This is a genomic window from Pseudomonas alliivorans, assembly GCF_017826695.1.
Classification (GTDB): domain Bacteria; phylum Pseudomonadota; class Gammaproteobacteria; order Pseudomonadales; family Pseudomonadaceae; genus Aquipseudomonas; species Aquipseudomonas alliivorans.
The window spans coordinates 857418-915088 of record NZ_JAFFZW010000002.1 but is presented as its reverse complement, the minus strand read 5'-3'; the positions used below and the strand labels follow the sequence as shown (position 1 = coordinate 915088).

Here is a 57671-nt window from a genome sequence, read left to right as displayed (position 1 = left end):
ACCTGCTCCGGCGCAGTAGCCGACGTCGAAGCGCCGGGTGTCGAGCCTAAGGTGCGCGGGGGGGTATCGAGGTGCTGCGTCACCGGGACTTGTACCGGTTGCTTGCCCAACTGAACGACAGACACCGAGGCGCGCTGGGTCGGCGGCTCGGGGCGCTGCTCCAGCCCGTGTGGATTGTGACCCTGGGAGGTTGCGCCATGAACCTGTCCGGTCACGGGCGCGTTGTTGATTGGAAGCATTGAGGTTCTCCAATGTCATGGCTGGCCAGGACAACCTCGCGATGGATGTCCGGGCTGTAAAAGGAAGGATTCCTTTGCCCTGAGTGGAGTGCGCGCCGAACTGGTTCCGCGCCCTCAGTAATGCGGCATTTCTATCACATCGCCCTTGAGTTGCTCGTCCATTTCCCGCAGCAGGCGATACACCTGGGCCACTGCCTGCAGGGTGGCGCGCGGGATGAACTGGCCGACGTTCTCGCGGTACAGCGTTCGCGCCAGCCAGACAAAACGCACCACCGGCACACCTGCCTCGCGGGCGCGCTCGATCAGTTCCCGGGCTTCGGCATCACGGCCTTTGCAGATGATGCGCGGCAGTGGCGTCTGATCCGGACGATAGAACAGGGCCACGGCAAAATGCGTCGGGTTGACCAGCAACATGTCGGCGTCCTCCACCGGTGCCCTGGCCGGTGCCGCACTGCCGGGCTGATCGGTGATTTCCCGGGCCAGCGCCTTGCGATGGGACTTCATGTGCGGGTCGCCTTCGGACTCTTTGTATTCCTTGCGGATGTCCTCGTGGCTCATTCGCTGGCCTTTGACGAAGAAGTATTTCTGCAGCGCAAAGTCCAGCGCTGCCAGCACCAGCAGCAACCCCAGGCAGGTTCGTGACAGGTGAGTGAACAGCTCGACCAGCGCCATCCAGTAACTGTCCAGATCGGTGCGCGCCAGACCGATCAGGTCACCCAGCGCCGGAGGCAGCAGCACGTAGAGCACGCAGGTGATCATGACCGCCTTGCACAGGCTGTTGAACAGGTTGAACAACTGCCGTGAAGAAAACATCTGCTTGAACTGGTTGATCGGGTTCAGGCGCTCGAAATCCAGCTTCAGGGAGTCGGTCGCGAACAGCGGACCGAACTGCACCCAGCCACCCGCCAGCCGCATGGCGGCGGCAATCCCCAGCACGGGCAACATGAACAGCAACAGCTCCCAGCCCGCCTTGGTCAGCACTTCGCCAAGCGCCGCGTTGAACGGCCGGTCCAGTTCGGTCAAGGGCAGTGCGATCAAGGCCTTGAGGCGCGACATGCCGCCGTCCACCAGACCCAGAATCATCTCAATCAGCGCGGCAAAAATGAACAGCTTGGGTACATCCTGACTTTGCCCGACCTGACCCTTCTTGCGCGCGTCGTCGAGCTTTTTCTGGGTGGGTTCTTCGGTTTTTTCGCTCATGGCTCAAGGTCCGGCAGGCAGGCTTCAGGGGGTGTGCAGCATCAGCGGCAGCAGGTGCCGCAGGTCGCTCAGATCGGCGAGGCGACCTTCGCCGAGCAGCGTCAGCATGGGCATGTACAGCACCAGAAAAAACAGACCGGCCAGGCTCTTGGCAGGCATTGCCAGGGTCGACACCTGAAGCTGCGGGCTGTACAGGCTCAGAATCGCCATGCCGAATTCGATCATCAGCAGCAGACCCACCAGCGGCGCGGCGTAGAGCACCATGAAGCGGAAAGTACTGGCCACCAGCTTGAGGTACACCTCGAAACCGGCTGCTCCGGTCACTGGCACCCATTGGGTTGCGGGCCACACCAGGTAGCTGTCCCACATGATCTGCGTCAGGCTGGCATAGCCGCCGCCGAGGATCATCAACAGAATCAGTACCTGCTTGAGCATGTGGCCCAGCTCCGACGTGTTGTCGCCCAGCGCCGGGTTGATCTGCCCGCCGACCAGCGCGCCGCGCTGGTTGTCGAACAGGCAGCCGATCGATTCGAACAGCCAGAACGGCATGGCCAGCAACAGGCCGAGCAACAGGCCGATCACGCTTTCCTTGAGCAGCAGGGCGCAGAGGTCCAGCCAATCAAGTTCATGCCCGGCAAGCCCGATGCGGATTGCCGGCATCGGAATCAGCGCCAGCGCCAGCACGATGGCGTGGCGCAACATGCCTTTGAGTTCGGTGAACGCAAACGCCGGAATCAGAAACAGGCAGGGGTAGAGGCGCGCCATGCCGATGGTCAGTGCAATGATCGTTTCACTGAGCTCTTTGAACGCGGGCTCGAACATCTCAGGCCCTCGTCTGGCTGATCATGCTGAAGGACAGGTAGGCCAACTGCATCAACTCGATGCCGATCCAGCGCCCGGTCAGCGCCAGCGCCAGTCCGACGGCGACGAGTTTGATGGCGAACGGCAGGGTCTGATCCTGCAACTGCATCACCGCCTGAAGCAGCGAGGTGATGACGCCGACGACCACGGCCACGATCAGGGGCGGCGCAGACAGCACCACGACCAGCATCATCGCCTGCTTGAACAGCGTCAGGGTTTCCATAGTGCCTCGCACGATCACATGTAGCTGTAGAAGAGTCCGTCGAGCAGGCGCGTCCAGCCATCCACCAGCACGAACAGCAGGATTTTCAGCGGCAGCGAAATGGTCATCGGGGCAACCATCTGCATGCCCAGCGCCAGCAGAATGTTCGAGACAATCAGGTCGATGACGATGAACGGGATGTAGATCAGAAAGCCGATCTGGAAACCGGCCTGCAACTCGGACAGCACAAAGGCGGGTACCACCAGCAACAGGTCGTCGCGGCTGGCCTTGTCGGCCATTTCCTTCGGCCACATGCGCTGGGTGTTTTCCAGCAGGTGGGTCTGGATGTCGGGGTCCAGGTTACGCGTCATGAAGGTGCGCAACGGCTCCACCACATGCTTGCCGGCGCTTTCCATGGCCGCGAACGTGTCCAGGTGCTCGGGCAGCTTTTTGACCCGGTCACCCATTTCGCTGAACACCGGCGCCATGATGAACAGCGTGGCCGCCAGGGCGATGCCGTACAGGGCCATGTTGGGCGGCGCCTGCTGGACGCCAATGGCGTTGCGCGTGATCAGCAGCACCATGGCGATCTTCAGGAACGCGGTGCAGATGATCATCAGCAGGGGCGCCAGTGACAGCGCGCCGAGAAACAGGGCCAGCGTCAGTGGATTGGCATCCTGCAGGTTCACCGCAGCGCTTCCATGCGCGTGATCTGCAGACCCAGGCGACCTTCGACGTCGACCAGTTCGCCGTGTGCCAGCACCCGCTCGCCATGGTGCAGCATGGCGTGGCCGGGCGTGCAGCCGTTGAAGGTCAGCACCGAACCCACAGCCAGCGAGCGCAATTGCCCCAGGCTCAGCGAGAGGTTGCCGGCACGTACCGTCAGCGCCATGCTCAGATCGTTGAAGCGCTGCAGATCGTTGTCGTTAGCCTCAGCGCTGTCTGCTTCGTGGGCGCTGTCGTGCTCGTCGATATCGTCCAGATGCAGAGGATGATTGTCGGAGGCAGAGAAATGGTCGATCGTGGCGTTCATGGGGATTTGCTCCAGTTCGGTTAGGGTGAAGCACAGGGCATCGGCGTTTGTCTGGGCCAGACTCAGGCGGCACGCGCCCAGTTGCAGCGTGCCCTGGCCGTCCGGTGTAAACAGCGAGTGATCAGGCAACAGCACATCGCCCGGTCGTAGGCTGGCCAGTTGCGACGGGCTCAGGTGCAGATGACTGAGCAGCAGCGGCACGCTGATCGGCCATTGCCACGGCATGGACAAGGATTCGGCCTGCCACTGGCCCCGGTCGAGCAGGTCGAGCAGCGTCTCAGGGGCCGCTGACAGGCGTGCGCTGACCCGCAGGCCATTGATCCGTGCCTGCAGCAGGCAGTCCAGCCCCGGCGTCGGCGGTGTGTCCAGAGGTTGCAGGTCGCCGAACAAGTCTTGCAGCTCCGGGCTGAGGTAGTGGTTGTACAGCTGCCAGTACCAGTGATGTTCATCGTTGGCCGGGTCGGCTTGCGGCATCAGGGCCGGGCAACTGGACAGCAGGCCGAGCAGGGCTTCAGCTTCGGTCAGTCGCAAGGCACCGGCTGCGCTGTCCAGCTGGCTTTCATGGCGTGCCTTGTTCGGTGACGCGCTCAAGCGCAGGTCCAGCCAGCCTTGCTGCTGATCCAGTTCGAACGGCAGACTCAGGCCGCTGCCGATCCTTTGCCGGGCGCAGGCCTCGGCGTTGCTGACGGCACGTAGATCAAGTGCGTGTGCGTTCATGTCACTGGTCTGCCTGTCCGAGAGTGAGGCGGATGCGGCGGCCGAGTCGCTGGCTGAGCCATTCCCGACTGGCCTCGCGATATTCCTGGCAGCGCTGCAGGGCAATGTCCTTGGCAAAACGCAATGCGATGTCCAGCCCGTCGGCGCGCGGTACCACTTGCACGACCACCTTGCCCAGCTCGGGCAGTTCGAAGGTCGCCTCCATCGGCATCTGGTCGTCGGCGTTGAGGTGTTCTTCGATAGGTTCGATCAGCGGGTCCCACAAGGGCGTCACGGGCGAGGGCGGCGTACCGGCATGTCCGCCTTGTCGCTCACCGTCGCGCCACGGATCGGGCAGTGTCTGTTGCAGGTCGCCACCGCCCCAGAAGCCGATGTCGCTCGACGAACTCATCATGGCTTCGAACAGTTCACCTTCGTGACGGGTTTCGCTGGGCTCATGCTCGCGACGCTCGAACCGGGTCGTTGGTTGGGGGCTTTCACTGCCGGTATTGCCGGCCGAACGAGGCTTGGGTTCCGGCGGGCGCGGCGGTATCGGTTTGTGCAGGGCAGGCTTTGCGGTCATGAGGCCTCCCGCGCCAGATCGACGAGGAAGTCCAGCTTCTCCACATCGCGCTGACGTTTTCGCAGTTCGCGCTGGCTGTCTTCGGCCCAGAGCTTTTGCTGTTGGTGTTCATGCCGCAGGTCACTGAGCTGTTTTTCACTGCGTTCGATCTGCCGGATCGCCTGGCGCTCGGCGGCCAGCCAGTCGTTCATCTCACTGAGCGGCAGTGCGCGGTGGGCATGCCGTTCGCGCTGTTCGATGCGAGAGTTGCGGTGACTCTCACGCAGCGCCTCAAGCTCGGCGGTCATGCTCACCAGACGGGCGTGCAGGGCGTCGAGCACCTGACTCTGGCGTCGCCACGCCTGTTCGGCCAGGGTCAGCCTGTGGCGGCGAATGGGCGCCAGAACGTCCAGCGTTTCGCCAAGGCCATTGAGTTGCGCGTCGTTGGCTGAATCCTGCGAATCATGTTCATCGTGGGACATCGGCAGTTACCTGTATGAGGTGGTCCAGGGTTTCATCGAGCGACACCGGGTCACGCAGCGACTGCTGAAGAAAGCCCATGATCTGGTCACGGGACTGCACGGCAAAATCGGTCAGCGGATCGTTACCCGGCTGGTACTCGCCCAGCTTGATCAGCATTTCTACCTGCTGATAAGCCGCCATCAGTCTGCGTACCTGTGTGGCACCGTGGACCTGTTCGGTTCCCACCACATTGCTCATGGTCCGGCTGAGACTGGTGAGAATGTCCACGGCCGGGTAATGGCCGCGCTCGGCCAGCTTTCGCGAAAGCACGATGTGGCCGTCGAGCAACGAGCGCACCTCGTCGGCGATGGGATCGTTCATCGAGTCCTGCTCGATCAGGACCGAATACAGCGCCGTGATCGCCGCATCGTGGGTGCGGCCGGCGCGTTCCACGAGGCGTGGCAGCAGGCTGTAGACCGAGGGTGGCAGGCCGCCGCGTCCGGCCGGTTCGCCGCTGGCCAGACCGATCTCCCGTTGCGCCCGGGCGAAACGGGTCAGGGAGTCGATGATCAGCAGGGTCGATTTGCCCTGCTGGCGAAAGCCTTCGGCAATCGCTGTGGCGGTGAACGCCGCCCGGGCGCGCTCCATGCTGCTACGGTCCGAGGTGGAGCACACCAGCACGGTGCGCTGGCGCAGTTCTTCGTCCAGTTCATGGTCGAGGAATTCGCGCAGTTCACGACCGCGCTCGCCGATCAGGCCGAATACGATGGCCTCGCACGGCGTGTTACGCGCCATTTCCGCCAGCAGGGTGGTCTTGCCGCACCCGGCACCGGCGAAGATACCGACGCGCTGTCCTTCACCCAGCGTCAGCAGGCCGTCAATGGAGCGCAGCCCGGTGGACAGCGGTGCATCGATTCTGGGACGCTCGGTGGCGGGCGGGGCATCGCGGATCACCGGTTGCGCACCCACGGCGCCGGACAGGGCAAAGGCTGAGGGGCCGTCGCCACTGAGCGAGCGGCCGAAGCCATCGAGTACCGCGCCCAGAAGAAACTCGCCCACCACCAGACTGTGCGGTTGAAACAGCGGTCTGACCGATGCGCCTATCGCGATGCCGTCCAGCGGTCCCAGCGCAGCCAGTAACGTGTGTTGCCGGTCGAAGCCGACGATTTCCGCCATCACCTCGCTGCCATCGGCACGGCTGATTTCACACAGATCGCCGATTCTCGCCCGGGGCATGTAGCTGTTGAGCAGAATGCCGTTGACGCCAGCGATCCGGCCGCGGATCTGCACCGGGGCGCAGTGCGACAAACGCTCGCTCTGGGCCTGACGCCAGGACTCGAGACGTGCCAGCGCGGCGTCCATCACCAGCTCACCTCGACACGACGTTCGCCTTCGAACACCAGCTTGTGCTCGTTGATGTCCACAAAGCGCATACCATCGACTTCGTCGCCCAGAAACAGCCGCCGGCCATCACTGGTCAGGATGCTTGCCAAGCGGGTATTGCTGATCTGGATGATGGTGAACGGCAGCTCTGCGGTTGCGGTGGGCAGGGCGTTCAGGACCTGGATCGGGCTGTTGTACTGACGTTCGAAGCGTAACAGCATGCGCGAGGTGGACTGCAGCAGATCGTCCTTGTCAAAGTCGCCGTGCAGAAAGAGCTTGCCCTGTTCTTCCGCAATCGTGACCCGCTTCTGCAGTTCGCGCTCGGTGAGCATCTTGAGCAGTACGTTCTTGACCTCGGTGGTGTCCTTGAGTACGACCCGGGATGGTTTCTGCGGCGCGGGCGGCGCAGGCTCTTCGCGTTTGAGCAGCCACATCAACGCGCCCACGAATACCAGCAACGAGGCGATCAGCAGCATTGGCCCCAGCAGTGAGCGGGGGGGCTTGACCGGTTGTGCGTCGCGCTCGGCGCTGAGCATTGAGGACTGCGGCTCGGATTCTTCTGCCGCCTGAGGGGGTTCTTCTTCATCCTCGGCAGGCCATTCGGTGTTGGCGCTGATTACCGACAGCCACACGCCGTTGACGGCGAACGGCGTGCCGGGCTCCAGTTGGCTGATCGCTTCGACCTTGTGGCCTTCGCTGTCGGTCACCGGCCCCTCGCTACTGGCCAGCGACCAGGTCTCGTCGACCAGTCGCAGCATGCAGTGCCGGTCCTTGATGCCCGGATCATAGAGCGCAAGGTCTGCACCACTGGACGAGCCGATGCTCCACTGCTCGCCGTTGAGGGGCAATGCTGCGCCGCGATGCAGCCCGGTCAGGACCCGCAATTCGTAAAGTTTGTCGGTTTCCATGGGTGCTCCGTCAGGCCATCAGGTCGTAGGTTTCTTGCAGGTCAATCCGCCCCAGCACCTGGACCTGAACCGTGGGGATCAGCTCGGCGAAGGACAGCACGGGAACGTGGTGGAACTGGTCGGTCAGCAGGCTGCGCAAAGGGCTGCGCAGGTCTTGAGCCACCAGCAGCACGGGCCGGGGGCTGGCTTGCAGCGGGAAGGCTTCGCGCAGTTGCTCGACCAGCGCGTTGCCCAGTTCCGGCTCCAGAGCAAAGTAGGATTCGTTCTGGGTCTGGCGCAGCGAGTCACGCAGCAGCACTTCGGTTTCCGGCGTCACCAGCCAGGTATGCAGCGTGTTTTCTTCACAATGCTGGTGGCAGATCTGGGCCTTGAGGGCGATGCGCACGTGATCGGTCAGGGCATTGAGGTCGCGCTCGTGCTGGCCTTGCTCGATCAGGGTCTCGGCAATCGGCCTGACCGAGCGCAAGGACACCAGTTCGGCAGACAGACGTTGCAGAACGGCGGCGAAACGCGCCAGCGGCAGGGTGCGCTGCAGCTCCTGCGCCAGTTCAGGCTGCTCGCTTTCCAGCCAGCTGAGGATGGCCTTGCTCTCCTGAAGACCGATGAATTGCGGTCCGGTGGCCTGGAAGGCGCGGCTCATGCGTTCCAGGATCAGCTCCAGCGAAGACACCCCGGCGTGCTCTTCCTCCTTGAGCAGCGGATCATCGATGTCCACCCAGACCCAGCGTGTCTCATCACGTTCGACACGGCCCGGCTCACCGGCGTCTTCATCGATTTCCCGATGATCGACAGCCACGCGCGCGTTGGTGAAGGTGGCGCGAATGAATGGCACTTCGTAGACGCAGAAGCGGAATTCGTCGGGCTCGAAATGATCGGCGAACTCCATGTCGAACGAGGGCAGCGTCAGGCCAAAGTTGTGCACCAGCGTGTTGCGACGCTGACGAATGCCATGTATCAGCCTGTCGAGCTCTACCGTGCCCTGATGGCTGGAATGGCATTGCAGCAGGTAGGCCCGTGACGGATTGAAACGCCGGATGTCTTCACGTCCGTTCAGCTCCGGCGCGCCTTTGCTGGCTGCACCGATGCTGTCCTGATGCAGCTCTTTCTGGCGTATGCGCCAGAGCTGAATCAGGCCGCTGAACAGACACAGCAGAGCGATGCAGGCGAAAACCACGGTCGGCATGCCCGGAATCAGCCCGAAACCCATCATGCCGATGGACGAAAAGACCCATGCCTTGGGCTGGCTGGTGAGCTGCTCGGCAATTTCATGACCGATGTTGGCGTCGGCCGTCTGACTGTCGGGTGCGACGCGGGTAATGATCATGCCCGCTGTGAGCGAGATCAGCAGGGCCGGGATCTGTGCAATCAGACCGTCGCCGATGGTCAGTACCGAATACAGGTGCATGGCATCGCCGGCTTCCATGCCGTTCTGCAGCACGCCGATGGAGAAACCGCCGATCAGGTTGATGAACACGATGACCAGACCGGCAATGGCGTCGCCCTTGACGAACTTCATCGCGCCGTCCATGGCGCCGAACAGCTGGCTTTCCTTGGACAACTGTTCACGGCGGTGCCGGGCCTCGCGCACGTTGATCAGGTTGGCCCGCAGGTCGCTGTCGATGGACATCTGTTTGCCAGGCATCGCGTCCAGCGTGAAGCGCGCAGCCACTTCCGCAACCCGTTCCGAGCCTTTGGTGATGACCAGAAAGTTGACGATGGTCAGAATCAGGAAGATCACCAGACCGACCGCCAGGTTGCCGCCCACCACGAAGCTGCCGAAGGCTTCGACGATGTGCCCGGCGTCCTGTTGCAGCAGAATCAGACGGGTCGTTGCAATCGATAGCGAAAGGCGAAACATGGTGGTCAGCAGCAGCACTGCCGGAAAGGTCGAGAAGGCCAGCGGACGTGGCAGGTACATCGCCAGCACGATCAGCAGCGATGAGATACAGATGTTCAGTGCGATCAGCACGTCCACCAGCCAGGTCGGCAAGGGCAGAATCATCATGAAGACGATGGCCATGACCATGACTGCGCCGACGATTTCGGTGCGGCCCATGACCGCCAGTGCCAGGCGGTTGAGCAGGTGAATAATGCCGGTCATCCCGAGATTCTCCCGACATCGTCCATGCCCAGCGCCTTGCGCTCGTGACGCGCCATCTCATCCATCAGGCCCTGCAGCAGACGCAGACCGTTCTGTCGGGTCTTGAGGTCTTTCCAGAGTGTCAGCGGCAAGTTCTGCAGCAGCGGGTACAAGCCGTTGAAGAACAGCGGTTGCAGCGTGGGCGTGCGGCCGATGGTTTCCTCGGCCAGCAGCGTCAGGTCGCGGGCGAAGAAGCCGTTGCCGCAGAAGCGCAATACCCGCTTGCTCATGGCCAGCGGGGTCATGTTGCTGTCGGGCGCCTTGTGTGCCAGGCGTTGCAACAGCGCCAGACACGTCTTGATCAGGTTGTTCAGCTGTCCGCTGGCACCCAGGCCGCGCAGCATCGCTCGCAGGGCAGCGCCGGGTATCGACGGGGCGAGGGCGGCGATGTCATCGGCCAGTGCCCGTTGCAGGGTGCGCAGGCCGCGTGCGAACTGATCCTCGTTGAAGCGCTCCAGCAATGACTCCAGCAAACTGGCCAGCGGTTGCTGGCCGACGATGGCCTTGTAATACAGCAGGCGCATGGCGCTGCGTTCCTGAGGATCGCTGCTGAACAGGGCGATGGCGCTGGCGGTGTTGAGGCCCGCACGGATCTTGTCGCCGTGGCTCAGGCGCAATTCATCGATCAGCGCCATGGCCTGATCGTGAGTGTCCTCCTTGCCTTCGGTGGCGGACATGCGCGCCACCTGTTGCAACAGCAGGTCGGCCCTTGCCGGGTCGCCGCCGGCCTGGGCAAGCACATCCTTGAGCGAACCCTGCTGCTGCAACTGACTCTGCAGACGCCTGGCCTGTTGTTCCAGGCTGGGTTGGTCGGTGTTGTCCAGCAGGCGATAGAGCTCGGCGAGTTTTTCGACCCGCTCGACCCGTTGCGAACTCGTGCTTTCACGCACATGTCGCTCATCGAGCCCCTTGCTGTGGCGCTCCACACTTTCGCTGAATTTCATCGCCACTTCTTCCATCGAGTCCTGCAATGGATTTTTCGGAACCAGCGATTTGGTTTCAGGCACCGGCGGGCGCGGGATCAGGTCCGGCTCTGGACGGATGTCGATATAGGAATTGATCTTCATGGGGCTGCGCTATCGCCTCGGAACAGGTGTGTCCTGAGTGGCGATTGCGGGCAACTGGTTCCTGCACTGCAGACCCACCAAAAGGTGTGCAACAACTGGCACGGCGTTTATGTCGGAAATGCCACATCTGGCACAAAACGGGTTTTTTGAAGAGATAAACGCCTTGTTTATCAATGGGTTGAAAATGTTTAAAGGTTGGTACGTTCGCTGCTCTCCCTTAATGGCCATTGGTGGCATCACAACTGCGTATCAGGAGATAAACGTGGAAGGGAAAGACATTCAGCGAGACGGAACTGTTATTGGAGTAATTGCGCTGGATCTGGGAGGGCTTGCGAGGACAAGCGAGAAGAAACTTAGGGGGTTCATTGGCAAACGAGTGTTCAATCAGGCCGATGTGGATGACCTGATGCAGATGACGTACCTGGAAGCCTGGCGCAACCAGCACAAGTTCATGGGCACCTCACGACCTGAAACCTGGCTGTTCGGCATTGCAGCGAACCTGGTCAGGAACCACTTCAAAACGTTTTACAACCAGCCTCAGCGCATGGAACTGACCGATACCGAAATGGAGAGTTTCGAGCACGGTCATGACCCGAGCATGCTGAGCGATCATCAACGCACATTAGGAAGAACCCTGGCGGCCATTGAGGAACTGTCGGTGGATATGCGCGCGGTACTGGACCTGGTCGTCGATGCCGACGTCAGTTACCAGGACGCCGCACGACACCTGGCCGTCCCGATCGGCACCATCCGCTCGCGCCTGGCGCGGGCCCGGGGACAGCTCAAATCCAGTGTGTATTCCAAGGAGGTTCACTGATGAACAGTTTTGTCGACAGGCACTCACTGCAACGCCTGCCACGCGGTATTCGTGAATCGACCGACGACGATCTGCCGGCAATGATGAGTATTTTCAACGAGACCGCAGCCAGCGGTGCCAATTCTCCCGTGACTCGACCCATGACATACGAAGAGGTGAAGTTCTACGTCAATCTCTACAAGCGCGATGGCCTGCCGGTGTACGTCTACGAACGGCGGGGTGAGGTGCTGGGCTGGTTGTCGATCAACCGGTTCAGTTGGGGCACGCAGGCGTGTTTCCAGACCGGCGAGACCGCGATCTATGTGCGCGGCGACCACTACGGCAGCGGCATCGGTGTGGTGCTGGGTAAGGCGACCGTGTTGCTGGGGCGACAGGTTGGGCTGGAGAATCTGGTGGCCTGGATCATGGCGGCCAATCGGCCGAGTCAGAAGATTGTGACGGCCATCGGTGCGCGCCTGTGGGCCCGCCTGCCGAACATTGCCCGTTTCGGCGAGCAGCGTGCGGATGTGCTGCTGTTCGGGCTGCCCCTGACCGGCTCGCACACTGCGCCGGTGCAGGTTCACGTATCGGAGGCTGTCTGATCCGCTGAGCGACGCAAGGGTCTGCATCAGTGATTTTCAGGGTGCAGACCCCGCATGAAAAAGAACGGCGCCACCCTTTCGGGTCGCGCCGCTTTTTATTGCTGTGAGCTGTCAGCGATCAAGCGATCGGCTGATCACTCCACTCGCCGTTGACCAGGCGACGCAAGCCCAGCGGGTTGGCGTTCTGCAGGGCAGGCGGCAACAGGCTGTCAGCCAGGTTCTGGTAGCAGACCGGACGCAGGAAACGGTCGATGGCCAGTGTGCCCACCGACGTACCGCGTGCATCCGAAGTGGCCGGGTATGGGCCGCCATGGACCATCGCTTCGCACACTTCAACACCGGTCGGGTAGCCGTTGTACAGAATACGGCCGACTTTCTCTTCCAGCAGCGGTTGCAGCCAGCTGTACTGGCTCAGGTCGGCAGGTTCGCCGATCAGCGTGGCGGTCAGTTGACCGCGCAGCGCCAGCAGCGCCTCTTTCAATTGCGCGTCGTCAGCGACTTCGATGACCAGTGTGGTCGGACCGAAGACTTCTTCCTGCAACAGTTGATCGCCATTGAGCAGCAGGCTGACGTCAGCCTTGAACAGCTGTGCCTGAGCCTGTTTGCCTTCCTGCGGCTTGCCGGCCAGGTGAGTGACACCCGGATGCGACAACAGGTGCTCGACGCCCTTGCTGTAGCTGCGCAGACCGCCTGCGTTGAGCATGGTCTGTGGTGCCTGGCTGCCCATCTGCTCGGTCAGTTGCTCGAGGAACGACGAGAAGGCAGGGGAGCGCAGACCAATGACTACGCCTGGGTTGGTGCAGAACTGGCCGGCGCCCATCACCACGGACGCTGCGAGTTCCTTGGCCACGGTTTCGCCGCGCGCAGTCAGAGCGCCCGGCAGCAGGATGACCGGGTTGATGCTCGACATCTCGGCGAAGACCGGAATGGGTTGCGGCCGCTCGGCAGCCATTTTGCACAGGGCGTTGCCGCCATTGAGCGATCCGGTGAAGCCGACAGCCTGGATGGCCGGGTGCTTGACCAGACCTTCGCCCACGCCGTTGCCGAAGATCATGTTGAACACGCCTTTCGGCATGCCTGTGGCTTCAGCCGCACGGATGATGGCGCTGGCGACCAGGTCAGCCGTCGCCATGTGGCCGCTGTGGGCCTTGAACACGACCGGGCAACCGGCGGCCAGCGCGGCAGCCGTGTCGCCGCCAGCCGTGGAAAAGGCCAGCGGGAAGTTGCTGGCACCGAACACGGCAACCGGGCCGACGCCGATGCGGTACTGGCGCAGGTCAACGCGCGGCAGTGGCTTGCGGTCCGGCAGGGCCTGGTCGATGCGCGCACCGACGAAGTCGCCACGGCGCAGAACCTTGGCGAACAGACGCATCTGACCGCTGGTACGGCCGCGTTCACCCTGGATACGCATTTGCGGCAGGGCGGTTTCCTGGCAGACGATGGCGACGAAGTCATCACCCAACTGGTCCAGTTCGTCGGCGATGGCATCGAGGAATTCGGCGCGGCGAACCGGGCTCAGTTGACGGTATTCAGGGAAGGCGTTTTTCGCAGCCAGAGCTGCCGCGTCGATTTCGCCGTCGGTGGCCTGATGAAAACTGTAGGGCAGTTCTTCGCCCGTGGTGGCATCCAGACTTTTTTGCAGGCTTTGGCCCAGAGCGCTGCGGCCGCCAGCGATGAAGTTCTGGCCGAGAATGTTAGGCATCGGTATCTCCTGTTGTTTTGAAGGTGGAGGCGGGCGCCGATTACAGGGCCTTGCGCTCCTTATGGGTTGCCGAGTTGCTTTACGGTGTTCGGGGTTGGCTGGCGTTCGTCGAGCAGGCCAGCCCTCCAGTCTCTGGAAAGTCGGCAGTCATCGTACAACTTGAATCGCTGCCGATGCAACTGCCGGGCAGCGTTTGTCACGGTCCGACGACTGCGCGCAGGACGGCGGCTCTCTATCGAACAGGAACGCCTTGTTCCCGGAATCATGAGCCGTGTTTATGACCCTTTAAGGGTATGCAATGCTTCAAGCATCTGACGAAGTGCCTTGCTGACCGGTTTGTCCTGACGCAGCACGATGCCCAGGGTGCGGCCCAATCGCGGCGTCAGCGCATGCACCTGCAGGCCGCGGCGATGGTGAACCGCAGCCACCGACATGCGTGGCACGATGCTGTAGCCCAATCCGGCGGCGACCATTTCCTTGATCGCTTCGATGCTGCCCAGCTCCATCACCGGCTTGACGCGAATCCCGGCCTGTAGATACCACTCGTTGATCAACAGCCGCGTACTGCTTCCGGCTTCGAACACCACCAGCGGCAGTTCACTCAGATGTTCGGGCGTCATCGCATCGGGGAGGGGCCGATGGCTGCTGGCGAAAATGGCGACGAATTCGTCATCCAGCAGGGGGGTGACATCAAGGCTGCGGCCTGAGGCGGGCAGAGTGACCAGCGCCAGATCCAGCCGGTTTTCTTCCACAGCCTTGAGAATGCCGTCGGTGTTACCGGTGCTGACCCGCACATCCAGCCGTGCAAAGCGTCGACGCAATGCCTGTAATAACGGCGGCAGTAGGTGAATACAGGCCGTGGCGCCGGTGCCGATGGCGACCTGTCCGGCAATACCGTCGGCGTGGCTGGACAGGTCAAGCAACGCGTCCTCGACCACCGCATCGATACGTGAAATGTGCTGCAGCAGAGTCTCGCCCGCCGAGGTGGGTTTCAAGCGTTTGCCCACGCGCTCGATCAGACGCAGGTTGAGTTGATCTTCCAACTGCCGCACTTGCAGACTCACTGCAGGCTGCGTCAGGTGAAGCCGCTCGGCGGCAGCGGAAAAACTGCCATGGGCGATGACCAGTGAGAAGGTATGCAGATGATTCAGGTTCAGGCGGCGCATGACAAAGTATTTCTTATGCTGTGGATGATTAATCATAGCTTTTTTAATGAAGGCGACGAACGCATCATTGCAACCACTCCCTGACACCCTTCAAGAGCCTGCCATGAGCCTGATATTCAACCTGCGTGACGCCCGCGAAGACGACATGCCTGTCATTCAAGCGATTTATGCCGACCACGTCCTGCATGGCATCTCCAGTTTCGAACTGGAACCGCCCAGCGTTGGAGAACTGGCGCGTCGCCGCGCACTGGTCCTTGAGAGCGGCTTGCCGTATCGGGTGGCCGAGCATGCCGGGGAAGTCGTGGGTTATGGCTATGCCACGCCTTATCGGCCTCGTCCGGCGTATCGCTTCACCGTGGAAGACTCTGTTTATGTGCGCAATGGAATGGGCGGCATGGGCATTGGCAGGGCGCTGCTGGGTGATCTGATCTGGCACTGCGAACAGGGTGGCTGGCGGCAGATGGTGGCGGTGATCGGCAACAGCGAAAACGCCGCGTCCATCGGCCTGCACGAAAGCTTTGGATTCCGTCGGGTCGGGGTGTTCGAATCAGTGGGGTTCAAGCATGGCCGCTGGGTGGACACCGTGCTGATGCAGTGTGCGCTGGGTGATGGCGCCTCGACGTTCCCCGTTGATCGCACGGTCTGACTGGCATGCACAGTCCCGACCTGTCCCGGTTCGCCGTTGTCAGGCTGGGCTTGGCACAGTTGATCATCTGGGGCACCACGTTTTACCTGCCGGGTGCGTTCGGTAACGCTATCGCTGCAGATCTGGGCTGGAGCGGGCAGCGGGTGTTTTCCGGCCTATCGGTGGCGCTGCTGGTCATGGGGGTTGTATCGCCAGCCGTCTCGTGGCTGATCCTGCGCCTGGGGGCTCGTCAGGTGCTGCAACTGGGCAGCATGCTGGCAGCTTCAGGGTGTTGCGTGCTGGCGCTGTGCGAAACCGTGCCGGTCTGGTTTCTCGGCTGGGCCGTGCTGGGCGTTGGCATGCGTCTGTCTCTTTACGACGCTTTGTTTGCAGCGCTGGCCGGGCTGATCGGGGCGCGCTCCCGGCCAATGATGGTGCAAATCACCCTGCTGGGCGGTCTGTCGTCAGCCGTGTTCTGGCCCTTGGGTCATGCGTTGCTGGAGACGTTCGGCTGGCGCAGCGCGGTGGCGGTTTACGGATGTTTCGCGCTGCTGGGTGGTTTGCTGATGAGCGGACTGCCCGATGCGGCAGCTCCCGTTGCCAGGCCCGCCGATGACATGCCCGATGCGGAAGTAACGGCAGGCTGGCTGCGCCAGTTGGGTTATGCGCTGTGCATGATGTTGATCGGTTTCGTGTCGGCGGGGTTGTCCGCCCATTTGCCGGCCTTGCTGGCATCTTTTGGTGTACCTGTGGCGTGGGTGGCGCTGTGGGGCATTGGCCAGACCTGTGCACGGCTGATGAGCCGCGTGATGGGGCAGAACCTGTCGGCCTTGCGCCTGAACGTCTGGGTCGCGGCCGGGATGGCGCTGTGTTTCGTCCTGGCCTTGCACAGTCAGGGGCTTGTGGTGCCGGCGTGTCTGTTTGTTTTCGGTTACGGCGCGATGAACGGGCTGGGCACGCTGTTACGGGCCAGTCTGCCGTTCGAGCTTTTTGCGCATCATCACTATGCGCGCCTGCAGGGCCGCCTGCTGGCGCCCGGTTTCGTGCTTTCTGCAGCCGCGCCCTGGTTTTATGCCTGGGTTCAGGAGGCTGCGGGTAATCGGGGCCTGTTGTGGCTGTCGCTCGGTATCAGTTGTGTTGCGCTGCTGATGGCGCTGATTCTGCAACGGCACTGCCGTCCCACGCTGTCCGTCCCCGTGTGAAATACCATTCATGGTCAATACCGTTGCCAGCTTTTACCTGAATGGTTAGGGTACGCGGCTGTTCAAGAAGGAACCTGATATGACCCAGCATGATCCCAGGGAAACGGTTGCCACGGCACCTCGGCAACGACGTGCACCGAAGGGAGAAAAAAGACGCGAAGAACTGCTCGATGCCGCCTTGCAGGTATTCTCGCTGGAGGGCTACACCGGCGCGTCCGTGGCCAAGGTGGCGGCCATCGTGGGGATTTCCGTTGCCGGATTGCTGCATCACTTTCCGAGCAAGATTTCTCTGCTTATGGGTGTGCTGGAACGACGCGACGAAGTCAACGGGCGCATCGCGGCTGAAGTGCGCACGGACGACAGCCTGACTGGTCTGCTGGGCGGTCTGCGTGCGATCAATCAATCCAACTCGACTGCACCGGGCGTGGTGCGGGCGTTCTCGATTCTCAATGCCGAAAGTCTGCTGGACAACCAGCCTGCCTATGAATGGTTCCAGACCCGCTACGCGCGCATACACGCGCACCTGCTGGCGCAGTTCACGGCGTTGGTGGAGCGTGGGGAGGTGAGGGCGGATGTGGATCTGGACATGCTGATCCAGCAGATCCTGTCGATGATGGACGGGTTGCAGATTCAATGGCTGCGCTTTCCCGAGCGGGTGGACCTGGTCGAGACGTTCGATGCCTACATTGCGCAGGTCGATGCAGCAGTAAGGGCTCGTCCTTGAGCCTTGTTCTGTCCGTGATTCAGTCAGTCACTGCGTAAACGCTTACTCGACCGTCTGATCGAACACGCCGCCGGTTTTCACCGGTGGCTTCTCGACGTTCACCGAGTTCAGCGCCGAACGTGGCAGCGGGTTGCTGGTGGTGGTCGAGAGTTCCTGGCGGAACGAGTTGGTCAGCTTGGCGTTCAGGCGAATGTCCTGCGACGAAGCACCCAGAGACAGGTTGAAGGTGTCGGCGTCGACCACCCACTGATTGGTCTTGGTGTCGAAGTAGGCCAGCGAGCGATCATTCAGCTCGATGGTCACGCGCTTGCTTTCACCCGGCTTGAGGAACACCTTCTTGTAGCCTTTGAGTTCCTTGATCGGACGCTCGACTTTCGGGTTCTGCTGACCGACGTACAGCTGCGCCACTTCCGAACCGCCCACCTTGCCGGTGTTGGTCAGGTCGAACGACACCTTGATCGGCGTGTTGCCCACCGCAACGCCTGGCGTCACGCTGATGTTGCTGTAGCCGAAGGTGGTGTACGACAGGCCATAGCCGAACGGATACAGCGGCTTGATGCCTTTCTTCTCGTAGCCGCGATAACCCAGCATCAGGTCATCCTTGTAGCTCATTTCGGCCAGCGAGTTCTGGTTGTCGAATTTCGGGAAGGTCTCGAAAATCGGGTTGTCTTCGATGTTGCGTTCGATACTGATCGGCAGCTTGCCCGACGGGTTGACCTTGCCGAACAGGATCTCAGCCAGTGCCTGGCCGCCGTTCTGACCCGGGTAGAACGCGTGCAGGGCTACCGGAACCTGCTCGATCCAGTCGCTCATTTTCAGACCGGTACCGCCGAACATGGTCACGACGGTGTTCGGGTTGACCTTGGCGATGCTCTGGATCAACTGGCTCTGGTACTCAGGCAGATCGAAGCTGTGGTCGAAACCTTCACCTTCGTATTCGCTGCTGTTACCCACTGCCACCACGACAGCGTCGTAGGCCGACAGATCCTGAGGCGCGTTCAGTGACGCCCAGCTCATCTGTACGCCCACCAGGCCGCCCATGGTCGACAGGTAGCCGGCACGGCGCGAGTATTCAAGCTTCACGTCGTAGGACTGACCCGCCTGCAGGTTGATCTTGGCGAATTCCGGGATGGTTGGCGGAATGCTGTTGCCCGGCAGTGGCTTGCCGTCACCGTTGTCGATGATCAGCTTGCCATTGACCCACAGGCGCACGGCACCGTCAGCACGGACCTTGAAGACCTGATCACCGCTTTCGGTCGGTGTGATCTTGCCGGTGTAGCGGATCGAGGTCGACGAGGTGTCGCCGTTGAGCGAGCCTGCGGTCGAACCTTTGCTGGTGTACGGGTCGGAGCCGGACAGATTGCTTTCGAACGGCAGGTCCTTGTCGTTGGCCCAGTCCAGATCGACATGCTGCTCGGTACGGGTCACGGCAGCATCACCAGACCAGTTGGCATTGCTGAAGTACTCGGCCTTCATGCCCTGGATGTCTTTGCCCGCCTGGTCTGTGCTGCTCCAGGTTGTGGTAGTCGGGTCCAGCGACAGGCCGTCGATGAATTCGACCTTGGCGTTCGGCGCCATCTGCTGCAGACCGCTCAGCTCGCTGATGTAATGGCTGGCCATGACATTGGCGCTGCCGAAACCGGTCGGTGGGGCGTACTTGGCCAGGTTGCCGACCACGGCGATGCGCTTGGCTTTCTGCTTGTCCAGCGGCAGCAGATCGTTCTGGTTCTTCAGCAGCACGATGCCTTCACGAGCAGCGTTCAGCGCGACCTTGTTGCTGGTTGCGCTGTTCATGTTGTGCAGGGTCGACGGGGTCTTGCTGTCGAACTTGTACAGGTAGATCTGCTTGAGGATGCGGCGGACCTTGTCGTCGATGGTCGCAGCGCTCAGCTCACCGCTGTCCAGGTAAGGCTTGAGAACATTGCTGTTCATCTGAAAGCCCATCATGTCCAGGTCGGTGCCCGCCTGAGCGGCGTCCAGACCATGGACCACTGCGTTGTAGTCGCTCTGCACGAAGCCTTTGTAGCCCCATTCCTTCTTCAGGATCTGGCTGATCAGGTGATCGTTTTCGCAGGCGAATTCGCCGTTCACTTTCTGGAACGCGCACATCATCATCGCGACGTTGCCGTTCTTCGAGGCCGATTCGAACGCAGGCAATGACATTTCGCGCAGTACACGCTCGCTCATGATCTGGTCGAGGTTGAAGCGGTTGCTTTCCTGGTCATTGGCCGCGTAGTGCTTGGCGTTCGCCCACACACCACGAGACTGGATGCCGTTGATCACGCCCGGTGCCAGGCTGGCGCCGAGGAACGGGTCTTCACCGGAGAGGTATTCGAACGCACGGCCGCCGTATGGCATGCGGTACAGGTTGACGCCAGGGCCGGTGACGAACTGATAGCCGCCGACTGCCGTGTCATAGCCCAGCGCACGGCCCAGGTCGATGGCGCGACGCGGGTTCCAGGTGGCTGCAAGGTTAGGGCCGGACGGATAAACCACGCCCTGAGCGTTGCCTTCACTGGTGTAACGCACGCCAACGCCGCCGTCGGCGCCGTGAATTTGCGGAACGCCGTAATTGGAAAGGGGTTTCACATCCCAGCCGCCCGTACCGCCGATATAGGCCAGCTTTTCTTCCTGGGTCATCTTGTCCAGCGTCTTCTGTGCCGCTTTTTCAGCACGGGCTTCCCGTGCCTGCAGCGTCGAAGCGTCAGCAGCATGCACCTGCGATACTGCCAGCGCCAGCAAGGCCAGTGCGGAATGCGCACCCATCATCTTTCGCTTATTCATACAGCTCTCCAACGACATTTCAATTAAAAGTTTTCCCACAGGCAGTCGTATTATTCAGCGCCTGGCTGTGTTCTTTTCTTTAGGCAACAGTGACCCGTAACCGCGACTGACGCTGTTATTACAGCGTGCGATTCGTGGACTTTTTGAATCAAGTTTCACGTTTTAGTTGTTATGTTTTATATTGCGGGGAGTGACATCATTGAGCTATCATTGATGGCACTTTGAATTCGCAAAGCGTTACAATTAAGTCGAAATTCAGGCGTTAATGTCAAACAAAAGCGTATTTTTCTTGTTTTTGTGGTTTTTTTCTTACACTTCAGGAACTCTTCTTAAACCTACTGGTCGATGGGTTTAAGATTTTTCAGGTGCCCTCAGGTCTATGTTGCGTTTCCAGTAGTGGCACTGTGGTGTTCTTTCCGATCTTTATCGTTAATGGCCCTTCCTGTTGGAGGGTTTAATGTTTTATCCAGTGGAGTAATTGTTATGAAGTTGTCCAACATGGCAGCAGGTGTAATGGCGGGTCTGGCATTGAGCGGTGCGGTTCTTGCCGCCGAAGCGACGGATACCGATGCAACCTCGGGTGCCACCGATTCGACCGTCATGACCCAGACCACCGACGCAAAAGCGGAGCAAAAGGCGCAGCAGCAGAAGACTCAAACCACAAAAGGTGGTCGTCCACAGAACGCAACGCCTCAGAAACAGTCAAACTGACCGTTTGATGCTTCTGACCACGACCCTTGCAGTGCCTTTTCAAGGCGGGCGAGGGTCGTGAACCTGTCCCTCCGAGTAGTAGATGTTCTCGCCCATGCAGCCAATTCCCGTCGATGCCTCTCGAATACTGATCCCCGATTCAGGGCAGGTGTGTGCCTGGCTGACGGAAAATGCCGGCCTCAAGCCTCAGGATCTGGAGCGCGCACAGCGCTTGCAGCAGGAGTCCGAAGGCACGGAGCTGCTTGGATTGTTGACGCGGCTGGGACTGGTGTCCGAGTTCGAACTGGCACGCGCCTGGGCTGCGTTGCTGAACGCGCCTTTATTAATGGCCGAAGCGCTGCCGCCCATGCTGGATCCGTTGCCCCCGCTGACCGAACGCTTCATGCGGCAGTATCAGGTGGTGCCGGTCGGCTGGAGTGATGACGGCGTACAGGTGCTGAGCGCCAACCCCAGCGTGCTGTACCCATTTGAAGCCATTGCCTATGCTTGCGACGTGCCAGTGCAGGTGGCTGTCGGTCCACGTAACGAAGTGGAAACCCTGATCGAGCGTTATTACGGCCAGGGTCGTTCGGCGATGGGCACGTTGATCGAGAATCTCGACGACGAAGGTGGCTCGCTGGAGGACATCGAGCACCTCAAGGACCTGGCGTCCGAGGCGCCCGTCATTCGCCTGGTCAACCTGATTCTGCAGCGCGCCGTCGAACAGCGCGCGTCCGACATTCATATCGAACCGTTCGAAAGCCAGCTCAAGGTGCGTTACCGCATCGATGGTGTGCTTCACGAAGCCGAGGCGCCGCCGTCCAGTTCGTCTGCGGCAGTGATATCCCGCGTGAAGATCATGGCCCGGCTGGACATCGCCGAGCGTCGTCTGCCGCAGGACGGGCGGATCATGCTGCGTATTCAAGGCAAGGAACTGGACCTGCGGGTATCCACCGTGCCCACCAGCTTTGGCGAATCCGTGGTGATGCGTCTGCTGGATCGCCAGACCATCGATTTCGATTTTCCCAGCCTGGGTTTCGACGGCGAGCGCCTCGACCATTTTCTCGACGTGCTCGAACGGCCCCATGGCATTCTTCTGGTCACCGGCCCCACCGGGTCCGGCAAGACCACCACGCTCTACACCGCGCTGTCGCGGCTCAACACTGCCGAGCGCAAGATCATCACCGTCGAAGACCCGGTGGAATACCAGCTCGAAGGCATCAATCAGATTCAGGTCAAACCGGCCATCGGGCTGGATTTTGCCGGCGCGCTGCGCTCCATCGTGCGTCAGGACCCGGACGTGATCATGATCGGTGAGATGCGCGACCTTGAAACCTGTCGCATCGCCATTCAGTCCTCGCTGACCGGTCACCTGGTGCTGTCCACTCTGCACACCAACAGTGCGGCGGCGAGTATCACCCGTCTGCTGGATATGGGCGTTGAAAGCTACCTCATCGCTTCAACCGTCAATGGGATTCTGGCGCAGCGTCTGGTGCGTCGCCTTGACCCGGAAACCCGTGAAGCCTTCGAAGCACCGCCTGAGCTGATTGCTGAGCATGGCCTTGAGCGGTTCACCGACGAGCGCCCGATCCGCCTTTATCGGCCGCGATCCGATGCGCCGGGCGGCGGCTACCGTGGCCGTAGTGCGATCACCGAACTGCTGGTGATGAATGAAGAGCTGCGCAGCCTGCTGATGCGCCATGCCGATGCGTCCACGCTGGAAGAGGCGGCCCGTCGCGGTGGTTTGCGCACGTTGCATGAAGAAGGTCTGCGTCAGGCGGTGGCCGGCGTCACCTCGCTGGAAGAAGTGCTGCGCGTCACACGGGGTGAGGGCTCATGAGTCTGTTCAAGTACCGCGCGCTGGATGCGCAGGGCGCGCCGCAGAACGGCACCCTGGAGGCCAGGGATCAGGAGGCCGCAGTCGCCGCCCTGCAAAAGCGCGGTCTGATGGTCCTGCAGGTCGACAATGCAGGTCTCGGCGGTCTGCGCCGTGCGTTGGGCAGCGGCATGCTCAATGGCGCCGCGCTGGTCAGCTTCACCCAGCAACTGGCGACCTTGCTCGGCGCCGGGCAACCGCTGGAACGATCACTCGGCATTCTGCTCAAACAGCCCGGCCAACCCCAGACCCGAGCCTTGATCGAGCGGATTCGCGAACAGGTCAAGGCTGGCAAGCCATTGTCCGTTGCACTGGAAGAAGAGGGCAGTCAGTTCTCGCCGCTTTATATCAGTATGGTTCGCGCAGGTGAGGCCGGTGGCGCGCTGGAAAGCACCCTGCGCCAGTTGAGCGATTACCTGGAGCGCAGTCAGTTGCTGCGCGGCGAAGTCATCAACGCGTTGATCTACCCGGCGTTTCTGGTCGTCGGCGTGCTCGGTTCGCTGGCTCTGCTGCTGGCTTATGTGGTGCCGCAGTTCGTTCCTATTTTCAAGGACCTTGGGGTGCCCATCCCGTTGATCACCGAGGTGATCCTGAGCCTGGGACAATTTCTCGGCAATTACGGGCTGGCGGTTTTCGCCGGTCTGATCGTGCTGATCTGGGGGCTGATGATCAGCATGCGCGATCCCCAGCGCCGCGAGCGTCATGATCGTCGGGTACTGGGCATCCGGGTCATCGGCCCATTGTTGCAACGCATCGAGGCCGCGCGACTGACCCGCACGCTGGGCACGCTGTTGAGCAACGGTGTCGCTCTGCTGCAGGCGCTGGTGATTGCCCGGCAGGTCTGCACGAATCGCGCACTGCAGGCGCAGGTGGAGCAGGCTGCCGAGTCGGTGAAAGGAGGCGGCACGCTGGCAAGCGCTTTTGGCGCGCAGCCGCTGCTTCCCGATCTGGCCCTGCAAATGATCGAAGTCGGCGAACAGGCCGGCGAACTGGACAGCATGCTGCTCAAAGTGGCCGATGTCTTCGACGTCGAAGCCAAGCGTGGCATCGACCGTATGCTTGCCGCACTGGTCCCGGCGCTCACGGTTGTCATGGCAGGCATGGTAGCTGTGATCATGCTGGCGATCATGCTGCCGCTGATGAGCCTGACCAGCAATATCTGAATTCATGAACGAGGAAACCATCCCGATGAACCTTAGCCGTACACGCTTTACCGTTGCACGCCGACAAAGCGGCTTCACCTTGCTGGAAATGCTTGCGGTCATCGTGCTGCTGGGCATCGTGGCGACCATCGTCGTACGCCAGGTAGGCGGTAACGTCGACAAGGGCAAATATGGCGCAGGCAAGGCGCAACTGGCGAGCCTGGGCATGAAGATCGAGAGCTATGCGCTGGACGTCGGCTCGCCGCCCAAGACCTTGCAGCAGTTGACCGACAAGCCTGGCAACGCCGCTGGCTGGAATGGCCCGTATGCCAAGCCTTCGGACCTGAAAGACCCGTTTGGCCATGCCTTCGGCTATCGCTTCCCCGGTCAGCATGGCAGCTTCGACCTGATCTTCTACGGACAGGACGGCCAACCCGGCGGCGAAGGTTACAGCGCCGACCTGGGCAACTGGGAGTAAATGCCGGTATGAAATCGCCTGTTGCAAGCCGTGGTTTTACCCTGATGGAAATGCTGGTGGTGCTGGTGTTGATGAGCATCGCTGTCGGCCTCGTGGGTTTCGGTCTGCAACAGGGGTTGAGCACCGCCAGTGAACGTCGTGCGGTCGGTGACATGGTTGAGGCATTGCGGGCCACGCGGGTTAGGGCCATTGTGACCGGCCAGCCGGCACGTACTGAATTCGACCTGCGTCATCTGACCTTCAAGGCACCGGGAAAGCGTGAACAGCACTGGCCCGATCATTTGCAGGTGACGATGCAGACGGCTTCCGACCTGGGGTCGGCGGTGGAGTTTTATCCGGATGGTGGCTCCAGCGGCGGCAACCTGATGGTCGCCGATGGCGATCGTCGCTGGCGCATAGACATTGGCTGGCTGACCGGCAGCGTTCAGGTGCGTCCCCTTTAATGAAAGTGTCGCAGTCCGGGTTCACTTTGCTGGAGATGCTTGCTGCGCTGACCGTGATGGCTGTGTGCAGTGGCGTGCTGCTGGTGGCTTTCGGGCAGAGCGCACGCTCCTTGCAACAGGTGTCTCACAGCGATCGGCTGAGTCACGCGGCGCGCACGGTGTTCGATCAGGAAAGCGGCGGCCCGCTTGAAAACGGGACGCGCAAGGGGCGGGTGGCCGGTATCGACTGGAATCTGGAAATCCGTCAGGTCTCGGGCAGCAACGACCAGGCCAGATTGTTTCGCCTGGATCTGACGCTGCTTGAGCATCAGCGGCGTGTGCAGTTCAGCACGTTGCGGCTGCGCGGCGCCGTGACCGGTGCCGGGTCTTGAAGGCCGGTCAGCGCGGTTTCACGCTGCTGGAAGTTCTGCTGGTGATCAGCCTGTTGGGCGTGTTGCTGGTGTTGGTCGCGGGTGCCTTGCTGGGTGCCAATCGTGCGGTGCTCAAGGCCGAGCGCTACACCGTGGGGCTGGATGAGATGCGCGCGGCGCAGGCGTTTCTACGCTCATCCATCAGTCAGGCGCTGCCGCTGGACACCTCCGCTGAGGATGACGCCAAGAGTGGTTTTTTTGAGGGTACGGCTCAGGATCTCAGGTTCGTGGCCACGCTGCCGGGTGAATTGGGTGGTGGCATCCAGTTGCATACCCTCGGGTTGAAAGGACCTGAGGGGGATCGTGACCTGCAGGTGGCGTTCTCCCGGATCAGAACCACATCAAATGGCATCACGCTTGAACCCTGGGGTGAGCCACAGGTGTTATTGCACAACGTGCAATCGTTGAATTTCAGTTACCGTGGCCTGACGCCGAAAGGCAAGCCCACGGGATGGCTGAACGAATGGCCTTGGCCGACCCGCCTGCCCGGTGCGGTGCGCATTGATGCGCAGGTCAAGGGCTCGATTCCCTGGGTCAGCGAAGTGGTCGCCCTGCGTCTGGATCTTTCGGGCGGGGCGGGCGGGCAGTGAAGCATTTTCATAAGCGCCAGCAGGGCGTGGCGTTACTGGTGGTCTTGTGGGTGCTGGCGGTGCTGAGCCTGCTGCTGGGCGGACTGGCCGGCTGGGTACAACTGGAGAGCCGTCAGGCGCTGTGGTTGCGGCAGAACACCCATGCGCTGCTCGCGGCGGAAGGTGGCTTGAATATGGCGGTGCAGGGGTTGCTGGACCCTGCGCAGCGCAAACGCTGGGTGGCCGATGGACGGCCAGTGGCGTTGCGCATGGATGACACGCAGTTGCTCGTCAGTATTCGCAGCGAGCGTGGCAAGCTGGACCTCAACAGCGCTCCAGCGGCCGATATTGCTCGTCTGTTGCAGGCCTGCGGGGCGAACCGCAATCTGGCCAGCAGTATCGCCCAGACCGTGGAGGCACAACGGGATGACGGTCAGGCGCCGCTGCGTGTGGTTGAAGAAATACGACAGTTGCCGGGCATGACGCAGGCGCTGTACACCCGGCTGTTGCCGGAAGTGACGTTATGGAGCGGGCTGGACCGGCCCGATCCTGCTTTTGCCTCGGCGCTGTTGCGCCGGGCACTGAACTTGCCCAACCAGAGCGCGGTGGGAGCCGATGCCGGTGAGGTACTGGCCATCGACAGCCGCGCAGAACGACCGGGCGGCGTAGTCGCCCTGTTACAGACCATTGTGTTATTGAGCCCATCGGAGGGAGGCGCACAGCCCTATCGGGTATTGCGTTGGCAAGAATGAATGCATCCGTTTCAGCACGTCTGGCACCGTTGATCGCTTTGCGCGACCGGGTCGTCCAGCAATGGCGTGGCAGTCTGGGGCAACAGGCCTGGCAATGGTGGAGCGCAGAATTGCGCGCCTGCCTGCCGCCGCGTGTGCGCAGGTGGCTGGTTCGCGAAACCGTCGAGCAGGTGTATGTCTGGCCGCTGGTCGAACCGGTTGCCATCACCGGCGTCAATGCACAGAAGACCCTGCTGTTGCCCTCGTCTCTGGTGCTGGTGCAGACCCTGCAACTGCCCGTTGCAGCGGCGCGCAACCTGTCGACCGTGGTGGGCTACGAGCTGGACCGCTTTACGCCGTTCGATGCCAGTCAGTTGTATTTCGTCGCCCGTCAGGAAAGTCGCAATGCCGGCTTCATTCAGGTCCGGCTGGTGGCCGTGCTGCGCCAGCGCCTGGACGCCATTCTGCAAGCGTGCGCTGCGCTGGGTCTGCGGCCCGACACTGTGGACGTCGGCACACCCGAAGCGCGCCTGAGTATTGACCTGTTGCCGGCACCGCTGCGCCCGCAGCAATCGCATTCAGGTTACCGCTTGCAACGCTGGCTGATGTGGATCTGCGCCGGGTTGCTGCTGGGCACCATGCTGCTATGGCTCAACGACCGTCAGCAATTGCTTGAAGAGATGCAGGCCGAGGTCAAGGCACAGAAAGCCCAGGTCAGCGAAGTTCAGCAATTGCGTCAGCAACTGACCAATACCCGTGGCGCCGCCAATTACCTGCTTCGCCGCAAGGCTGCTCAACCGCCTCTGTCGGCATTGCTCAGCGAACTGACTGCCTGCCTGCCGTCAGACACCTGGATCGATCATCTGGAAATCAGCGACAGCGCCGAGGTGGCCTTTGCAGGTCAGAGCGCCAAGGCCAGTGCGCTGATCGCCCGCGTCAAGGACTGCCGCAGCCTGGACAACGCCCAGTTTCAGGGGGTGATCCAGCCGGACAGCAAAACCGGGAAGGACCAGTATTCACTGCGTGCGCATCTGCATCAGAGCCCGCAGCAGGAACAGTCCGATCAATCGGAATCGCAGGAGAGCGCCGATGCGTCGTCCACTCAATAGCCGTGAGCGGCGGGGCGCGGCGCTGATCATTCTGGCGCTGGTCCTTTATCTGGCCTACTGGCTGCTGATCGACAGCTGGTTCGCCGGCCCTCTGCGCGATATCAGCGAGCAGACCGAACAGTTGCGCGAGCAGCAGCAACGCTATGCCGGGTTGCTGAAGCAGGCTGACACCTTGCGTGCACAGCTGGAGCAGGCCCGCAGTGACCCGGCTAGCAGCACCAGTCTGCTGCCGGGCGATGATCCGAGCGCGGTCGCTGCTGACCTGATGCAGCGTGTCGCCGACCTGATCAGCAATCAGGCCGACACCGGCGGTGGCTGCGCGTTGACCCAGCGCATGCCGATCACCCCGGAGCAGGACAGCGCCGAGCCTTACCGGCAGGTCAAGGTCAGCCTGACACTGGAATGTGCCATCGAGCCGCTGACGGCGATCCTGCATGCGCTGGAGTACCAGCGCCCGTTCCTGTTCGTCGATGAAATGAGCCTGCGCCGCGACACCGATGCTCCCGCCACTGGCGGTGCCGGCAAGCTGGTGGCGCATCTGCTGGTACGCGGCTATCTGCAACCGGCTTCAGCCGGGGAGGGCGAGCAATGATGCGTTCATTGCGTCCATTGGAGTGGACCCTGCTCGGCACTACCGCCGTGCTGACCGCGCTGGCGACGCTGATTCTCAGTGGCGCTGCCCATTCGCCGGGCTGGCTGCCCGAGCAGGCACCACGCAATCCGGCTGACCGTGCGGCACAGACTCACAGCGCGCCCACTGCGACGCTGGACAGTCTGGCCAATACCTGGCAAACCCCGCTGTTCAGCACCGATCGCAGCCCTGACAAGGCGGTGGGCAAGAGCGATGTACAGGTCGCAAGCCTTTCCGGCCTTACGCTGACCGGTGTCGTTCTCGACGGTACGTTGCGTGTGGCACTGCTCAAGCAGGCCAGTGGTCCGGCACTGAAAGTGAAACAGGGTGACAGGCTGGGTAACGGCTGGACCCTGGAACAGCTCGATCCGATGCAGGCCACCTTCAGCCTCGACGGCCGCACGCAGACCTTGCGCCTGCCTGCGCCGCGTCTGCCGCCACCGTCGACGACACCCCCGATTTCCCTTACCAACGATTCCACCCCGTGATGGGTACCTTTTCTGGAGTTTCCGCCATCGCTACCTTGCGCACCCCCTTGCTTTGTCTCGCCACCGCTGTCGCCCTTGGCGGCTGTGCATCCCGGCAGGACACCCTCGACCCCGACAATGGCATGCTGCAGGAAGCGCTCCAGGGAACCGGTTCACAACGTCCGCCAGTGGATCCGCGCAGCGAGCAGCTGCCGGTACAGGCACAGCCTCAGTCGTCAACGGCCTCGCCGCAACGCCAGATCATTCAGGGCAACCAGCGTTTCATTCGCCAGCCTGCCGCTGCTCCGGCAGCGAAGGCAGGGGAGACGGGCGACATCGTCTTCAACTTCACCAACCAGCCGATTCAGGCGGTGATCAACAGCATCATGGGTGACCTGCTGCACGAGAACTACAGCATTGCTCAGGGTGTGAAGGGTGATGTGAGCTTCTCGACCTCCAAACCGGTCAACAAGCAGCAGGCGCTGTCGATTCTCGAAACCCTGCTGTCCTGGACCGACAACGCCATGATCAAGCAGGGCAATCGCTATGTGATCCTGCCGTCCAACCAGGCCGTTGCGGGCAAGCTGGTTCCGGAAATGCGCGTTGCCCAGCCATCGGCCGGCATGTCGGCGCGGCTGTTCCCGTTGCGCTACATCTCGGCCAACGAAATGCAGAAGCTGCTCAAACCCTTCGCTCGCGAAAACGCCTTCCTGTTGGTCGACCCCGCTCGCAATGTGTTGAGCATGGCCGGTACACCCGATGAGCTGGCCAACTATCAGGACACCATCGACACCTTCGACGTGGACTGGCTCAAAGGCATGTCGGTGGGGGTGTTCGGTCTGCAGCGGGCCTCGGTCGGCGAACTGATGCCCGAGTTGCAGAAAATGTTCGGCCCGGACAGCGGCATGCCGCTGGCAGGCATGGTGCGTTTTCTGCCCATCGAGCGGACCAACTCGGTCGTTGCGATTTCCTCGCAGCCGGAATACCTGCGCGAAGTCGGCGAGTGGATTCACACCATCGACGAGGGCGGCGGCAACGAGCCGCAGATGTACGTCTACGACGTGCGCAATATGAAGGCCACCGATCTGGCCAAATACCTGCGGCAGATCTACGGCACCGGCGCGATCAAGGAGGATTCGGCCGCCAAGGTCGCGCCCGGGCTGCGCACGACAAGTCTGTCGTCGCTCAATGGCACCGGCAGCAATGGCATGAGCAGTTCCAATGGCATGGGCAGCGGCGGCATGAGCGGCGGTGGCATGGGCAACGGCATGAATGGCATGAGCGGCAATGGAGGTGGCTTCGGCAACAGCCAGGGCATGAACAGCCAGAACGGTACCGACGGCGAAAACGCTGAAGAGCAGAGCGGCGCAGACTCCGACGCGGCCGACGAAGAGGGTGGCGGTTCGGGTGGCAACAACAAATCCCTGGATGCCAGCACCCGCATCACCGCACAGAAGAGCAGCAACCAGTTGCTGGTCCGCACGCGTCCTGCGCAATGGAAGGAAATCGAGTCGGCGATCAAGCGCCTCGACAACCCGCCACTGCAGGTACAGATCGAAACGCGCATTCTGGAAGTCAAGCTGACCGGCGACCTGGACATGGGCGTTCAGTGGTATCTGGGCCGTCTGGCGGGCAATGCCGGGACCTCCGGCAACGTGACCAACACCGCAGGCAGTCAGGGCGCGCTGGGCGCTGGCGGGGCGGTACTGGCAGGCACCGACTCGCTGTTCTACTCGTTTGTCAGCAATAACTTGCAGGTCGCCCTGCGTGCGCTGGAAACCAATGGCCGCACACAGGTGCTGTCGGCGCCGTCGCTGGTGGTGATGAACAACCAGCAGGCGCAGATCCAGGTCGGCGACAACATCCCGATCAGTCAGACCACGGTCAACACCAACGCTTCAGCCACGACACTGAGCAGCGTGGAATACGTGCAGACCGGTGTGATTCTCGATGTGGTGCCGCGTATCAATCCGGGTGGTCTGGTGTACATGGACATTCAGCAGCAGGTCAGCGACGCCGACACCGGCTCCACCGACCTCAACGGCAACCCGCGCATTTCGACGCGCTCGGTCGCCACTCAGGTTGCCGCGCAAAGTGGTCAGACTGTGTTGCTGGGCGGCCTCATCAAGCAGGACAACGCCGAGACGGTCAGCTCCGTGCCTTACCTGGGCCGAATTCCGGGTCTGAGATGGCTGTTCGGCAGAACCAGCAGGGCCAAGGACCGCACCGAGCTGATCGTGCTGATCACCCCGCGTGTGATCACCAGCAGCAGCCAGGCGCGTCAGGTTACCGATGACTACCGCCAGCAGATGCAATTGCTCAAGCCCGAAGCCTCGCGAGGCAGCCTCCAGAACTGAGGCTGTGTTAGTTTCTGCTTCATCGTCCACCGAAGACGCTGCTTTCGGGCAGCGTGCACCAGAGGTCATTGACTGATGCTGAAATTTTTCGCCGCTTTGCTGTTTGTCTGCTCTGGACTGGTTCAGGCACAAGACACGTTACACACGGATCTGCCGCTGGATTACCTGGCCCAGGCCACCACGGACGCGCCTGACAAACCACTGGTGATCTTCATCCACGGCTACGGCAGCAATGCGGCGGATCTGTTCAGCCTCAAGGATCACCTGCCTGCTGCGTACAACTACCTGTCGGTTCAGGCTCCCGTGCAGTTACGGCCAGACAGCTACAAGTGGTTCACCCAAAAGCCCGGCGTGACCGAGTACGACGGCGTGACCGAAGACCTGAAAAGCAGCGCTCAGCGTTTGACGGCATTCATCGGTCAGGCAACGGACAAGTACAAGACCCGGCCTGACAAGGTGTTTCTGGTGGGCTTCAGTCAGGGAGCGATGATGAGTTATGAGGTCGCACTGCGTCAGCCAATGCTGGTCGGCGGAATCGCTGCGCTGAGTGGGCGCCTGCTGCCGGTGGTGAAGTCCGAACTCAAGCCTGAAGAGGCACTCAAGACGTTGAAAGTGTTCATCGGGCATGGTGCCGAAGACCGCCAGGTCTCCTACGCCAGTGGTCCTGACGCTGAGAAGACCTTGAAGGCGCTGGGCCTGAAGCCGGAGTTTCATGGCTATGAGGGGCTGGGGCATAACCTGAACGAGACCGAAGTGGCAGATCTGGCCCAGTGGCTGGAAAAGTCGGCTCGCTGACGGCGGAAGGCGGTTTGCCGGCGACTCGATTGCCTGGGCCGACTTATCAGTGCCTGGGGATGACGCCATCGCTGGCAAGCCGTCTCCCGCTATTGCCGCCTCCATCCAGCCGCTTATGCGTTGATCAATGACCGAGCCTGTTGTGGCCGCTCGGTCATCGAATGACCTTCACGATCAGTTGACCTTCACATCCTTGAACTTGAGCACGTTTTCCTTGCTCTCGCGATCACGGAACGTGAGCTTGAGTGCGGGGGACAGTTTGAGTCGGCCCTTGGCGGCCTCGAAGGTCAACGTGACGCGGGTCGGAACGTTACGGATCAACTGAAATGAATCCCAGCGATCGAACTTCGTATCACCGACTCGCATCTGGATCATGTTCAACGCACCGCCTGTTTCGTCGAACAGACTGACCGGGTTCAGGAAGCGGAAATCACGGTCCGGACTCTTGTTCACCAGCTCCAGCGTGCAGGTGGGTGCCTGGCCGTTCTGATCACACTCCAGCAGCTCCAGCGTCAGGTTGTCGACGGTCTCGGCACGCTTGCCGAACACGTTGGCATTGTCGTTTTCAACGAACAGTTTCTGACTGCGGGCAAACTCCACCGAGGGTTTGGCATACTCGCCACCCAGCTTAAAGAACACCCCGCAAAGGATCAGCGCCAGCAACAGCCAGACGCCCGTTTTCAGGAAACCGGGCAGTTTTCTGGCCATGATCGCGATGCCCAGTCCGCCGCACAGCGTCATGCTGGCGACGATGGTGATGAGGGTCTGCCAATTGATCGAGTCGACATTCAGGCCCAGCACGCTCGGGTCTGGAAAAAGGTAGGTGAAGATGCTCCACAGGACACCGATCATGCTGCCGATACCCAAGGATATCCTGGCAAAAATCGCTGAAATCTTGCGAGCGGCGGGTGAGGGAGCGGGTGGTGCTGCGTCCATTGCTGTTTTGCCTTGTTCGAATGTCGAGAAGTGCGTGCCGATGGCAGATCAACTGCATGGCAGATAGGGGGCCTGGTCGTGAGGCGTTTGTACAATCCGTGTTCAATCGCGCTGCCGGAAGTGCGAGCTTTTTGATGCGGGAAAGAAACAGAAGGGCGAGCGGACCACGCCGTCGCGGCGCGATTATCCGGTAATTCGTGTGCAAAGTGCAGCGTTACATCGCGCAATCATCGAGAGAGAGGGCTTCAGGCAGAGGAAGGGTGATTTTGAAACAACGCGGACAGGCTGTTCTGTCCGCGAAAAAAGCGTCTGGCTGCGCTCAACCCTGGCTGACCCGCGCCGGTCGTGCGCCGGCTGAGTCTTTGAGGAATGCCAGCAGTGCAACCAGCGGCAGCGCTGTACCGACGATCAACACCCAGGTCCATCCGCCATGATCGAACAGTGGGCTTGCCACTGCCGAACCGACCGCGCCACCGAGGAAGATACTGGTCATGTACAGCGCGTTGAGTCGGCTGCGGCTGGCAGCATCCAGCGCGTAGACGGTGCGCTGGCCAAGCACCATGCTGGTCTGTACGCAGTAATCCAGTACCACGCCAGTGACGGCGAGGCCGATGACGCTGTAAAGGGGGTGAATCAGCCCCGGCAGGAAGCTCAGCGCGCCGAGCAGCAGTGCGCCCAACGACAGGATTCGGGTGTGGCCCGCGTCAGCCAGCCGGCCACTGATGGGGGCGGCGATGGCACCGATGGCACCGATCAGCGCAAAAATGGCGATCTGGGTTTGCGACAAGCCGTGATTGCGCGACAACTCCAATGGCACCGCCGTCCAGAACAGACTGAACGTCGCGAACATGCAGGCCTGATAGAACGCCCGTTGGCGCAGCACCGGCTGGGTGCGCAGCAGGGTCCACAGGGAAAACAGCAACTGGCCATACGTGGCACGATGATCGGGCACACGTTTGGGCATGGTGGTCGCGAGCACGACGCTGATGCCGATCATCACCACCGCCGCCGAGCCGAACACTGCCCGCCAGCCGAAGTGATCGGCCACCAGGCTTGAGATCGGCCGTGCCAGGAGAATACCCAGCAGCAGACCGCCCATGATCCCGCCGACCACCCGGCCTCGCGTTTCCTCGGGCGCCAGATGCGCCGCCAGTGGGACCAGCATCTGCACCGACACCGAGCTGAAACCCACCAGTAACGAGACCAGCAGAAACAGGTTCGGCTGCTCGGCAAATGCCGCGCCCAGCAGGCTCAATGTCGCGACTGCCGTGGTCAGCAGCATCAGCTTGCGGTTTTCCAGCAAGTCACCCAGCGGCACCAGAAAGAACAGACCCAGCGCATAACCAATCTGTGTCAGGGACACGATCAGACTCGCCGCCGTGCTGGACAGGCCGATGTCCGGCGCGATCAGTTCGATGATCGGCTGGGCGTAGTAGATATTGGCGACGATAGCGCCGCAGCAGAACGCAAACAACATCACCAGACCGCGGGTCATGGTGGGGTTGCCGTGGGAAGTTTGGGCGGAATGGGGCATCACGGGTCTCGCTCGTGCAATCGGGCTTCGCGCACGCTTTACCGTGCCCGGGCCGTTCAGGATGGAATGCTGAGCAGGCTAACGGTTTTGCAAGGCATTAAGTAGGTGTGCCGAGGTGATACAAGATATTTCTGTGAGTGATGATGGGCGGATTGCGCTTTATCAGATGTTATCTGCTTTCGGCCTGATCCCATAACAAACCAGATACAGCGCAGGCAAAAAGAACAGCGTCAGCAGGGTCGCGATAGCGATGCCGCCGATCATGGCGATGGCCATGGGTCCCCAGAACACTTCGCGGGCAATCGGTATCATGCCCAGGCTGGCGGCGGCTGCGGTGAGCAGGATCGGGCGACAGCGGTGCTCGGTGGCCTTAATGACCGACGCCCAAGGGCTTTCACCGGCGGCCATGAATTCGTCGATCTGGGTCACCAGAATCACCGAATTGCGGATGATGATGCCGATCAGCGCCAGCACGCCGAGAATCGCCACGAAGCCCAGCGGATAGCCGGAAATCAGCAGTGCGGCGACGACACCGATCAATCCTAAGGGCACCACGCTGACCACCAGCAGCAGCTTTTTAACGCTGTGCAACTGGATCATCAGAAAGCTTATGACCAGCAGCAGCATCAACGGCACGACCTTCAGGATCGGACCCTGTGAGCGGGCGCTGGCTTCGACGGCGCCACCGGTGGCCACCGAATAGCGCACGGGCAGGCCGGCGGTGAACGCATCGACGTCGGGTTTGAGCTGTTTGACCAAGGCCGCCGGTTGCAGCTTGCCGAGCACGCTGGCTTTCAGGGTAATGGTCGGCAGGCGGTCGCGACGCCAGACCAGCGGTTGCTCCTGCTCATAACTGAGGGTGGCGAATGACAGCAGCGGTACAGTCGAGCCATTCGGCGTCGGGATCTGCAGGCTGCCAAGGGTCTGGATCGAGCTGCGCTCATCACTTTCGGCGCGCCCCACAAGGTCGACCAGATAAGTGTTGTCGCGCACCTGAGTGATGGTCGTGCCGCTGACCAGACTGTTGAGAATCTGCGCGACGTCCTCGGATGACAGGCCGAACTGACGCACTTTGTCCTGCGCAATGTCGATTTTCAACACCTTGCCCGGTTCGTTCCAGTCGTAGATCACCTGGCCGATATTGGGGTGGGTGTCGAGCAGGGCGGCCAGCGTCATGGCCTGGCTGCGCACCTGTTCGATGTCCGGTCCGCTGATCCGGTATTGAATCGGCCAACCTACAGGCGGCCCCATGTTCAGTGGCTGCACGTAGCCGCCGACACCTACGTAGTCATCACGAAAGCGTTGGCGCAGCCGTTCGATCAATCGGTCGCGGGTTTCGCCACCTCGGCTGACGACGACCATCTGGCCGTAGAACGGGTTGCTCAGTTGCTGATCCAGCGGCAGGTAGAAACGCACTGCGCCCTTGCCGACGTAGGAACTCCAGTGCAGCACGTCCGGGTCGTCTTTCAGGGTGGACTCGAAGCGGTCCATGGTCTGGCGGGTGCCTTCGATCGAGCCGTTCTGCGGCAGGTAGAAGTCGACGAGGATTTCCGGCCGGTCCGAATCCGGGAAGAACTGGTTCTGCAGCAGTTTGCCGGCGAACAGCGAGCCCATGAACATCAGCGTGGTGATGCCGATTACCCACCAGCGATGTTCCAGCGCCTTGACCAGCGACCGGCTGAAACCCCGCATCCAGCGTCCCGGAGCCGCATGCACGGCGGTCACCTTGAGCAGGTGTACGCCGATCAGCGGCGCGAACAACACCGCCACCAGCCAGGACAGCAGCAGCGCCACCGCGATTACGGCGAACATGGTGAACACGTATTCGCCCGCCGAGCTGTGGTTTAGACCGATCGGTACAAAACCTGCGACAGTCACCAATGTGCCGGTCAGCATGGGAAAGGCGGTCGAGGTGTAGGCGAAGGTTGCGGCCTGTTCCCGGCTGTCGCCATGCTCCAGGCGGGTCACCATCATTTCCACGGTGATCATGGCGTCATCCACCAGCAGTCCCAGGGCGATGATCAGGGCACCGAGGGAAATGCGCTGCATGGTGATGCCGCTGTACTCCATGAACACGAAGACCAGTGCCAGCACCAGCGGGATCGAACAGGCCACGACCAGACCGGCGCGTATGCCCAGGCTGATGAAGCTGACGACCAGCACGATCAGGATCGCTTCGAACAAGGCGCGGGTGAAGCCGCCGATGGCTTTTTCGACCACGTCGGCCTGACTCGACACCAGGTGCACGTCGATGCCCAGCGGCAATTCAGTGGTCAGTTCTTCGATGCGCTGCTGCAACTGCGTGCCGAAGGCCTGAATGTTGCCGCCCTGTTTCATCGCCACCGCCAGGCCGATGGCAGGCTGACCGTTGAAACGGAACAGAGAAGAGGGCGGGTCGGCGTAACGGCGCTCGACCGTGGCCAGATCGCTGAGGCGAAAGAAACGGTCGCCCAAGCGCAGGTTGACCGCCAGAAGGTCTTCCTCGCTGGTGAACTGGCCGCTGGCCCTGACCGCGATGCGCTCGGGGCCCGCTTCCATGACGCCTGCCGGTGTGACCGAGTTCTGGGCCTGGAGGCTTTGCAGCACCTGACGCTGGTCGATTCCCAGTGCAGCCAGTTTGCGAATGGAAAAGTTCAGATAGATGACTTCTCGCTGAGCCCCGAGCAGCTCGATCTTGCCCAGATTGGGCACGCTGCGGATATCGGCCCGTACCTGCTCGACGTAGTCGCGTAACTGGCGAAACGACAGGCCATCGGTCGTGAAGGCGTAGATGCTGCCGAACACATCACCGAACTCGTCATTGAACGCCGGACCCTGAATGCCGGCGGGCAGTTCGCCGCGCACGTCGCTGATCTTCTTGCGCACCTGATACCAGGCCTCGGGAATGTCTGCGCTGCGGGTTTCGCTCTTGAGAAACACGAACAGGGTGGATTCGCCAGCCAGCGTGTAGCTTTTCACGTAGTCCAGCGCGTCGATTTCCTCGAGCTTTTTCTCCAGGCGATCCGTCACCTGTTGCAAGGTGTCATTCAGGGTCGCGCCAGGCCAGCGTGCCTGTATCACCATGGTCTTGATGGCGAAGGACGGATCTTCCTCACGGCCCAGATTCAGGAACGACCAACTGCCCATCAGCAGCGAAACGAACATCATGTACCAGACCAGCGTGCGATGCCTGAGGCCCCAGGCCGACAGATTGAAGCGCTCCCTCACAAACCGACCTCTCGTTGCATGCGAATCTTCTGGCCGGGCTGCATGGTGTTGACGCCCGCGGTGACGACCTTGTCGCCGACCTGCAATTCGCCCTCGACCTGAACTGTCGAGCCGTTGCGCGCCAGCACCTGAATCACACGCGGGCTCAAGGTCGACGTCCGCGTGTCGATTACCCATACCTGCGCGTTGCCCTCGCGTTGCACGACAGCACTGCCGGGCAGTCGATGGGACGTTGGCGCCGAACCGCTGATCTCGACGCTGACGGTCGAGCCGATCCGAAACAGATCCGGCGTATGGTTCAGAGTCAGCCGTACCCGTTGAGTACGTGTGGTGGCATCGATTTGCGGAGACAGCTGACGAATCTGTGCGGTGACCGAAACCTGAGGGTTCAAGGGCGACGACACCCGGATCTGCGCGTGGTCAGTCAGCGAAGCGACTAGACCGACCGGCAGATCGACCACCGCTTCGCGGCTCTCGGGACGCGCCAGGCTGACCACCGGTTCTCCGGCAGCCATCACCTGGCCCACCTCGGCACGCCAGTCGGTCACCAGTCCGTCGAACTCCGCCAGCAGGCGGGTATAAGACAGGTGGTCGCGGGCTTGCTGCAACGCGATGTCGGCGCGCTGCTGCAAGGCTTCCTGATTGCGCAGGTCGCTGCTCAATTGATCGAGCCGCGCCCGTGAGCCGACGCCGCGCTCGAACAATTGCTGGTAGCGCAACTGTTCGTCACGAACCTGTTGCCACGAAGCGTGTGCCTTGCTGAGTTCCGCCTGTCGGGCGTGCAGTTGATTCTGTTGCTCGCTGGGTTCCAGAGTGGCCAGCAGATCGCCCTTGCGCACGGCCTTGCCGACCTCGGCCTGACGGGTGGCGATACGCCCGGCGACTCTAAACCCCAGCGGGACTTCGTACTGCGGTTGAATGCTGCCCGCGAAACGGCCATGCAACGCCTGGTGCGGCTCGACAATTTCAGTGAACAGCACCGGCCGCTCGATCGCTTCACGAACCGGTTTGTCGCGGCAGCCGGACAGGGCGATCAACGCTGCGCAGGCCAGCCAACTGAAGGTCAGGATTCGAGGCTGGCGGGAGTGGACACTCATCGCTGTCGTTCCGAAACAGTGATCCGTGAGGCAGCGACTGCAAGGCCATCCTTACCGCCGGTCTGCCCGGCCACTTCGACCTTCTGCCCCGCGTAGAGAAATTGCAGGCCTTGAGAGACCACCTGCTCGCCTTCGGACAATCCCTCTGCGACAAGCACCTGACCCTGTTCGTATCGCAGCACCCTGATCTGTTGCAACGAGACCAGAGACTGGTCATCCACTCGCCAGACTGCGGGCTGCCCCTGCGAGCGTGTCAGCGCCGACCACGGCAGGACGAAAGCGCGTTGTGCATGATTTTCGAGTCGGGCGCTTACCACTGATCCGAGACCCGGAGCGGGAGAGGTGTCCGGCAGTACGACGCGCACGCGTAACGTGCCGCTGGTGGTGGAAACGATAGGGGTGATTTCGCGGACCCTGCCGATCAGCTCGATATCGGGCTGGCCCACCGGGCTGATCGCGACCCGGTCTCCGATTCGGTCGGTGCCGAGCAGCGATTCATAAGCTGCGAACACCGCTTCGCGTTCGCCATCGTGTGCCAGGCTGAAAACCGGTGCGGCAGCCTGCACCACCTGACCTTCTTCGGCCTGCCGTGCGGTGATCACACCGTCTGCGACGGCAAGCAGTTCGGTATAACCGACCTGCTCACGGGCAGTGGCCTGCTGTGCTTTGAAAGACGCCAGATCACCACGCGCGCTTTCCAGACTGGAGCGCGCCTGCTGGTACTCGCTGAGGTTGGTGTAACCCTTGGGCAACAAGCGTTGCTGACGCTGATAATTCTGCTCGGCAAGACGCAGCCGGGACTCCCTCACTGCAACCTCGGCGCTGGCGGACTCAAGGCCTGTGCGCTGCTCGCGCGGGTCCAGTTTGGCCAGCACTTGATTGACGTGCACCCGGTCACCAACGTCCACGAATCGTTTTACCAGCTTGCCCGATACTCGAAAGGACTGGTCGGTCACCTTGCGTGCCTGAATATCGCCGCTGAGCACCACCTGCGTGGCGATGTCCTGCGCCTGAACCGTCTGGACCGATACCCGCACAGGCAGTTTTTCCGGTGCTTTGCCGGCAGAGCAGGCTCCCAGTGAAAGTGTCAGTGCGAAGGTGCAGCCAACGGTCAGCCAGCGCTGGAAAGGGGGGATCCGGGTCGGTCGGCCTGTTTCACACGCATGGCCGAGCCGACGCACAACATCTGCACAGAAATACATCATCAATGAGTCGCCACTGCCCGGGAAAAGAAACGTTCATCCATGAACCACTGCGCCACGGGACGTGGCGCGGGCGTCTCAGGCCATTGCAGTCGCGCTGGGCCATTCCTCGTTGCAGGCTTCTGTTCCCAGAAAGGCAAGCACGTTGCGTTGCGAGTGGTGCCACGCGGCTTTACTTTCCAGATCCAGAAAGTGCCCGGTATCGGGAACTACATCGAAGGTGCTGCGAGGGATGTAGTTGGCGAAAGTGCGTGCATCGTCAACAGTGGTGTATTCATCTTTCTCGCCATTAACGAACAGGACCGGGATCTTGATCGCAGAAAAGCGCTCGACGTAGTTACTGGCGCTTAGTTGGCGAATCTGACTGATGTGAAAGTCGATCTGGCCATATTCGTGCTCGGCGAGGCTGATCAGATGCTTGTAGTTGTACAGCTTGAACAGGCGCGGCAAGTACTTGCCGACCGTGTCGTTGAGCAGGGAGCCTATCTTGCGTTTTTCGCGAGCGGCCAGATACACCTGAGCCTTGTCGATGTAATCAAGCATGGGCTCATTCAGCACAGGTGAGAATGAACTGATAATGGCTTTTTCGACCGAGGCCGGGCATTCCGACAGCGCCAGAAGGGCCGAAACACCGCCCCACGACACGGAAAGCAGGTAGTTGACCTGAAAGCGGTCAATGAGCTGAAGCAGGATGCCGACTTCGTCTTCCTTGGTCACGATCATGTCGTCGGCGTTGTGTGCCCGCGACTGGCCGGAGAACGGAAGATCGAATAAGACAATGTTGTAGTGGGGTTGAAGATACTTGACGGTTTGCCCGAAAGAGCCGGTGGTCGACAATGCGCCATTGACCAGCATGATGGTCTTTACATGGCTGCCTTTCCAGTAAGTTTCGGTGTAAACCTTGTAATCGCCCACGCTTAAAATAGTTGATTGTGCGCCCATAACAGCCTCCCAGCCGATGTCGATCCTACGAAAAGTATTCCAGCATTCTCTGCCTCGACGACCATGCCGAAGCCCCGCCCGGTTCAGGGCGAAATCCGATGAGTTCTTGTTTTGGGTGCATCTTGAGTCCGTCTTGCGGTGACCATAGATAACGCAGTGTTGGTATACCGACAAGATGCTGACGCCACAAAAATGCCGATTGGTTCACGTTCTTCTATCGGGCGAGCGCTGGAATACTTGATGGTGAAACAGGGTTATTCGGGGAAAAGACGCAGATCGAGGCGGAAAAGCGGAACTATTGAAGGGAACTTGTGAGCGCTGAAACGGTCAAGCGACGTTCATTTCTGAAACATAATGTTACAAATTAGTGCTTGGCAAGCCGCGCCAGATTATTATCGAAATGCCCGAAAGGCCTGCGCCAGAGGCTTTAACCTCGTCAAAAAGCAGGCACGAGAACGGGTTCGTGCCTTTTTTCAGACCAGTGGACGTGCCGTGCGACAGATCAGTTTCAGGTTCGCGCCGCCGTATGGACTGGTGCCGATCTGTAGCGTAAAGCCATGCAGATTGACGATGGCCGCCACTACGGAAAGCCCCAGACCGAAACCGCTGTGCTGATTGCCGGCTTCACTGCGGTAAAAGCGCTGAAACACTGCGGCTCGCTCGGTGACCGGAATCCCCGGGCCTGAATCCTGTATGTCGATGCAAGGGCTCTTGCCTTCCTTGTCCGCGTAGGCACTGACCACCACTGTTCCGCCGGCGGGCGTGAACTTGATGGCGTTGCTCAACAAGTTGGCCAGGGCCTCGAACAGCAAGGCGCGATCACCCACGAGCGTCGGCAGTGTGTCTTCCAGCTTGAGGAGCAGGGTTATCTGGTCCTCTTCGGCCAGCGGCAGGTAAAAGTCGTGGAGTTCCTGCAACAGCGGACGCAGTTCAAGCTCGACAAAGGCAGAGCGTCTTTGGCGGTCTTCCAGTTCCGAGATGCGCAGCAAACCGCGAAAACGCGCCATCAGCGTATCTGCTTCACCGATCACCTGCGCAATCTGCAAGGCGCAGGGTGAGTCGTACTTGGCCTGTTGCTGGATGCGATAAAGCTGGGCGCGAAGGCGAGTCAGCGGCGTGCGCAGGTCGTGGGCGATGTTGTCGCAGACGCCTTTGACCTCGTTCATGAGCTTTTCGATGCGGTCGAGCATGGCGTTGACGATGACCGCCAGCATGTCGAGTTCGTCGCGTCTGCTGGACACGGGCAGGCGTCCGGCCATGTCTCCGGCAATGATCGACTCCGCACTGAGCTGGATGGCACGAATGCGCCGAAGCGGACGTTGACGCAGCAAGTGCCAGCCTGCGACGCCGGGAATGATCGTCAGCGAGATGCCCCAGAGCAGGGCATGCAGAATCAGTGTGCTGACCGCGAACAATGAACCGTTCTCGCGCACCAGCACCAGCCAGCGGCCGTCGACGGTATGCGACACGATCGCGTCGCAACTGTCTTTGGGGAGGCCCGGGTCTTCGGAATCGATGCAACTGCTCAGTTCATGTATCTGACCGTCAATGGGCAGCACTTTGGGAATGTGTGTGATCGGCCCGGCGATGTGCCGGAACTGGTCATCGAACAGACCATAGGCATCTACGGCGCGGGTATCGAAGGTCATGCTGGTGGACAGCGCGTCGACCAGCGCCTGCCCCTCGAAGCGTGTGAACAATTGCTGGCGATGGGTCAGCGAACGACGTGCGAGGTTGTCCAGGTAACCGTTGACCTCCCAGTACAGAACCCCCAGCAGGATGGCGCTCCAGGCCACGAACAGTGAGCTGTAGAGCGCCAGCAGCCTGCTCGAAGAGGAGCGCCAACCGTTAGACGGGTTCGGCAATGACATAACCTGAACCTCGCACGGTTTGTATCAGCGGTGCGATGCCAGGCTGGTCGATCTTTTTGCGAAGGCGACCGATGTGTACATCGATCAGGTTGGTGCCGGGATCAAAGTGGTAACCCCAGACTTCCTGGAAAATCATCATGCGTGTGATGATCTGTCCGCTGTTGCGCATCAGAAACTCGAGCAGTTTGAATTCGGTCGGCAACAGCACAAGCGGCTCGCCACCCCGACAGGCTTCACGGGTAATCAGGTTGAGTTCGAGGTCGGCCACCTGCAGAACCGTCTTCGCGGCGCTGACCGGGTTGCTGCGACGCAGCAGCACTTCGACGCGTGCCGCCATTTCATCGGACGCAAACGGTTTGGGCAGATAGTCATCGCCTCCGGCCCGCAGTCCGCGAACGCGCTCGTCCACGTCGGACAGCGCGCTGATCATGAGGATCGGCGTGGCGATTCCCTGGGCGCGCAACTGGGTGACGATGGTCAGTCCATCAATCTCCGGCAGCATGCGGTCCAGGGTAATCAAGTCGTAGTCGCCACTCACTGCACGCGCCAGACCGTCACGTCCGTTGTCCACCCAGTCCACTTCCAGTCCGTGGCTGCTGAGTTCCGCGACTATTTCCTTTGCGGTGATGGCATCATCTTCGATTGCCAGAATTCGGGTCATGGTCCCTGCCTGAATAAGTACGTTCAAAGACCTAGTTTGCCCCTAAATGGCGGCGAAGTTCCTGAAAGAAAGTTTAATGACGGGGATCATATGTCTTTCGGCACTTCGGCATCCTCTTCCCTGAGCTTCTGTGCTTCGGCCAGGCGCTTTTCTTCCGCCCGACGTTTCCTGTCCCGTTCAAGTCTGGCGCTGGTGTCTTTCTCGCTGCGAATCTGCGCGTGGCTGATCAGGGCGAAGATGAAGCTGCCGCCAATGATGTTGCCCGCCAGTGTCGGTCCGGCAAACGTGAACCAGAAATCCTTCCAGCCCAGTTCGCCTGCGAACACCAGGTAGGACACTTCGGCCGAGCCCACGACAATGTGCGTGAAGTCGCCGAGCGCCATCAGGTAGGTGATCAGCACAATGATCGCGATCTTGGCATTTTCCATCGAGGCGATCATCCAGACCATGGTCGCAATCATCCAGCCGGACACGATGCCTTTGGAGAACATCTGACCGACATCGTTTTCCATGACCTTGCGGCCGATTTCCAGAAACGCGTGATCGGTCTTGGCGTCGAAGATCGGCAGGTTGAGCATGACGTAAGCCACCAGCAGAGTACCCACCAGATTGCCGCTCAGCACCACGCCCCAGAGGCGCAAAAGCCGCCAGATATTGGCCAGGTTCGGCTTGCTCATGATTGGCAGTACGGCAGTGATGGTGTTCTCGGTGAACAGTTGCTGGCGGGCCAGAATCACGGCGAGGAAGCCTGCGGAGTAACCCAGACTGGTAATCACGTGACTGCCAGGGATGCCTTCGAGGCGTGACATGAGCAAACCCATCGCCATCAGCGACAGGCCCATGGTCAGGCCGGCCGCCAGAGCCGACCACCATAGAGCCGCGACGCTGCGCTCCAGCTCGTGGTCGCCCTGCATCCGTATGGTTTCATGCAGTACCGCCGCGCGAGGCGGCTGGTTCTCATCGATCTCGCGCTCTTCTTCGGCTGACAGGCCGGGGGTCTTGCCGTCTACTTCGTGGTCCATACCGTTTCCTGATGCGTTGCTGATGCGCTGGAGATGAGGACGCAGGCTGCGCCGGTCCGATGGTTGAGACAGGCGCCGCACGCCGTCGTTCGCTGCCCGCCTGCGGTATCGGCAAATGTATGAGCCAGTTCTCACAGAGCCCCTGCCAGTGCGCATTCAGATCGCCGCATGCCTTTTTTGATAATTTGTATCAGGCGCTAATAGGAATCTGTACTATTCGCAAAAAATCCTGCCGGGTCCCAAGAGGCCTGGTTTATTGCCAAGGGCTGCACATCGATGCGTCGTACCTTTCTGTCTCTTTGCGTCATTCAAGCAATCTCCCCATTTGCCTGTGCCGATCAGGTGACTGCCAGTCATTCCTCAATCGAACTGCAGAACATCGATATCCAGAGCGCCACGGACATCGAAACCGCGCAAGGGCCTGTCCAGGGCTATCGGGCGACCCGGTCTGCCAGTGCGACCCGCACCGATACTCCACTGCATGAAACACCGCAATCGATCAGTGTCGTGACCCGTGAGGCCGTTGAAGACATGGGTGCCACGCGCCTGCAGGATGCGCTGGATTACGCGGGCGGCGTGGGTCGTGCCAACAACTTCGGCGGTCAGGGGTTGACCACGTTTACCGTACGCGGCTTCACCACGGGCGAGTTCTATCGCAACGGCTTTCCGATCAACCGCGGTTATCCGAACATGCCGGACGCCAACACCATCGAGCGTCTGGAGGTGCTGCGCGGTCCTGCCACTACGCTTTATGGGCGTGGCGATCCCGGCGGTACGTTCAACGTGGTTTCAAAGCAGCCGCTGGCCGAGCGCTCGGTCACGCTGGGCAGCCAGCTCAATGATCAGGGCATGAAGCGTGGCACGCTGGACGCATCCGGTCCGCTGGACGATGACGGGCGCTTTGCCTATCGCCTCAACGTCGTGGGTGAGGGTGGCGATACCTTTCGCGATCACGTCGAAACCGAACGCTACGGTGTGGCGCCGGTCTTGAGCTGGCAGGTCGATGACGCCACTCGCATCACCTTCGAAGGCGACTTCATGCGCAACAACGCGCCGCTGGACCGTGGCCTGACGCGTTATCCCGCGCAGACCCGCACGGCTTCCCGTGACACGTTCTTCGGCGAGAAAGACGTGGGCAAGCTGCACAATGACAACACTATGGCGCAGATCCGCTTCGACCACGACCTGAACGCCGACTGGAAGCTGGGCGGTGGCATCCAGATCCTCGACGGCTCGCTCAAGGGGGATGCCATCGAAGCCAACGGTCTGGCAGCCGACGGGCGCACGCTGGGACGCAATTTCAATTACCGCAAGCTTGAGTGGACTGACCGCGATCTGCAGTTGAACGTCACCGGGCATTTCGCCACTGGCGCGTTCGACCATACGTTGCTGGCAGGCGTCGAGTACGAAGACTACGACTATAAGTCGATCATCCGACGCTCCAGTGGCGCGGTTAACGCCTACACCATCGATATTTTCGATCCGGTTTACGGAAAGGTCCGTCCTGCGCTGACCCGAACCACGACTGACGACAAGGAAAACCTCAAGACCTACGCGGCCTTCGTACAGGATCAGGTGGCGCTGACCGAGCGCATGAAATTGCTGGCTGGCGTGCGCTTCGAGCGTTTCGAGCATGACTACGACACCTTCGGTGTCGGCGTGCCGTTCACCAACAGCGATAACGCCGTGACCCCGCGTCTCGGCCTGATCTATGACCTGACCGATACCGTGGCGGTCTACGCCAACACCGCGCGCTCGTTCAAGCCCAACACTGGCGCGAGCCGTCTGGGTGGCGGCTTCAAGGCAGAAGAAGGCAAGTCCTATGAAGTGGGCGTCAAGTGGGAAGCCCTGGATCGCCGGTTGAGCGTCGATGCCGCCCTGTATCAGATCGAGAAGCAGAATGTGCTGACCACCGACCCGATCGATTCCACGTTCAGCGTGGCGGCGGGGGAAGTGCGCAGTCGCGGCCTGGACCTGAATGTGGTTGGCAATCTGACCCCTGAATGGCGTGTCATGGGCAGCTATGCCTACGTCGATGCGCAGGTCACCAAGGACAACACCCTGCGCTCCGGCACCCGTCTGCTGAATATCCCGGAGCAGACATTCAGCCTGTTGAACGTCTATGAGTTCCAGGATGGCGTGCTGCGTGGTCTGGGCCTGGGGGCAGGCGGTCGTTATGTCGATCAGCGTGCAGGGCAGACCGCCAATACCGCGTTCTCGATGGACAGCTACACCGTGTTCGATCTGCTGGCCTTCTATAAGGTCAACGAGCACGTGAAGCTCAATCTCGATGTGAAGAACGTCTTCGACAAGGACTATGAAGAAGGTGCGTTCGGCAACGTGTATGCCTATCCGGGCGCCCCGCGTACGGTGCAGGTCGGAATCGCCTACACCCTTTAAGCATCAGGCAGTCGCGATCAGGGGAACACCCTGATCGGCGACCCCGCGTGCCAGGCCTGGATGTTTTCGATCATCCGGCCATAGAAGGTCTGGTAGTTGTTCTCGGTGACGTAGCCGATATGCGGGGTCGCCAGCACGTTGTCCAGGGTGCGGAACGGGTGGTTTTCCGGCAGTGGCTCGACATCGAACACGTCAAGAGCGGCACCGGCGATCCTGCGCTGTTGCAGGGTCTCGATCATCGCCGCTTCATCGATAATGGGGCCGCGCGACGTGTTGACGATGAACGCGCCGGGCTTCATCCGGCCCAGCGCTTCAGCATCCACCAGCCCTCGGCTGCGATCGCTGAGCACAAGATGCACCGACAGCACATCGGACTGCTCGAACAGCGCCTGTTTACTGACGTAAGTCACCCCGCATTCGGCGGCCGCCTCGGGTGTCAGATTCTGGCTCCAGGCGATGACCTTCATACCGAATGCCTGACCGTAGCGGGCAATCCACTTGCCGATACTGCCCAGCCCCAGAATACCCAGCGTCTTGCCGTGCAGGTCGCTGCCCAGCCCGACTTGCCAGTGACCGGCGCGCAATGAATTGGCTTCAGCCACCAGATTGCGAGTGATGCCCATGATCAGCGCCCAGGTCAATTCCGGCGCTGCATGCTTATAGCTGTCGGTGCCGCACACCGTGATGTTCAATCGTTTGGCCGCCGCGACATCGATGGCGGCATTGCGCATGCCGCCGGTGGTCAACAGTTTCAGGCGTGGCAACTGGCTGAGCAGTGCTTCGTCGAACAGGGTTCGTTCGCGCATCACGCAGATCACATCAAAGTCCCGGAGGCGCTGGACCATGACGGCGGTATCGGCAGGGAACTCATGCAGGAAGCTGACTTCGCCAATAGAGCGCAGCGGCGACCAGTCCACAACATTGCTGGCCACGTTCTGCCAGTCATCAAGCACTGCAATGGTCAATCGAGTCATGAATAAAGGTCTCTCTGGGCAGATTCGGGGAAAGAAAGCGGCTAGTCGAACAGGCTCGCCGCGATATTGATCGAGAACCCCAGAATAGCCGTGTTGAACACAAAACAGATCAGCGACTGGGCCAGCACGATCCGGCGCATCTGGCGGGTCGCTACGCCCACATCCGATGTCTGTACCGCGACGCTCAAGGTGAACGAGAAATACAGAAAATCCCAGTAATCCGGGTGCTTTTCCCCGCCAGCGAACAAGAGGGCAGGCTCTTTCCCGGTGGACGTATAAAACAGGCGCGCATAGTGCAGGCTGAACACCACTCCGATCATCAGCCATGAACCGATGACGGTGACCCCGGTGAACGCGTGGTGCAGCAATTGTGCATGAGGCGAAAGGCCTTTGGTGCCTGCTATCTCAACAATGATGGCGGCCAGGCTGGCCAGCGCTGCGATGGACACGGTCATCAGGATCGTGCCAGCGTTCTCGTCCTCCATCATCGCGATGCGCTGCACGTCGCTTGCGTTACTGTGCAGGGTGCGGATGAACATCAGGATCAGATAGAGCCAGACGCCCAGATCCCAGCCAATGAGCAGGTTCTGGGTCAGCGTAGTATCGGGCAGTGCCCAGGCGGAAGCGGTTCCGCAGAATAAGCCCACAAACGCGGCGATGGTCAGGCGAGGGTGGGTATGAACGATATGGCGCATGCGGGCTAGTCGTTACTGATTGTTGCAAGACAGTATCACGAGGCAGTGCGAAGCGAGAAAAAACGGCGCGCAAGGGGGTTGCGCGCCGTGTGCCAACGGTGTGGCGAGTGTTCTCTAAGCAGGCGAGCGCGGCTTAGCGCACCAGGCAAGGCTGTTTGTTGTTGAACGTCCAGTCCGGAATCAGGAACTGCATGGCGACGGCGTCGTTGCGCGCACCCAGGCCCATGCCTTTGTACAGTTCGTGTGCCTTGGCCAGTTGATCCATGTCCAGGTCCACACCCAGCCCCGGTTTTTTCGGCACGTCGACTTTGCCCCCGACAATCTGCAGCGGTGCCTTGGTCAGGCGCTGGCCGTCCTGCCAGATCCAGTGAGTGTCGATGGCTGTGATATTGCCCGGCGCAGCCGCGGCCACATGGGTGAACATCGCCAGCGAAATATCGAAGTGGTTGTTGGAATGCGAGCCCCAGGTCAGGCCCCATTCATTGCACATCTGTGCGACGCGCACCGAACCCTGCATGGTCCAGAAGTGCGGATCGGCCAGCGGGATGTCCACCGACTGCAACTGAATCGCGTGACCCATCTCGCGCCAATCGGTGGCGATCATGTTGGTGGCCGTCTTCAGGCCTGTGGCACGGCGGAATTCGGCCATCACTTCGCGACCGGAGAAACCGTTTTCCGCACCGCATGGGTCTTCGGCGTACGCCAGCACATGATGCTGATCGCGGCACAGGCGAATGGCTTCCTTGAGCGACCAGGCGCCATTCGGGTCCAGGGTGATGCGGGCGTCGGGGAAGCGTTCGGCCAGGGCCGTGACCGCTTCGATTTCCTCATCGCCACGCAGCACGCCGCCCTTGAGTTTGAAGTCCTGAAAACCATAACGCTGGTGCGCGGCTTCAGCCAGACGCACCACAGCATCAGGAGTCAAAGCGACTTCGTGGCGCAGGCGGAACCAGTCGTTATCGGCATCCGGTTCGCTGCGATAGGCCAGATCGGTCTTGTGCTGATCGCCCACGTAGAACAGATAACCCAGCATTTCCACCTGATCGCGCTGCTGACCCTCACCCAGCAAGGCGGCGACGGGCACGTCCAGATGCTGGCCGAGCAGGTCGAGCAGGGCGGCTTCCAGTGCGGTAACTGCGTGAATGGTGATACGCAGGTCGAAGGTCTGCTGACCACGGCCACCCGAGTCGCGTTCGGCGAAGGCCTTGCGCACGTCATTGAGGATCTTCTGATACGTGCCGATGCTGCTGCCGACCACCAGCGAGCGGGCGTCTTCCAGAGTCTGGCGGATCAGGTCGCCGCCCGGCACTTCGCCGACGCCGGTGTTTCCGGCGTTGTCCTTGAGAATGACGATGTTGCGGGTGAAGTAGGGGCCGTGCGCGCCGCTGAGGTTGAGCAGCATGTCGTCATGACCGGCGACCGGCACGACCTGCATCTCGGTGATGACAGGCGCCTTGGCAGTGACGTTGGCGTGTTGAGCGTTCATGGTGAAATCCTGTGCGAAATTGTTGTTGGAATGAGCGTCAATGAGTCGCGGGCGTCTGCACGGCGGCGACTGGTGTCGCGCCTGGCTTTGGCTTGTTGCGGGCGGCGAAGACGATGACGGCGGCAACCAGCGACGTGACGGTCAAGCCGTACAGGCCGCCCTGAATCGAGCCGGTGTGCTCTTCCAGCAGGCCGAAGGTTGTCGGCGCCACAAAACCACCGAGGTTGCCGACCGAGTTGATCAGCGCGATCACCGCAGCGGCGATTCGGGCGTCCAGATAAGCCTGGGGAATCGGCCAGAACAGTGACGAAGCCGACTTGAAGCCCAGTGCCGCAAAGCAGATCGCGACAAACGCGAAGATCGGGCTGCCGGTGGTGGACATGAACATGCCCGCTGCGGCAATCAACAGTGCTGCGGCAACCCACGCCTGCTGACGCTTCCATTTCGCCGACAGCGTGGCGAAGGCGTACATGCCGATGATCGACAGCAGCCAAGGGATCGAGTTGAACATGCCTACTTCGAAATCGGTCAGGCTGCCCATCTTTCTGATGATGCTCGGCAGCCAGAAGGTCGCTGCGTAGATGGTCAGTTGAATAAAGAAGTAGATCAGGCAGAACAGGATGATCTGGCCGTCCTTGAGCAGTTTGCCGATGGACGCCTTGACCGGCGTGGCGGCTTCGCGAGCGGCCTGTTCGGCGTCGATGGCGTTGACCAGTGCGTCCTGTTCCTCTCGGGTCAGCCACTTGGCATCGTGCGGCTTGGAATCCAGCCAGAACCAGACGAAGAAACACAGGCCGACCGAGAACATGCCTTCGATGAAGTACATCCACTGCCAACCTTTCATGCCGAACCCGGTGATCTGCAACAGCAGGCCGGACAAAGGGCCGGAAATCAGCGAAGCGATGGCCGAACCGCTGAGGAAGATGGCAATCGCCTTGCCACGCTCAACGCCTGGCAGCCAGCGGGTGAAGTAGTAGATCACGCCCGGAAAGAAGCCAGCCTCGGCCACACCCAGCAGAAAGCGCAGGATATAGAAGTGGGTTTCGTTCTGGATGAACGCCATGCCGGCAGCGACCAGGCCCCAGGTGAGCATGATCCGCGTCAGCCAGATTCGGGCGCCGACTTTTTGCAGCAGGATGTTGGAAGGGACTTCGAACAACGCGTAACCGATGAAGAACAGCCCGGCGCCCAGGCCGTAGGCCGCAGCACCGATGCCCAGATCGTGCTCCATGTGCGAACGCACGAAGCCGATGTTCACCCGGTCGATGTAGTTGACGATAAACATGATGACGAAAAGCGGCAGGACATGACGTTTGACTTTCGATACGGCTGAACTCAAGACCGAATCTGCGCCGTTGGCCATCCCGGAATTGGATGTGCTCACAGTTGAATCTCCCACTCGTTGTTTTTATGCGGGTATGTGCGAGGTGTGTCCCTCGCATTGTCGGTCATCATACAAGTTGGGTGCGCGTGCGCAAGCCCCTTCGATAGTCGGATCGCGATTAATTTTTGCGTCCGACCACGAAAGGTTTCAGTCGTTTGTCGTCGAGTTTATTCAGCCTTTTCTCAGTAAAAGCCACGAAAATAAAGGGTTGTACGCGAAGGGTGAGTGCCGGTGGCCGTTACTGGGCAATATTTTTTCTGACGGATCGCGTCATAAAAAGGCGGACAGACGGATAGGCGAAGCTTTGACAAGACTGAGTCACTTGTAATACAAGTCAGACAAGTTCTGTTGGTCCTGAAACTCAAGCCCCATGCGCCTTTGTCGGCCATGCCGCTGCGTTACGGGTTCACCGGACGGCGCACAATCAGACAAGCGACAGACAACTTCAGGACAACCTTTCATGCAAGAGCCCGCCAGCACCGCGCCCAAACGCCGTCAGCACAGCCTGGCCACCGATCTGGTCACCGAACTGAGTCAGCGTATTCTGCTGGGCAAGATTGCGCCGGGTGAGAAGCTGCCGTCGGAAAACCGGATTGTCCGTGAGCACGGGGTCAGTCGTACCGTGGTTCGCGAGGCGATTTCCAAGTTGCAGGCGTCGGGGCTGGTGGTCACTCACCACGGTATCGGCACCTTCGTGCTGGAGCGCGGCGATCAGACGGGGTTGCGCCTGAAAGTCGAAACCGTGTCGCGGGTGCGCGACATCATCGAGTTGCGCATCGGTCTTGAAACTCAGGCTGTGGCGCTGGCAGCAGTGCGCCGCACGGAAGAGCAACTGGCGGCCATGCGTCAGGCACTGGACGATTATCAGGACCTGCTGGCCAACGACGACAGCTGCGTCGAGGCGGACAAGCGCTTTCACATGCTGATTGCCGAAGCGACCGGCAATCCGTATTTCATGGAAATCATGCAGCATCTGGGCAGTGCGATCATTCCGCGCAGCCGCATTGCCTCAAGCGAGCGGGCTGGCAATAACCTGGCGCATCAGGGCTATCTGGCCAATCTGGAACACGAAGCGCTGCTCAGCGCCATCCGCCGCAAGGACCCGGACGCGGCGCGTGCAGCGATGTGGACCCATTTGAGCAACAGCCGCGAGCGTCTGGTGCCGCAGGATTAGTCCTCGTCTGCAGGTCTGAGCACGCGCAGCATCAGTTGCGTCTGCCACTCGAAATAGGGATTGAAGGTCAGTCGCGAGTGGATCTTGCCCGGCTCACGGTATCCCCAATCCGAGTACCAGACCGGCTCGCCCGCCATGCATTTCGCGGTGTCCTCGTCGGTCTGGCCATTCCAGCAGATCCGCTGCGTACCGTTGACGCCGTACAGCGGGTTGTCCGGGGAAAACAGCAGGCCCATGTGCGAGAAACGGCTGATGCGGTAGTCCGGCAGGTAATCGGTACGCACCTCGACCCGTGAAGTGCGCGCAGCCTTGGCGGGCAGGTCGCCGTACCAGATCAGGCGGCTGTCCGGGTGGCTGAAGCGTTCGTTGAAGGTGTCCAGTACGTAGGCGGTGTCCAGCACCGAGTCGTGCTGGGCGATGGCAATGAACACCGGCTTGTCGTATTGACGTTTGAGCAGGCGATTCTGGGCCAGCGCGCTGCTGCGGTAAAACTGGGCGAACCCGTTGGTAGGCACGTTCATGTAACGCAGCGGCGTCTGCATCGGCCGCAAACCCTCCTTGGGGGATGCAAGCAGCCATGGCCTCGCCCAGCCGATCCAGGGGGTCAGCCAGGCGTAACCGCTGTCGGAGCGAAAGGCGGGGGAGAACAGCAGCAGCCCGGCAATTTCATCATGGTCGTAGGCATAGTCCAGCACCAGATTGGCGCCGGTGGAAAAGCCGCCCAGGTACACGTTGGGCGCTTCCTTGCCGAGCAGGTTTGCCTGCTCGCGAACCACCTGCTGCCATTGCTCCAGCGTCACGTCGAGCATGTCTTCGGGTTTGGTGCCGTGACCGGGCAGCAGCACGGTGCGGACGATAAATCCCTCATTGGCCAGCCGCTGGCCTACGTCGTGGAATGACCAGGGTGAGTCGCCCAGGCCGTGCACCATCAGCACCCCGCCTTTGATCGCGCCGCTCGGTGTCCACTGCTGCGGCGCATTCCAGTTCAGTTCGGCCTCATGGTCTGACGTCTGGAAAGTGCGCTGGGAGCGGATCAGCTCACGGGTCTGCTGACGGTAATCCTCGAAGAGTGGTGTGGGGGCCTCACTCTCGGCCATCGACGTGCAGGCTGAAAGCGTGAGCAGGGACAGCAGGCTGGCGAGTCGCGATCTGATCAAGTTCTGGAAGCCTTCTTGCGGGGTTGATTGGGGGATGCAGCTTGACGAGGCACATGCTCTGCGCTCACCCTTATACACACGTCTGCCCAACACTGATCGTGCCCAGCGCTCTGCGTGGGTATGCATCCCGTGACGCGCTGCGTCACCGTCGAGCGCGGACGCGGTGCGTCCTGGGCACTATGCCATGTGCATCGCGCTCATCAGCCGTTTCAGGCACACTCGCTGCCTCGATAACTTCAACAAAATGTATCCGCATGCCTACTCACTCCAAGCCCCTCGTGGCACCGGGAGTTCTTCATGTTCGCGCTTGATCGGGACCTGGCTCAGGACATCGTCGACCGCGCCATGGCGATTCTGCCCTATAACGTCAATGTCATGGACTACCTGGGGATCATCATTGGCAGCGGTGATCCCGAGCGTCTGTGCACTCGACACGAAGGCGCTCAACGGGTGCTCGCCAACAGCCAGGTCTTCGAAATCGATTCCCGGGCTGCCCTGCACCTGGGCGGAGTGAAGCCTGGCGTCAACCTGCCGCTGATGCTCGATCACAAACTGGTCGGCGTGCTCGGTATCACCGGCGAGCCGGAAGAGGTCCGCGTCTACGGCGAATTGGTGAAGATGACCGCTGAAATGCTTATGGAGCAACGCCGTCAGCAGACTGACCGCCAATGGCGCCTGCAGCGAAGCGAGGATCTGCTGGCGCGGCTGTTGCTGCCCGATTGCCCCGAAAGCCTGGTCGACGAAGCCCGTCAACTGGGACTGCAGCCGCAATTGCCCCGCCAGGCGGTGCTGATTCAGTTGGGGGTGCAGGCCTCTGCGGCCAGCCAGATCGCCGGGTGGCTGGGCTCACGCTATGCCGACAGTTGGTTCGTGCTGCGTGAGCCGACCTTGCTCTACTGGTGCCGCGCGGTAGGCAAGGATCGCGACGATGCCGCTTTACTCAAGCAATTCGAGGAGCATCACTGGCCAGTCATGCGCATGGCCACGGTAGAGCCTTCGACGGACCTGCCCGAGTTGCGCCACGCCTGCGCGGCAGCGCGAGACCTGCTGGATTATGCTGCTCAGGCCCACCCGAAACAGCGCCTGGTGCGGCTGGCGGATCACCGTCTGCCCGTGCTGTTCTGGCGTCATCGGCATGACTGGCTGGCGTCCGAAGTCGCCGAGCCCGTGGGCCGTTTGCATAATCAGGGGCAGTTGCTCGAAACCCTGTGCAGTTGGTTCGATCACAGCGGCGAAAGCCAGGCCTGCGCCGATGCGTTGGGTATCCATCGCAACAGCCTGCGCTACCGATTGGAAAAGATCGCTGAGCTGACCGGCTGCGACCCCTACAAGACCGTTGACCTGCTGCGTCTTTATCTAGGGGTGCAGATGACTCCGCGACAGGGCTGAAAGCAGGTTTTGTTCAAATGCCCGATCAGCACGCCGAATCGTTGTGCGCCGGGCAGGCGGCAAAGCGGGGCAGGGATGAGAACATCCGGTCACGGACATGGAGAACAACAATGAAAATAGTCATCGCCCCCGATTCCTTCAAAGACAGTCTCAGTGCCCAGGCCGTCGCCAACGCAATTGCCAGTGGCCTGGCCGAAGTCTGGCCCGATGCCGAACTCGTCAAGTGCCCCATGGCCGATGGTGGTGAAGGCACCATTGAAGCCTTGCTGGACGCCTGCCAGGGTCAATGGATGAGCGCACAGGTCAGCGGCCCGTTGGGCGACCGCGTCGAGGCTCACTGGGGCTGGTTGGCGCAGAGCCGCACCGCGATCATCGAGATGGCCATGGCCAGCGGTCTGCAACTGCTGACCCTCACGCAACGCGATGCCTGCCTGACCAGCACCGCAGGTACTGGTCAGTTGATCTCGGCGGCACTGGACGCCGGTGCGCAGCGGGTCATTCTGGCCATCGGTGGCAGTGCAACCAACGATGGCGGCAGCGGCATGATCTCGGCATTGGGCGCGCGTTTTCTCGACCGTGACGATCGGCCGTTGCCGGGCGGCGGCCTGGCCCTGGCCGATCTGGCGCGTATCGACCTGAGCGGTCTGGACCCAAGGCTGGCAGGCGTGCGCGTTGAAATTGCAGCCGACGTCGATAACCCGCTCTGCGGTCCCAATGGCGCATCGCATATCTTCGGTCCGCAAAAGGGTGCGTCACCCGATCAGGTGCTGGCGCTGGATGCCGCGCTGGCGCATTTCGCCGACCATTCGGCTCGAACGCTGGGCCACGACCTGCGTGACAGTCCCGGCAGCGGTGCGGCGGGCGGCATGGGTTTCGCCGCCAAGGCCTATCTGAATGCATCGTTTCGTGCCGGGGTCGAGGTGGTGGCAGACCTGACGGGTCTTGAACAGGCACTGCGCGGTGCCGATCTGGTGATCACGGGCGAAGGCCGTTTCGATGCCCAGACCTTGCGCGGCAAGACGCCTCTGGGTGTTGCGCGGGTTGCCCAGCGCCAACAAGTGCCGGTCATCGTGCTGGCCGGAACGCTGGGCGAAGGCTACGAGCAGCTTTATCAGCACGGCATCAGCGCCGCGTTCGCGTTGACCAGCGGACCCATGGACCTCGAAAAGGCCTGCCGCGAAGCGCCTCGCCTGCTGCATGAGCGGGCGCGGGACGTGGCGCGGGTGTGGCAGTTGGCGGCCTCGAGATGACGCTCGGCGTCAATGCAACTGCCTACACGTCTTGGACGTAGCGCTGTCGCGCATTAAACACCCGGCGTCGTGGAAGCGGACCGGGCGGCAATCCGACGATTGAATCGACGCGCAGGTCAGGAGATCGCGTTATCGTTCATCGTCGGCAAGCCGCCTCCCGGTGTGCAGTGTTTGCCGAGACGCAGCGCTGTGTCAGGGGCATGGAGGCATCTTGATCCATGGTCAGCTGTCAACGCTCCAGCCCCAGTCTTTCATGCCAGTCGGCAATCGATTCTTCAGGATAGCCATCGAACTGACGATCGCTTTCGTGCACATCGACCTCCACCCACGATGCCTTGGAATCGAGCAGCATGTGCGTGCGCTCGGGCGGCATCGGCAACGGCGTATCGATCGCGGACGCAAACGGGTGAATCAGATCCGGCCAGTCCGGGCTGAACAGCCACAGGCCGCTGCCGCAGACCTTGCAGAAATGCCGCTCGGCACTGCTGGTTTCCACAGGGTGATCTTTGCGGATTTTGGCGTGATAGATCGAGATGTTTTCCTTCCCTTTGACCTTCATGCTCGCAGCATCGCCGCTCAGGTTGATGGCGTAGCCGCCTGCGCCCTGAGTCTTGCGACAGATCGAGCAGTAGCAGCGTTGATAAGGATAGGGATGGGCGCTGTCCAGGCTGAACTCCACGACGCCGCAATGGCAGGAACCTTCCAGATGCATGGCAAACCTCCACGGTTGTTCAAGTCGGTTTCAAGTGCATGGAAGTAGACAGGCGTCCCGCCGTGTTGAGCGTGTTCATTCGTCGGACCGTGGATGGAAAATGAAATGATGGCCGATGACCTAAAGAACTGTCCGACAATGTCGATATGCTTGGCGGTTGTCTGACAACCAATGATGCTCACACTGCCTTTCCAAATATAAAGAGCCCTGGCCATGAATTTACGCAAACTCACGATCGCCCGCCGTGCGGGTCTGGGTTTTACCCTGATATCCCTTTTGGTAGCGCTGCTGGGCTGGTTTGCACTGGTGCAGATGTCTGCCATCCGGGAGAGTGAGGTGGCCGTCGAAACCAACTGGGTCCCGAGCATGCGGGTGGTCAACGATGTGCGGGAAATCATGCTGCGCATTCGCACCATTTCCCTGCGCATGGCACTGGACACAGACCCTGCAAGCATCTCCACCTACCGTGGCCAGATGGACGTGCGCCTGGGCGACCTGACCAAGAAGCTCGATATCCTCAACGGTT

Annotated in this window: 52 protein-coding genes and 1 pseudogene (2 of these 53 cut by a window edge); 23 read left to right on the top strand and 30 right to left on the bottom strand. The window is 61.0% G+C overall.

What is annotated here, in order from left to right; all coding sequences use genetic code 11:
• The 12 genes from JTJ32_RS08695 to sctW all read right to left on the bottom strand — a co-directional run.
• A protein-coding gene (locus JTJ32_RS08695; RefSeq protein ID WP_210041788.1) for an AvrE-family type 3 secretion system effector crosses the window boundary here: on the bottom strand, positions 1–239 show its start. It extends 4927 nt beyond the left edge of the window; only the first 239 of its 5166 coding nucleotides appear in the window; its start codon is at positions 237–239; its stop codon lies off the left edge, out of view.
• Positions 240–353: 114 nt separating this feature from the next.
• Positions 354–1439 carry a type III secretion system export apparatus subunit SctU gene (gene sctU, locus JTJ32_RS08690; RefSeq protein WP_210041787.1) on the bottom strand — a complete coding sequence of 362 codons (1086 nt, stop codon included), beginning with the start codon at positions 1437–1439 and terminating at the stop codon, positions 354–356.
• A gap of 24 nt (positions 1440–1463) precedes the next feature.
• The gene (gene sctT / locus JTJ32_RS08685) at positions 1464–2261 is read right to left on the bottom strand and encodes a type III secretion system export apparatus subunit SctT (protein WP_210041786.1); all 798 of its coding nucleotides are present in this window, start codon (positions 2259–2261) and stop codon (positions 1464–1466) included.
• Between the two features lies 1 nt (position 2262).
• Positions 2263–2523, bottom strand: coding sequence for a type III secretion system export apparatus subunit SctS (gene sctS / locus JTJ32_RS08680; RefSeq protein WP_004885167.1), 261 nt, complete (start codon positions 2521–2523; stop codon positions 2263–2265).
• 14 nt (positions 2524–2537) lie between these two features.
• On the bottom strand, positions 2538–3191 hold the full coding sequence (gene sctR, locus JTJ32_RS08675; protein WP_004885168.1) for a type III secretion system export apparatus subunit SctR: 654 nt from the start codon (positions 3189–3191) through the stop codon (positions 2538–2540).
• A complete protein-coding gene (locus JTJ32_RS08670) occupies positions 3188–4252 on the bottom strand; it encodes a FliM/FliN family flagellar motor switch protein (RefSeq protein WP_210041785.1) in 1065 nt (354 codons plus the stop codon). The genes sctR and JTJ32_RS08670 overlap by 4 nt, the downstream gene beginning before the upstream one ends.
• 1 nt (position 4253) lies before the next feature.
• On the bottom strand, positions 4254–4814 hold the full coding sequence (locus tag JTJ32_RS08665; RefSeq protein WP_099227959.1) for a type III secretion system HrpP C-terminal domain-containing protein: 561 nt from the start codon (positions 4812–4814) through the stop codon (positions 4254–4256).
• Positions 4811–5275, bottom strand: a complete 465-nt coding sequence (locus JTJ32_RS08660) for a type III secretion protein (protein WP_210041783.1) — start codon at positions 5273–5275, stop codon at positions 4811–4813. The genes JTJ32_RS08665 and JTJ32_RS08660 overlap by 4 nt, the downstream gene beginning before the upstream one ends.
• Positions 5262–6617, bottom strand: coding sequence for a FliI/YscN family ATPase (locus tag JTJ32_RS08655; protein WP_184323355.1), 1356 nt, complete (start codon positions 6615–6617; stop codon positions 5262–5264). Before JTJ32_RS08655 ends, JTJ32_RS08660 begins: the two co-directional genes overlap by 14 nt.
• A complete protein-coding gene (locus tag JTJ32_RS08650) occupies positions 6617–7546 on the bottom strand; it encodes an FHA domain-containing protein (RefSeq protein ID WP_210041781.1) in 930 nt (309 codons plus the stop codon). Before JTJ32_RS08650 ends, JTJ32_RS08655 begins: the two co-directional genes overlap by 1 nt.
• Positions 7547–7556: 10 nt before the next feature.
• The gene (gene sctV, locus JTJ32_RS08645; RefSeq protein WP_099227955.1) at positions 7557–9647 is read right to left on the bottom strand and encodes a type III secretion system export apparatus subunit SctV; all 2091 of its coding nucleotides are present in this window, start codon (positions 9645–9647) and stop codon (positions 7557–7559) included.
• On the bottom strand, positions 9644–10753 hold the full coding sequence (gene sctW / locus JTJ32_RS08640) for a type III secretion system gatekeeper subunit SctW (protein ID WP_210041780.1): 1110 nt from the start codon (positions 10751–10753) through the stop codon (positions 9644–9646). Before sctW ends, sctV begins: the two co-directional genes overlap by 4 nt.
• A 37-nt stretch (positions 10754–10790) precedes the next feature.
• Between sctW and JTJ32_RS08635 the strand changes: the two genes are divergently transcribed.
• Complete coding sequence (locus JTJ32_RS08635; RefSeq protein ID WP_257211985.1) at positions 10791–11570, top strand: RNA polymerase sigma factor; 780 nt, start codon at positions 10791–10793, stop codon at positions 11568–11570.
• Complete coding sequence (locus tag JTJ32_RS08630; RefSeq protein WP_099227953.1) at positions 11570–12151, top strand: GNAT family N-acetyltransferase; 582 nt, start codon at positions 11570–11572, stop codon at positions 12149–12151. Before JTJ32_RS08635 ends, JTJ32_RS08630 begins: the two co-directional genes overlap by 1 nt.
• A 118-nt stretch (positions 12152–12269) precedes the next feature.
• On the opposite strand, the gene JTJ32_RS08625 is transcribed toward JTJ32_RS08630, so the two are convergent.
• Positions 12270–13853 (bottom strand): aldehyde dehydrogenase (NADP(+)), encoded by a 1584-nt coding sequence (locus JTJ32_RS08625; protein WP_099227952.1) that lies wholly within the window; start codon positions 13851–13853, stop codon positions 12270–12272.
• A gap of 275 nt (positions 13854–14128) precedes the next feature.
• Positions 14129–15019, bottom strand: a complete 891-nt coding sequence (locus tag JTJ32_RS08620; protein WP_210041779.1) for a LysR family transcriptional regulator — start codon at positions 15017–15019, stop codon at positions 14129–14131.
• Positions 15020–15122: 103 nt separating this feature from the next.
• Between JTJ32_RS08620 and JTJ32_RS08615 the strand changes: the two genes are divergently transcribed.
• From JTJ32_RS08615 to JTJ32_RS08605, 3 genes are all read left to right on the top strand, one after another.
• Positions 15123–15665, top strand: a complete 543-nt coding sequence (locus JTJ32_RS08615; protein ID WP_099227951.1) for a GNAT family N-acetyltransferase — start codon at positions 15123–15125, stop codon at positions 15663–15665.
• A 5-nt stretch (positions 15666–15670) separates the two neighbouring features.
• Positions 15671–16846 (top strand): MFS transporter, encoded by a 1176-nt coding sequence (locus tag JTJ32_RS08610; RefSeq protein WP_210041778.1) that lies wholly within the window; start codon positions 15671–15673, stop codon positions 16844–16846.
• A gap of 79 nt (positions 16847–16925) precedes the next feature.
• Positions 16926–17570: a TetR/AcrR family transcriptional regulator gene (locus JTJ32_RS08605; protein ID WP_099227949.1), complete on the top strand. Its 645-nt coding sequence runs from the start codon at positions 16926–16928 to the stop codon at positions 17568–17570.
• Between the two features lie 42 nt (positions 17571–17612).
• On the opposite strand, the gene JTJ32_RS08600 is transcribed toward JTJ32_RS08605, so the two are convergent.
• The gene (locus JTJ32_RS08600; protein WP_184323364.1) at positions 17613–20354 is read right to left on the bottom strand and encodes a beta-glucosidase; all 2742 of its coding nucleotides are present in this window, start codon (positions 20352–20354) and stop codon (positions 17613–17615) included.
• A gap of 483 nt (positions 20355–20837) precedes the next feature.
• Here JTJ32_RS08600 and JTJ32_RS08595 point away from each other — a divergent pair, with 483 nt between their 5' ends.
• From JTJ32_RS08595 to JTJ32_RS08535, 13 genes are all read left to right on the top strand, one after another.
• Positions 20838–21065: a hypothetical protein gene (locus JTJ32_RS08595; RefSeq protein ID WP_180274305.1), complete on the top strand. Its 228-nt coding sequence runs from the start codon at positions 20838–20840 to the stop codon at positions 21063–21065.
• A 94-nt stretch (positions 21066–21159) separates the two neighbouring features.
• Positions 21160–22884, top strand: a complete 1725-nt coding sequence (gene gspE, locus JTJ32_RS08590) for a type II secretion system ATPase GspE (RefSeq protein WP_210041777.1) — start codon at positions 21160–21162, stop codon at positions 22882–22884.
• Positions 22881–24083 carry a type II secretion system inner membrane protein GspF gene (gene gspF / locus JTJ32_RS08585; RefSeq protein ID WP_210041776.1) on the top strand — a complete coding sequence of 401 codons (1203 nt, stop codon included), beginning with the start codon at positions 22881–22883 and terminating at the stop codon, positions 24081–24083. The genes gspE and gspF overlap by 4 nt, the downstream gene beginning before the upstream one ends.
• Before the next feature lie 25 nt (positions 24084–24108).
• Entirely contained in the window at positions 24109–24540 is a 432-nt protein-coding gene (gene gspG, locus JTJ32_RS08580; protein WP_099228044.1) for a type II secretion system major pseudopilin GspG, read from the top strand.
• An 8-nt stretch (positions 24541–24548) separates the two neighbouring features.
• Positions 24549–24983 carry a prepilin-type N-terminal cleavage/methylation domain-containing protein gene (locus JTJ32_RS08575; protein ID WP_099227945.1) on the top strand — a complete coding sequence of 145 codons (435 nt, stop codon included), beginning with the start codon at positions 24549–24551 and terminating at the stop codon, positions 24981–24983.
• Positions 24983–25354 carry a type II secretion system protein gene (locus JTJ32_RS08570; protein ID WP_099227944.1) on the top strand — a complete coding sequence of 124 codons (372 nt, stop codon included), beginning with the start codon at positions 24983–24985 and terminating at the stop codon, positions 25352–25354. The genes JTJ32_RS08575 and JTJ32_RS08570 overlap by 1 nt, the downstream gene beginning before the upstream one ends.
• On the top strand, positions 25351–25983 hold the full coding sequence (locus tag JTJ32_RS08565; RefSeq protein ID WP_099227943.1) for a type II secretion system protein GspJ: 633 nt from the start codon (positions 25351–25353) through the stop codon (positions 25981–25983). The genes JTJ32_RS08570 and JTJ32_RS08565 overlap by 4 nt, the downstream gene beginning before the upstream one ends.
• A complete protein-coding gene (locus JTJ32_RS08560; protein ID WP_210041775.1) occupies positions 25980–26714 on the top strand; it encodes a type II secretion system protein GspK in 735 nt (244 codons plus the stop codon). Before JTJ32_RS08565 ends, JTJ32_RS08560 begins: the two co-directional genes overlap by 4 nt.
• A complete protein-coding gene (locus tag JTJ32_RS08555; protein WP_210041774.1) occupies positions 26711–27802 on the top strand; it encodes a type II secretion system protein GspL in 1092 nt (363 codons plus the stop codon). The genes JTJ32_RS08560 and JTJ32_RS08555 overlap by 4 nt, the downstream gene beginning before the upstream one ends.
• Complete coding sequence (gene gspM / locus JTJ32_RS08550; protein WP_099227940.1) at positions 27783–28394, top strand: type II secretion system protein GspM; 612 nt, start codon at positions 27783–27785, stop codon at positions 28392–28394. Before JTJ32_RS08555 ends, gspM begins: the two co-directional genes overlap by 20 nt.
• Positions 28391–28921, top strand: coding sequence for a type II secretion system protein, XpsN-like (locus JTJ32_RS08545; RefSeq protein WP_210041772.1), 531 nt, complete (start codon positions 28391–28393; stop codon positions 28919–28921). The genes gspM and JTJ32_RS08545 overlap by 4 nt, the downstream gene beginning before the upstream one ends.
• Complete coding sequence (gene gspD, locus JTJ32_RS08540) at positions 28921–31257, top strand: type II secretion system secretin GspD (protein ID WP_210041771.1); 2337 nt, start codon at positions 28921–28923, stop codon at positions 31255–31257. Before JTJ32_RS08545 ends, gspD begins: the two co-directional genes overlap by 1 nt.
• 75 nt (positions 31258–31332) lie before the next feature.
• Positions 31333–32052 carry an alpha/beta hydrolase gene (locus JTJ32_RS08535; protein WP_210041770.1) on the top strand — a complete coding sequence of 240 codons (720 nt, stop codon included), beginning with the start codon at positions 31333–31335 and terminating at the stop codon, positions 32050–32052.
• 174 nt (positions 32053–32226) lie between these two features.
• Here JTJ32_RS08535 and JTJ32_RS08530 read toward each other — a convergent pair whose 3' ends face one another.
• From JTJ32_RS08530 to JTJ32_RS08490, 9 genes are all read right to left on the bottom strand, one after another.
• Positions 32227–32988 carry a hypothetical protein gene (locus JTJ32_RS08530; RefSeq protein WP_210041769.1) on the bottom strand — a complete coding sequence of 254 codons (762 nt, stop codon included), beginning with the start codon at positions 32986–32988 and terminating at the stop codon, positions 32227–32229.
• 319 nt (positions 32989–33307) lie between these two features.
• Positions 33308–34522, bottom strand: coding sequence for an MFS transporter (locus JTJ32_RS08525; protein ID WP_210041768.1), 1215 nt, complete (start codon positions 34520–34522; stop codon positions 33308–33310).
• A 162-nt stretch (positions 34523–34684) separates the two neighbouring features.
• Positions 34685–37729 (bottom strand): efflux RND transporter permease subunit, encoded by a 3045-nt coding sequence (locus JTJ32_RS08520; RefSeq protein WP_210041767.1) that lies wholly within the window; start codon positions 37727–37729, stop codon positions 34685–34687.
• Positions 37726–38826, bottom strand: a complete 1101-nt coding sequence (locus JTJ32_RS08515; RefSeq protein WP_210041766.1) for an efflux RND transporter periplasmic adaptor subunit — start codon at positions 38824–38826, stop codon at positions 37726–37728. Before JTJ32_RS08515 ends, JTJ32_RS08520 begins: the two co-directional genes overlap by 4 nt.
• Entirely contained in the window at positions 38823–40031 is a 1209-nt protein-coding gene (locus JTJ32_RS08510; RefSeq protein WP_210041765.1) for an efflux RND transporter periplasmic adaptor subunit, read from the bottom strand. The genes JTJ32_RS08515 and JTJ32_RS08510 overlap by 4 nt, the downstream gene beginning before the upstream one ends.
• 75 nt (positions 40032–40106) lie before the next feature.
• Positions 40107–40970, bottom strand: a complete 864-nt coding sequence (locus JTJ32_RS08505) for an alpha/beta fold hydrolase (protein WP_099227931.1) — start codon at positions 40968–40970, stop codon at positions 40107–40109.
• A gap of 473 nt (positions 40971–41443) precedes the next feature.
• The gene (locus tag JTJ32_RS08500; protein WP_099227930.1) at positions 41444–42841 is read right to left on the bottom strand and encodes a sensor histidine kinase; all 1398 of its coding nucleotides are present in this window, start codon (positions 42839–42841) and stop codon (positions 41444–41446) included.
• On the bottom strand, positions 42819–43502 hold the full coding sequence (locus JTJ32_RS08495) for a response regulator transcription factor (protein WP_029242861.1): 684 nt from the start codon (positions 43500–43502) through the stop codon (positions 42819–42821). Before JTJ32_RS08495 ends, JTJ32_RS08500 begins: the two co-directional genes overlap by 23 nt.
• Positions 43503–43588: 86 nt before the next feature.
• On the bottom strand, positions 43589–44524 hold the full coding sequence (locus JTJ32_RS08490) for a formate/nitrite transporter family protein (protein ID WP_210041764.1): 936 nt from the start codon (positions 44522–44524) through the stop codon (positions 43589–43591).
• A gap of 276 nt (positions 44525–44800) precedes the next feature.
• Here JTJ32_RS08490 and JTJ32_RS08485 point away from each other — a divergent pair, with 276 nt between their 5' ends.
• Positions 44801–46924 carry a TonB-dependent siderophore receptor gene (locus JTJ32_RS08485; RefSeq protein ID WP_210041762.1) on the top strand — a complete coding sequence of 708 codons (2124 nt, stop codon included), beginning with the start codon at positions 44801–44803 and terminating at the stop codon, positions 46922–46924.
• Between the two features lie 17 nt (positions 46925–46941).
• On the opposite strand, the gene JTJ32_RS08480 is transcribed toward JTJ32_RS08485, so the two are convergent.
• The 4 genes from JTJ32_RS08480 to JTJ32_RS08465 form a co-directional block, all read right to left on the bottom strand.
• Positions 46942–47898, bottom strand: coding sequence for a D-2-hydroxyacid dehydrogenase family protein (locus JTJ32_RS08480; protein ID WP_210041760.1), 957 nt, complete (start codon positions 47896–47898; stop codon positions 46942–46944).
• Positions 47899–47939: 41 nt separating this feature from the next.
• Positions 47940–48593 (bottom strand): DUF1345 domain-containing protein, encoded by a 654-nt coding sequence (locus JTJ32_RS08475; RefSeq protein WP_099227926.1) that lies wholly within the window; start codon positions 48591–48593, stop codon positions 47940–47942.
• A 133-nt stretch (positions 48594–48726) separates the two neighbouring features.
• On the bottom strand, positions 48727–50079 hold the full coding sequence (gene gudD / locus JTJ32_RS08470) for a glucarate dehydratase (RefSeq protein ID WP_099227925.1): 1353 nt from the start codon (positions 50077–50079) through the stop codon (positions 48727–48729).
• 37 nt (positions 50080–50116) lie between these two features.
• Positions 50117–51442 (bottom strand): MFS transporter, encoded by a 1326-nt coding sequence (locus JTJ32_RS08465; RefSeq protein ID WP_184323459.1) that lies wholly within the window; start codon positions 51440–51442, stop codon positions 50117–50119.
• A gap of 481 nt (positions 51443–51923) precedes the next feature.
• On the opposite strand from JTJ32_RS08465, the gene JTJ32_RS08460 reads away from it, so the two are divergent.
• Entirely contained in the window at positions 51924–52637 is a 714-nt protein-coding gene (locus JTJ32_RS08460) for a FadR/GntR family transcriptional regulator (protein WP_099227923.1), read from the top strand.
• On the opposite strand, the gene JTJ32_RS08455 is transcribed toward JTJ32_RS08460, so the two are convergent.
• Positions 52634–53794: an alpha/beta fold hydrolase gene (locus tag JTJ32_RS08455; RefSeq protein WP_210041758.1), complete on the bottom strand. Its 1161-nt coding sequence runs from the start codon at positions 53792–53794 to the stop codon at positions 52634–52636. The genes JTJ32_RS08460 and JTJ32_RS08455 overlap by 4 nt on opposite strands.
• A gap of 297 nt (positions 53795–54091) precedes the next feature.
• Between JTJ32_RS08455 and JTJ32_RS08450 the strand changes: the two genes are divergently transcribed.
• Both JTJ32_RS08450 and JTJ32_RS08445 read left to right on the top strand, forming a co-directional pair.
• Positions 54092–55183: a sugar diacid recognition domain-containing protein gene (locus JTJ32_RS08450; RefSeq protein ID WP_099227921.1), complete on the top strand. Its 1092-nt coding sequence runs from the start codon at positions 54092–54094 to the stop codon at positions 55181–55183.
• Between the two features lie 110 nt (positions 55184–55293).
• Entirely contained in the window at positions 55294–56433 is a 1140-nt protein-coding gene (locus JTJ32_RS08445; RefSeq protein ID WP_210041757.1) for a glycerate kinase, read from the top strand.
• Positions 56434–56662: 229 nt separating this feature from the next.
• On the opposite strand, the gene JTJ32_RS08440 is transcribed toward JTJ32_RS08445, so the two are convergent.
• Complete coding sequence (locus JTJ32_RS08440) at positions 56663–57145, bottom strand: GFA family protein (RefSeq protein WP_210041756.1); 483 nt, start codon at positions 57143–57145, stop codon at positions 56663–56665.
• A gap of 213 nt (positions 57146–57358) precedes the next feature.
• Between JTJ32_RS08440 and JTJ32_RS26740 the strand changes: the two are divergent.
• A pseudogene (locus JTJ32_RS26740) lies at positions 57359–57671 on the top strand (HAMP domain-containing protein); its annotated part runs 458 nt beyond the window's last position; the annotation flags it as partial.

Coding starts and splice junctions, on each gene's coding strand:
- sctU (WP_210041787.1), bottom strand. CDS start 1,439: ATGAGCGAAAAAACCGAAGAACCCACCCAGAAAAAGCTCGACGACGCG.
- sctT (WP_210041786.1), bottom strand. CDS start 2,261: ATGTTCGAGCCCGCGTTCAAAGAGCTCAGTGAAACGATCATTGCACTG.
- sctS (WP_004885167.1), bottom strand. CDS start 2,523: ATGGAAACCCTGACGCTGTTCAAGCAGGCGATGATGCTGGTCGTGGTG.
- JTJ32_RS08670 (WP_210041785.1), bottom strand. CDS start 4,252: ATGAACGCACACGCACTTGATCTACGTGCCGTCAGCAACGCCGAGGCC.
- JTJ32_RS08665 (WP_099227959.1), bottom strand. CDS start 4,814: ATGACCGCAAAGCCTGCCCTGCACAAACCGATACCGCCGCGCCCGCCG.
- JTJ32_RS08660 (WP_210041783.1), bottom strand. CDS start 5,275: ATGTCCCACGATGAACATGATTCGCAGGATTCAGCCAACGACGCGCAA.
- JTJ32_RS08655 (WP_184323355.1), bottom strand. CDS start 6,617: ATGGACGCCGCGCTGGCACGTCTCGAGTCCTGGCGTCAGGCCCAGAGC.
- JTJ32_RS08650 (WP_210041781.1), bottom strand. CDS start 7,546: ATGGAAACCGACAAACTTTACGAATTGCGGGTCCTGACCGGGCTGCAT.
- sctV (WP_099227955.1), bottom strand. CDS start 9,647: ATGACCGGCATTATTCACCTGCTCAACCGCCTGGCACTGGCGGTCATG.
- sctW (WP_210041780.1), bottom strand. CDS start 10,753: ATGAAGATCAATTCCTATATCGACATCCGTCCAGAGCCGGACCTGATC.
- JTJ32_RS08630 (WP_099227953.1), top strand. CDS start 11,570: ATGAACAGTTTTGTCGACAGGCACTCACTGCAACGCCTGCCACGCGGT.
- JTJ32_RS08625 (WP_099227952.1), bottom strand. CDS start 13,853: ATGCCTAACATTCTCGGCCAGAACTTCATCGCTGGCGGCCGCAGCGCT.
- JTJ32_RS08620 (WP_210041779.1), bottom strand. CDS start 15,019: ATGCGCCGCCTGAACCTGAATCATCTGCATACCTTCTCACTGGTCATC.
- JTJ32_RS08615 (WP_099227951.1), top strand. CDS start 15,123: ATGAGCCTGATATTCAACCTGCGTGACGCCCGCGAAGACGACATGCCT.
- JTJ32_RS08610 (WP_210041778.1), top strand. CDS start 15,671: ATGCACAGTCCCGACCTGTCCCGGTTCGCCGTTGTCAGGCTGGGCTTG.
- JTJ32_RS08605 (WP_099227949.1), top strand. CDS start 16,926: ATGACCCAGCATGATCCCAGGGAAACGGTTGCCACGGCACCTCGGCAA.
- JTJ32_RS08600 (WP_184323364.1), bottom strand. CDS start 20,354: ATGAATAAGCGAAAGATGATGGGTGCGCATTCCGCACTGGCCTTGCTG.
- JTJ32_RS08595 (WP_180274305.1), top strand. CDS start 20,838: ATGAAGTTGTCCAACATGGCAGCAGGTGTAATGGCGGGTCTGGCATTG.
- gspE (WP_210041777.1), top strand. CDS start 21,160: ATGCAGCCAATTCCCGTCGATGCCTCTCGAATACTGATCCCCGATTCA.
- gspF (WP_210041776.1), top strand. CDS start 22,881: ATGAGTCTGTTCAAGTACCGCGCGCTGGATGCGCAGGGCGCGCCGCAG.
- gspG (WP_099228044.1), top strand. CDS start 24,109: ATGAACCTTAGCCGTACACGCTTTACCGTTGCACGCCGACAAAGCGGC.
- JTJ32_RS08575 (WP_099227945.1), top strand. CDS start 24,549: ATGAAATCGCCTGTTGCAAGCCGTGGTTTTACCCTGATGGAAATGCTG.
- JTJ32_RS08570 (WP_099227944.1), top strand. CDS start 24,983: ATGAAAGTGTCGCAGTCCGGGTTCACTTTGCTGGAGATGCTTGCTGCG.
- JTJ32_RS08555 (WP_210041774.1), top strand. CDS start 26,711: ATGAATGCATCCGTTTCAGCACGTCTGGCACCGTTGATCGCTTTGCGC.
- gspM (WP_099227940.1), top strand. CDS start 27,783: ATGCGTCGTCCACTCAATAGCCGTGAGCGGCGGGGCGCGGCGCTGATC.
- JTJ32_RS08545 (WP_210041772.1), top strand. CDS start 28,391: ATGATGCGTTCATTGCGTCCATTGGAGTGGACCCTGCTCGGCACTACC.
- gspD (WP_210041771.1), top strand. CDS start 28,921: ATGGGTACCTTTTCTGGAGTTTCCGCCATCGCTACCTTGCGCACCCCC.
- JTJ32_RS08535 (WP_210041770.1), top strand. CDS start 31,333: ATGCTGAAATTTTTCGCCGCTTTGCTGTTTGTCTGCTCTGGACTGGTT.
- JTJ32_RS08530 (WP_210041769.1), bottom strand. CDS start 32,988: ATGGACGCAGCACCACCCGCTCCCTCACCCGCCGCTCGCAAGATTTCA.
- JTJ32_RS08525 (WP_210041768.1), bottom strand. CDS start 34,522: ATGCCCCATTCCGCCCAAACTTCCCACGGCAACCCCACCATGACCCGC.
- JTJ32_RS08515 (WP_210041766.1), bottom strand. CDS start 38,826: ATGAGTGTCCACTCCCGCCAGCCTCGAATCCTGACCTTCAGTTGGCTG.
- JTJ32_RS08510 (WP_210041765.1), bottom strand. CDS start 40,031: ATGATGTATTTCTGTGCAGATGTTGTGCGTCGGCTCGGCCATGCGTGT.
- JTJ32_RS08505 (WP_099227931.1), bottom strand. CDS start 40,970: ATGGGCGCACAATCAACTATTTTAAGCGTGGGCGATTACAAGGTTTAC.
- JTJ32_RS08500 (WP_099227930.1), bottom strand. CDS start 42,841: ATGTCATTGCCGAACCCGTCTAACGGTTGGCGCTCCTCTTCGAGCAGG.
- JTJ32_RS08495 (WP_029242861.1), bottom strand. CDS start 43,502: ATGACCCGAATTCTGGCAATCGAAGATGATGCCATCACCGCAAAGGAA.
- JTJ32_RS08490 (WP_210041764.1), bottom strand. CDS start 44,524: ATGGACCACGAAGTAGACGGCAAGACCCCCGGCCTGTCAGCCGAAGAA.
- JTJ32_RS08485 (WP_210041762.1), top strand. CDS start 44,801: ATGCGTCGTACCTTTCTGTCTCTTTGCGTCATTCAAGCAATCTCCCCA.
- JTJ32_RS08480 (WP_210041760.1), bottom strand. CDS start 47,898: ATGACTCGATTGACCATTGCAGTGCTTGATGACTGGCAGAACGTGGCC.
- JTJ32_RS08475 (WP_099227926.1), bottom strand. CDS start 48,593: ATGCGCCATATCGTTCATACCCACCCTCGCCTGACCATCGCCGCGTTT.
- gudD (WP_099227925.1), bottom strand. CDS start 50,079: ATGAACGCTCAACACGCCAACGTCACTGCCAAGGCGCCTGTCATCACC.
- JTJ32_RS08465 (WP_184323459.1), bottom strand. CDS start 51,442: ATGGCCAACGGCGCAGATTCGGTCTTGAGTTCAGCCGTATCGAAAGTC.
- JTJ32_RS08460 (WP_099227923.1), top strand. CDS start 51,924: ATGCAAGAGCCCGCCAGCACCGCGCCCAAACGCCGTCAGCACAGCCTG.
- JTJ32_RS08450 (WP_099227921.1), top strand. CDS start 54,092: ATGTTCGCGCTTGATCGGGACCTGGCTCAGGACATCGTCGACCGCGCC.
- JTJ32_RS08445 (WP_210041757.1), top strand. CDS start 55,294: ATGAAAATAGTCATCGCCCCCGATTCCTTCAAAGACAGTCTCAGTGCC.
- JTJ32_RS08440 (WP_210041756.1), bottom strand. CDS start 57,145: ATGCATCTGGAAGGTTCCTGCCATTGCGGCGTCGTGGAGTTCAGCCTG.